This is a genomic window from Sphingobacterium sp. 18053 (assembly GCF_902706145.1).
In the GTDB taxonomy this organism is placed as follows: domain Bacteria; phylum Bacteroidota; class Bacteroidia; order Sphingobacteriales; family Sphingobacteriaceae; genus Sphingobacterium; species Sphingobacterium paramultivorum.
Genome location: NZ_CACSJW010000003.1, coordinates 57,672 through 115,342 on the forward strand (window position 1 = coordinate 57,672; position 57,671 = coordinate 115,342).

Consider the following 57,671-nt stretch of genomic DNA (forward strand, 5'->3'; position numbering starts at 1 on the left):
CTTTTGGCATCCAAATGATTCAAGCAATAGCATTGCATTAATTGTAAAACATTTAGGCGGAAATATGCTTTCCCGTTGGACGGATTTTCTCAGCACAGATGGTGAAAAAGAAAATAGGAACCGGGATCAGGAATTTGAGAACAGCTGGACAGATCGCGATGAGCTTATTACCTATTGGAATGCTGGATGGGCTTGTCTATTTCAAGCAATTGAATCTCTCGGAGAAGAAGATCTCGTTAAAATCATCTATATCCGTAATCAAGGACATACTGTCATGGAAGCGATCTTGCGGCAACTCGCACATTATCCTTACCACATCGGGCAGATTGTCTATATCGGAAAAATATGTTTGGATGATAAATGGTCCACCTTATCGATACCCAAAGGTCATTCAGCTTCCTATAATAAGGAGAAATTCAGCCACGAAAAACAGCAACAACATTTCACCTCCGAGTTTCTAAAAGGGAATCAGGAGAATATGTATTAAATAAGCTTTTACACTCCATTAGCACAGTAATTACTTGAATGAAAGCATTGGATTTTAACCTATTTTTCGCAAACTTTTAAGTATATTTGTCATACATACAACTATTCTTTTTTAGTTGATTTCATTGGTAAGTACATTGTTTTAAGACTATGAAAAATTCGATTAAGATCATTAACAATTACGAGTATAAAAAGTTATTTCTACCTGATGTTTCTGAGCACAATTTATTCAATGAGAATAAAATTCAAGTCTATCGAATTGAAAATTACCTACGCAGTATCCTGATGCCTGTCATCCCCTATCGTACAACGTTTAATTTTCTCATTTTTGTAACGAAGGGATCCCTGACCCAACATCTCGAAAGCGCATCTTATACATTAACTGAAAATCAAGTCATTAATATCAAACAAGGCAATATCACGGCCACGCTGGCAATTTCTGATGATGTAGAAGGTTTTTTTGTGGTCTATGAAAATGAAATTGTGACTGATATTGAACTCGGTATAAACGATATCAAATTTTTCAATTCCCATCCATTTACCACACTAAAAGTACATGTAGCGCATTGGATCCAGCAAATGTTGATATTATTGGAAGAAGAACTTTTTACTGAGGGCCGTGTGATGGAAGTCTGCATTGCAATGATGCAGTGTATCTTATTAAAGGTGATAAAATCGGATATTGAAACAAAGGCCCCGATGAGCCGACAGCTAGATATTGCTTTCCGTTTTCGCGAATATGTACAAAAATTCCATATCGATCATAAAAACGTATTATTCTATGCCAATTTATTGCATATCTCTGAAAACTACCTCAATAAATGTGTTAAAGAAGCGACGAATAAACCACCGAAGCAATGGATTAGCGAAATAAGTATTTTACATAGCCAGATTCTGCTGCAGGATGCTACGAGAGATATTGCCGGTATAGCCTTTGAATTGAAATTTCAATCGCCCTCGTATTTCACTAGACTATTCAAAAAAATCACTGGGTATTCACCCAGTGACTATCGAAAACATAAGTTTATGGCGGACTAATGTTTTTTATTGTAAGGTAGATTCCAGATTAAATCTACGGCTAAATAATGAACCCCAAAATCTACTTTGTCATAGCCTTTAATTAAGTCGTTCATATAACCCAGATCCAATCGCAAAGGTGTTTTTGGAATATCTGTCATGTAATAGAAACCCAGACGGGTCTCTTTATAAGCAAAGCTAGACCATGTACTAACAGGTTCGTAGAGCTTACTTATTGCAAAAAGCCCTTCTGCGCTCAAAGCCAATTCTTGCTTATTTTTAGCCGAAATTTTAAAATTTAGCTGCGACTTCAAGCGGGTCCTAAATTGAAAATTCTCTTCGGCTTTCTGAAAATCAGCTGTAAAGAACTTTCGAAACTCTTGCCTTAACGTATTTTTCCATTTCAAACGATCATTCAGGGTAAATGTATACGCATATCGTCCATATAACCTAAATTCTTGCTCGACACCTTCATTATGGTAGGGTGCCGCCTCATCATAAACGTTTTGGCGACGATAGCTCAATGCATAGCTATATTGTTGATTCTTGGCAAATTTATGATAGACCTCATGGTTTAACACCCAAATGGCCTGCTTATGAAATGGATTTGAATCGTCGGGCGTACTTTTAGTTCCCAAACCGATGTAGGTTAGTGCCTCTTTGGTTCCCGCACTATCTAGTTTGCGGCGTAAGCCTAGAACGGACCAAGATGCGGTCCTTGCTTTTCCTAATCCCGGCGGACTGACTTGCGCGTAGGCAGTATTTACATGAATTCCCAATAAGAGCATTATTGGGAATAGTTTTATTAAACGAAATTTAAACATAGATAAAATTTTAGTTCACAAAAAAGGACTAGGAAGTCCCTTCGGCTGATGAAAATTTATTCACCAACCATTTATCAATAAGTTTGACCGGTTGCATCGCCCACATCGCAAAAACAAATGGGAAAGTCAATGTTGTCCAGCCGTGATGAATCAAAAAGTGATCAAAATATGTGGCGATAATTACAGCAATTAATACATATACGCCATCACGAACACGTGGGCCGCTCAAGGCGATTCCAACCAAAACTGCATTGAAGCTAAAGATGCCATTATTGGTCATGTCTGCAGATTCATGGCCATGGTGGGAAATATAAACACTGATGATAACAGCAGCGAAACCGTAAAGTGCTCCCATGGGATTGCTCAGGAAAACCCCGATGAAAAAGATCAATCCAGCAATTAAACTACCCTGAAAAATAACCTGACCAAAGGCATGGCCTTCAATTAAGAAGTCATCCATTTCCTGAATATCAACAAAATGCTCGGGTACCGTCCTTAAGGCCAATTCTGGAATACTCAATACATACAATGCGATCCAGGTAATTAAAATAAAAGGAAATGTAAATACGGGCAGATTCTTCTTTAATGCAAACCCCATCAAGATGGTGGTCAACGCAGATCCGACGATTAAAGCTCCCCATACCCAGACGTTTGTCTGAAAATAGAAAACCAAAGCTATACCATAAAGCGTAGCATTAAATCCGAAGAGTCCATCATTGATATGATCCTCATCAAATTTCATCAACTTGGCAGTCAATACCCCGACGATATTGGCGAGGATTCCCGCAAAGCCCATTAGTGCCGAATCATAAATAATGGCGCCTATAAATAAAATACCCGTCCAAATGTTACCCTGTAACATAATTTGCCCAAATCCTTTAAAAAAAGCTTTTATAAAAGCTAGGATGTTATTTTTCATTGGAATATAATTAGTTGTTATTCAAAAATATGTTGTCCCATAATGCGCTCTGCATTTCTTTAAAAAGAAGATAAAGCTGTTCGGCACCGTAACCTAAAACGCGAACCATAAAACCGTCATGTTGCAATTCACTAATACCAAACGCGACGTCTTTGGTTTCTCCGTATTGTTCATGGAAAGTCTCGATCCAGTCACTTGGATTCAAGCCGGCACTATTAAGGTAGATCAAAGTCCCCTGGTGCGTATAGCCTTCCAAAATACCCAAACCTTGTATAGGCATACGATCTGGCTGCAGCAATACATTATCTTTCACAACAAGCCTACCATTGACATAACATTCTGTCAGATTTTGAAAGTGATTGTACATAAACTCTTCACCAGACATTTTCCGACCACAAGTCACGATTTCACTAAGCAATAAGTGACAATTAGAGGCAAGATGTACAATGTTATGGCTCAAAAAATGAGACGAATGTTGTGGTACTACAGGATGGGGCACATAAGAAAAAACAGCATTTTCACCAATATTCACTTCCATAGTTTGGGAAGAATGGCCTTTCATATGAAACAAACGCTGGTAAGCTTGCGTTTGTAACTGCAACTTAGCCCCCGGAGCAATATCAACTTGAATACGATGGTCATCTCCATCCAACAAACCAGGCGATGAACTCATAATCATCAAGTACGCTGCGTTGTCTTTTTGATATTGTCCAACTGGAACGATACGAAACGGTTGTGTCGCATATGCATCTTTTAAAAAGGATTTTCCCTCGCGATGTGCTATTTTAATATCTAAAGAACAGATCATAGTTAACGTAGTAAATTAGGTTCCTCAATATCTTGAAGGAGTGCGTATTTTTTAATCCAGCCTACAATCTCTTCCAAACCATCTCCAGTTTTTAGATTTGAAAACAAGAATGGAGAACCTTTACGCATTTTACGTGCATCATGCTCCATTACTTCTAAGCTTGCGCCTACATAGGGTGCCAAATCTTTCTTATTGATCAATAGAAGATCTGATCTTGTAATTGCCGGACCACCTTTACGAGGCATTTTTTCACCTTCGGCAACATCAATTACGAAAATGGTGATATCGGCGAGATCCGGGCTATAGGTAGAAGTCAGGTTATCACCACCACTTTCAATCAAAATCAACTCTAAATCCGGAAAGCGGCTTGCCAGTTCCTCCACAGCTTCCAAGTTCATACTCGCATCTTCCCGTATCGCCGTATGTGGGCAACCGCCCGTTTCTACACCGATAATCCGTTCACGGGGCAGCAAACTATTTTTGGCCATATATTCCGCATCTTCCTTGGTATAGATATCATTCGTAATTACTGCAAGATCAATTTCATTCATCAAACGCCTGCTCAATCTTTCCAATAATGCTGTTTTACCAGATCCTACAGGACCACCAACCCCTATTTTAACATATTTTCTGTTTTCCATTGTAATTGTTTTTTAAGAAATATAAACTCTAGAATATAATCGTTCGTGTTGCATGCAACGGATGTCAAATCCAATGTTGCATAAGCCCACTAAATTCCGTTCAACTGCTAAGGTCTCCTTGCAGAGATCAAGTATATCGTCATGTAAACCAAAAAGTATATCTTGGCCATCCAATTGCCCTAATGGCACAAGTTTAACAGCATTGGTCACCATCGTAATAGCGGCATTATAATAAAAGCCGTGTAACGCTTCTTCCAAAGGAATTTCCAAAAGTGACGCCAACATGCCATACATCAAACAGTAATGACTATCTACTTCCTTCTTTTGGATTAATTCACCCCAGGACAGCATAAAATCCTGCTGTTGATACCGACTGAATATTTTATAAATACGCACGCCCAGTTTTTTACTAGCATCGCGAATTTCTCTTGGACTTTTTAATGCTGTACATTCTTGATCTAGGGCGATCAATGCATCCATGTCCTGCGAAGAAGTTGCATCATAGGCCAGTTTCATCAAAGCAGCATCATTGTACTTCAGATTATACCAGAGGTTATGACGCACGTATTTGTCCGCCGTGGCCTTATCATAGACTAAGCCCTGTTGCACATAGGTTTCCAGTCCATTTGAATGGGTAAACCCACCAATTGGCAATGTAGGATCTGCTAGATGAAGTAACTTGCCTAGAAATGTATTTTTCATTGACATTATTTTTTATTGTAAGTATATATCTTCAAGGACCAATCAGCTCCTTGCGTAATCTTCTCTATCATTGGGTATTAAAGCTGTCCAAGTTTTTCCTTTGATTCTTATTTTTTCCATTAAGGCATCAATGAGCCCGCTACGCTCGGTTATTGGACAGAAAGGATCTTCAATCTTCGTTCATAGCTGCTGGCGCTTGCGAATTAATGAAGGCTTTATCGCTGATTAATAGCGGTATATTCTTCGTCGAAAACTTCATCTTCTGATGATGTTTTGGGTCGACATTTGCATTGAACTGACGTAAAAGTTGGCGCTCGCAACGTTGCGGGTCAAACCCCTGTTTTGCTAACCACTCGTACATTGACCTTTCATAAGGCATAAGCAATTCATTTGCCTCCACAAATAGAGGCAAATGTTTGTTTCCAATTTCACTACTTACAAAAGCGGTTCGAAGGAAATCAATTGCCATGACACGGATGACTTCACAAGGTTTGATCGTTACCACAACAATTTTCTCTTCATCTTCGTACAAGATATCGCCATCCTGCAAACTGGATGTATTACCCAACAATTTGACGGCAATATCCATTCCCTCCGCTGTACGTAAACGTTGAATACGTTTGGTCGACTCATACCATTCAATAGCGAGCGAATCAAGACGCTTATTGATCTGCTCACCCTGAATATTCCTTGTGATTTCCGTGATTATCATTTTTTAATTTTTAATAAATAGATTTTTAGATAAGCCTAAACCTACAGTTGATCCATTGATTCCCGTAATAACTTCATGATCATTGGGAATAGCAGCATCTTTACTATTTTTCTTTTTATAAGACAATTCTGCCACTTTAGCTTTTAATGCCCAACCTTTTCCCAAGGCAATACCCACAAGCGGGTACACTCTGAATAGATAGCCATTGTATTTACCATCGACCATAGTACCACCGGTAACAACATGTTGATCGCCCCACAAATAATGAACATCAACCTGGCCAATTAACATGAAATGCTCACTCAGAGGCCAAGTATTACTATAGAAAGGTCCTATTTCATGCGAATGATCTGTGAAATCCAGTGCTTTATCCTTAGCAGAATTGAATCCATAGTTTAGCCCCGCATTCATGTTGTCGGTAAAAAAATAGGCAGCACCCACCGGAGCGGCACTAAATTGATGCCCAGCTGTTGTTTCGTGGTAATTCAGTGACCCATAAACCATGATACCCCCCTTTTGCGCATAGGCCGATTGTATCGTAAAGCATGCTATTGCTATACAACAGCCTAAAAATGTCTTCAAATTTTTCATTAGCGTAAATCGTATTTTAGCAGTAATGAAGCATCATGAGCAGTCATTATTCCCTCTCTTTATGCGCTTTTGATAAGCTCATGATGATTTCATCAACATATTGTTTTTCATAGTTTATGGCGTGATATCGGATCACGCCATAAAAAAGTAGTATAGGGTTAAAACAAGAAGTATCGTTGTCCCAACGAAACTGTATCAACCGGTTTTGATCGCAGAATCTCACCGTCAAGACTTACCTCATAATTCTCTGGATTGACGATAATTTCAGGTGTAGCATCATTGTGGATCATATCTTTTTTGGAGATATTCCGACAATTTTCTACAGCAAGTAAGGTTCTTTCCAATTTATACTCTTCTTTAATTCCTTTTTCCAATGAAATTTTAGAGACAAAGTCAAAACAAGTTTGGTGAACAGCTTTACCTAAACCACCGAACATTGTTCTTAAAATAATTGGCTGTGGCGTAGGAATAGAAGCATTCGCATCACCCATTTTTGAAGCGATAATCATCCCGCCCTTAATAATCATTTCTGGTTTTGCGCCAAATAAAGCAGGACGCCAGATCACCATATCGGCAATTTTACCGGGCTCGATTGAACCAACATATTTGGAAATACCATGAGCAATTGCTGGATTGATCGTGTATTTCGCTACATAGCGACGTGCACGGAAATTATCGTTGTCCTTGCCTTCGTCTTCAGGTAATGGGCCTACTTGTTTCTTCATTTTGTCTGCAGTCTGCCAAGTCCGTGTGATGACTTCACCTACACGTCCCATTGCCTGCGAATCCGAGCTCATGATACTGAATACACCGCGATCTTGCAGTACATCCTCAGCAGCAATCGTTTCTGGACGGATACGAGAGTCAGCAAAAGCTACGTCTTCCGGAATTTCTTTACTCAAGTGGTGACAAACCATCAGCATATCCAAATGCTCGTCAATCGTATTTTTAGTGAATGGACGTGTCGGATTTGTCGATGCTGGCAAAACATTTGGATACATCGCCGATTTGATGATATCTGGAGCGTGACCACCACCAGCACCTTCTGTATGGAATGTATGGATGACACGTCCATTGATAGCTTGAATAGTATCTTCTAGGAAACCCGCTTCATTCAATGTATCTGTATGGATTGCAACTTGCACATCGTATTGATCTGCGACAGTCAAAGCTCTGTCGATTGTTGCTGGTGTAGCACCCCAATCTTCGTGGATTTTAACGCCTAACGCGCCGGCTTCAATTTGCTCCACAATAGGTTGTTCAGTACCTACGTTTCCTTTACCAAAGAAACCGAAGTTCATTGGAAGGTCTTCAACAGCTTGCAACATGCGGCGTAAATTCCATTTACCCGGTGTTACTGTAGTTGCATTTGTTCCATCCGCTGGACCTGTACCACCACCAATCATTGTTGTAACACCGCTATACAAGGCCGTTTCAACTTGTGTTGGGCTGATATAGTGAATATGGGTATCAATACCACCTGGAGTTAAGATATATCCTGATCCACCATGTACCTCCGTAGAAGCACCGATAATCATATTTGGTGTAATATTGTCCATTGTATCCGGATTTCCAGCACGACCAACACCTACGATTTTACCATCCTTAATACCAATATCACCTTTCACGATACCCCAGTGGTCAATGACGATCGCATCAGTGATCACCATATCCAATGTACCTTCATCACGTGTATGAACTGAAGATTGGCACATCCCGTCACGGACAGTCTTACCACCGCCAAATTTGGCTTCATCGCCGTAGTAAGCGTAGTCTTTTTCGACTTCAATAATGATATCTGTATCTCCTAAACGGATTTTATCTCCACTTGTAGGGCCAAAGATGGCGCTATAATTTAATTTGCTAACTTTTAAACTCATGATACTTTGTTTTTAAAGCCTTGTTCTTTTACTTTTTTCATTGCATTTGCTTTCGCAACTTCGGTTTCGGTATCTCCATTTGCCAAATCATTGTGGCCATAGATCCTTCTTGCACCCGCATACGGAACCAATTCGACGTCTTTTGATTCACCTGGCTCAAAACGAACCGCTGTACTGGCGATAATATTCAACCGTTTGCCAAATGCCTTTTCACGATCAAACTCCATCATTTTGTTCACCTCAAAGAAATGAAAATGTGAACCTACCTGAATTGGTCTATCACCTGTATTTGTCACAGTGATAGTTGTAACTTCTCTACCTTCATTACAGATAACATAGCCATCTACAATAAAAAATTCTCCTGGGATCATAGATTATATTTTAACAATTAGCGAATCGGGTTATGAACAGTAACCAGTTTTGTACCATCTGGAAATGTAGCTTCAATCTGTACATCATGAATCATTTCAGGCACACCTTCCATGACATCTTCACGTGTCAACAACGTTGCACCATACTGCATTAAATCAGCAACAGTACGTCCGTCACGAGCAGCTTCCAAAAGTTCACTACTGATCAATGCAATAGACTCCGGATAGTTTAATTTAAGTCCTCTAGCTTTACGTTTTTTCGCTAGTTCGCCGGCAAGATGAAGCAATAGCTTCTCTGTCTCTCTAGGTAATAAATGCATATAAATATTATTTAAATTGTTGTTATTCGAATTAAAACAAGTCACGGTGAGTACAAGTCACGACAAGGCCATACGACTTAAAAAAATCGTTCAAAATCGTGCTTAAAAGGACAGATTATACTCCTACGCAGCGCAAGGTCTGTCTCTTATCAACCGTTGTAAGAAATGGAAATTTTTATCCCAGAAACGGGATCTTTAAACTTTGGAAAAGAATATATTTTGGCGGCAGGATCAATCGATCCATATAAGGCCTTCTGTTATTCTGAATTTTGAGACGTACAGGATAACAGAATACAAAAAGACAAATTGAAAGCACTCCCCAATAGAGCAGCTTGCTCCATTCATCTTTGAGGTCCATCTGTTCGGTGATATCATAGACATCACGATCTTTAACCGCAGCGACCAAATTCTCCCGCTCGGAATTTTCCGAACCTTTTTCTACATGAGTATGGAAAGCCGCCAGGCTTATCCGGAAAACGGGTAAACTTTGGACAGTAGAATGCGTCGGTATAGCTATTCCTTTCATGAGCAGGGTGCTCAAAAGAAAAACTAAAAAGACTAAACTATACCTCATTCTTGTGTTCACAATTCTATTATTTGTTGTTCAAATTTACGACCAAAGCGGGCTACTTGACTAGCACAAATCTTGAATTAAGTAGTCCAAATTTGTTGAAAAAGCCCGCTTTGGAGATTTTAGATCAATATTTCAAATTTAAAAAGAGTAACCAACTGATACCATGATATTTCTCGGCGCACCAGCAAAGGCTCTCGTGTAGTCAAAACCACCTAAAAAATAATATTTATCGAATACATTGTTCAGGTTTACGGCCATTTTCATAGCACCAATGTGGTAATATGCCGCTGCATTAACAGTTGTATAAGATGGCCATTGTCCCCAGAGTGCATTTCCATCGCTATCCTTTCCGATGCTATTGTCCATCCGCTTACGGTCTACATAATAAACACCGGCACCAAAACCTAAGCCTTTTAAGGTACTATTTGAAAACACATATTTTAACCAGGCACTCGCCATATTTTTGGGTGCTCCTGGCAGGGACTGTCCTATTTCAGAAGGAACCGAGGATGATTTCACCTCCGTATTATTATAGGTATAATTGGCCATAACCTGGAACTCCCGTGTCAACTGCCCACGCACATCGAGTTCAACACCCTGCGATAGCGCTTTGCCAGATTGTCTATACTCCGGCAGCCCTGAATCATTGATAGTCCCTGTGGCAATGAGCATATTCTGTCGTTCAATCCGGAATAAGGATAGATCAACTTGCAATTGTTCCTTAAAGAAACCCGTCTTCACCCCTGTTTCCACCTGGAAACTCCGCTCGGCATCAAAGGGTTTATCGGCACCATAATCTTTATAGTTCTGAATAAAATTGGCGCCTACAGGCACAAACCCTTGTGAATAACTTGCAAAATAGTTAATCTGCTTATTAATTCCATAGGTTACACCAAAACGAGGTAATAAGGCATTTTGTGTCGCATGAAAACGATTTTGTCCATCAAGTGTTTCAGAAGAATAGTGTTCATGACGTAGACCTACAATAAGTTTCAATCGGTCGTCAATGCTGATTTGATCCTGAATATATTTACCCGTTGTTTTATAAGGGCTCAAAAAAGGATAAGCGACTCCTGTACGCCATACATAATTCGTCAGATCATGAGTCGTATAGGTAGGATTGTTTAAATCAAAAGTCAAAGGAACAACTTTACCATCTATAGTTTGCTGCCTAGCCTCCCGCAATTGGTTTTCTTTGTCGCCCCGATATTGGGCAAAATCAATCCCAGCAACCAAATGATGATCAACTCTATCGCCCAAAAGATCCCACTTGACGTAACCGACAACATTATCGGTATAATCACGCCCATGGCGATCAAAAAAGCGCATATTCATAATGGTATTATGTGGTGCATCAGCAAACGTGTTCATTGTCCGGTGTTCATTGACATCTTCCTGATAGATGGATTTCATGTAACTCAGATTCAAACTAACATGTTCTGCCAGACGCTGAGACAAACGAGCGCTTAATGAAAAAGTCTTGGAATTATAAAAATCAGAAGGTTGGCTCAACGTAAATGATCTTGGCAACGCATAAAAGTTATTTTCCTTAATCCCCATTCCCCGATCAAGATAACCGTTGAACTGATTATATACCATGTCAATATCAACCACCGTGCCTTCAGCTGGTTTGAAGGTGAAGGAAGGAGCAATCATCATTCGTTTCTGACGATTTACGTCACGGAAAGTCTTCGTATCTTCATAACCCGCATTAAAACGATATAAAATACGCTTGGCACTATCCAATGGTCCACCGAGATCTACAGTAGTTCGCATCGTTTCAAAACTACCGCCAGCAAAATTCACATGCCCCTTAAAATCTTCCAAAGGCTTCTTTGTCGTCATATTAATTGTACCACCCGGCACAATATCCCCAAACAAAGATGCCCCAGGCCCTTTCAAAACCTCGATATTTTCAAGATTGATCGTTAATGGCGAATTATAATAACTGTTACCATACCCATACCCCGAGCGTAAACCATTGACAAGCCGTACACCCGTTTCATAACCGCTTTTGAAACCGCGGATAACAACATCATCATAGGAAGATGCTTCTGTCACACCAGCCAGGTCCTGTACCAGCGCTCCAGTAGTAAAAGCCTGTTTATCTTCGATAAATTCCTTACTGAGTACAGCGACAGATTGCGGTAGATCCTTTAATTTTCCTGCAAATTTTCCCCCCAGCTCCATATTATTTGTCAGATATGAATTGTTGCGTCTACCCGTAACCAATACTTCATCCAATGTATTATCACCGGCTACCATAAGCAATCGAACTCCTTTTTTTGCATTCCAGTTGGCCGTGTTCAAATCCAGCAATACAGGCTTATACCCAATTGCAGCTGCACGTAGCTGTACAGGAAAAGAAGTTATTCCGGTAAAACTAAATTCGCCCTGAGCATTAGAACTTGTCTGTTGTTGTCGATCTGCCAGTGTCAATGTAACCCCTGAGATTGGATTACCGTTTTCATCCTGGATCTTACCAAATAGTGCCACACCTTGTTGTGCATACACCGCTCCCGGTACGGAAGCACTTGTCAATAAAGCGAAAGCTAGCGCTTTCATTACGTTGTTCATTCGAATAAATTATATATTTTTTGGCTTATCCACTTTTAGGGTTAAGCAATACGATCAACGAATAATTCCATGTGTATGGTTGGAAAATTCGATTCATTACAAAAGTCTTTCAACTGAAATCCCTGTTTTCCCCAAAACTCATAGGCTCCAGTCAGGAATGGGTGGGTATGTAAATAAAGCCTTTCGATACCTTTCTCCTTAGCGACCGCTGTCAAGCCCTTAAATAAGGCAGTTCCTAAACCTGACCTACGATAGCTTGGGTCGACAAAAAGACGGGCTACTTCCACTGTTTTCCTTCTGTCAATATCCAAATGCGGGAAACGGTAGTCATAAGCCAGCATGCCAACGACGCCAATCAGTTTACCCTGCTGATCTTTTGCCTGCAAGAATGCACCAGTTTCAGCCTCAAGATACACGGCTGAAAAAGCCAGTAGATCTTTGGGAAGTTTATGTGCATCCAACATCGGGAACAACTGTTTCCGAAATTCTATGACATAAGGTAATACGACATCAATATCTTCTTTTTCAACACGAGATATGCTGATATTTTTCAAATGGGGTTGCGTAGGAAAACGTCGCTTGCTCATCTGTTGATTTTCAACCAATATATTGCCGCTGTCTTTGATGGTATTCATATCGTTATAGCTATTTTAAAATATTTGCACAGTAAACTGAGCATCTCACTTGCAAACCATGATCTTTCATAAATGCACCTACTCAGGCAGCTTCATAATGGCGTATTCATTTCAATTTTGGTCTCCGCGTTATGCGCTGAACCCGCAATGGTGTCAAATGCCCTATCCGCACCCAGCATCGGAACAAACATCCATTTCTTTTGATTTTCCAAACTGATCAAAGGAAGTTGATAGGTCTGTTCCAATAATTCCCGTACTTGCTCTTGCTCCAGACCGTGCAGATCCACGAGCCTATTGTCCTTCATCAGATAAAACTGATCACCAAAAAGGTACGCCATGTTGGGGTCATGCATCACACATAACACGGTTGTCCCCTCTTTGACCAGCTCCTTGGCTGTCTGCAGAACCGCAATCTGATATTTCAGATCCAAATGATTGGTGGGTTCATCAAGCAATAATAAATCAGGTTGTTGTACCAACACGCGACAAAGTAATACCAATTGTCGCTCTCCTCCAGACAATGAGGTATAGGGTTTGTCCTTTAAATGTGTGAGGTTAAATCTATCCAAGATCTGTTCAACGGCCTCGAAGTCTTCCTTACTTGGTGAAAAACGAGAAAATGAGGCTCGTCCCGTCAGAATAACATCAACAACGCTAAAAGGAAATGTGGTCTGATGGAACTGGTTCAGAAAACCCAACTTCAATGAATTGGCCCGACCAACCTTCCAATCGCGACGTTCTGTTTCACCGATAAGAACTGATCCATTATATTTTTTTTCCAGCCCTGCAATAATATTAAACAGAGTCGATTTACCACTTCCATTTCGACCAAGAATAACAGAAAGCTTTCCTTCCGGAAACGACATGTTTACATCATTTAAAATGACGTCCTTACCGTAGGCAAAAGAAAGGTTTTTGATATGAATCGAATTATTCATGAATTCCAGTTGATTTCGTTACGGCGCATCAGGTAGATAAACAAGGGAGCACCAATAATCATCGTAAAAACACCGATCGGAATTTCAAATGGCATAACAGCCCTAGAAAAATCATCGATAAGTAATAGGAAAGTACCCCCAATACTGATATTTGCCCACACAATAATATTGTTATTGGGTCCAAAGATCATGCGGCTGATATGTGGTACAATTAATCCGAACAGACTAATCACCCCGACAGCTGCCACAGCTGATGCCGTAATCATTGTCGCCACAGCAATGAAGACCAATTTCAATATTTTCGGGTTAACGCCAACAGCAATTGCTTCTTGATCGCCAAGGGCGAGAAGATTCAGCTTCCAGCGCAAAAGGATCAGGATCCCCAATCCTATTGTGATCGGCAGGAACGCATGCTGTACTTTCGACCATGATGCCGTATGCAGATTCCCCATTGTCCATTGCACAATAGCTTGTAATTTATAGGGATCACTAATGTATTGTAACAGGGTTAACATCGCTGTAAATACACCGGAAATAACCATTCCAGCCAACACCATCCCAATAATCGAGGTTTTCAAGCCGGCATTTGAAACAAAATAGGTCAAACCTACAGCACATACACCGAACAGAAATGCCGATAGATTGACGGACAATAAAGGGAACAACATGGCCAATGCAGCCCCAAAAGCAGATCCCGAAGAAATACCCAATGTAAAGGGATCAACGATTGGATTCCTAAAAATGGCCTGCAAAATTCCACCGGAAGAAGCTAATGCTGCTCCGACCATAAAGGTCAACAGAATCCGTGGTAAACGTACCTGCCACAATATCGTATCCATGTTATCTTTCAATACCGCATTATGGTCTCCGATATAAATTCCCACTTCCGATCCAATGCGTTGGCAGAGCTCGACAAAACCAATGTTCTGACTTGATCCTACAAGTAAGGAAAGCAATAAAACCAACAGCGGTAAAACAACTAGCAGAAACAGCTTTTTTAATTGATGTATCATTGAAGTAGTCCTGCTTTACCGTATAGTTTTTCAAAAGCTATGGTCATATCCTGATCAAGCTGTTGTTTCGTATAATCCGAAAAACACCAATGTCTAATCTGTTTGGCAAAAAGCATAAATTTGACGGTATGTGGATCGAATGGGAACGACGGTGACATCACAAATACCTGTTTATTTCTCACTGCAGGTAATGCCGCGAGTTCCTTCAGATTATATACGTCTGCCAATTTAGAATTCCAAAGAATAATGAGGTCCGGATTCCATTTATAAATCGTTTCTGCACCGACATTTGGGGCTTCCATTTCCAACGGGCAGGCATTCGCTGCGCCCGAAAGACGGATCGCCATATCAATCAAACTACCTCGACCGGATGTCGAAAGCACTCTACCTTTAGACCAGGCATAATAAACCTTCTTCTGTATTTGATCCTTGGGAGCAGTCATTTTTTTGATCTCCGCCGAAACAAATTGAACAATTTCTTCCGCTCGCGCTTGCTTTCCGAGTAAGGCTCCCATCCCTATCAGTTCATTAAAAATACTTTTTTCATCCTGCGAAGAAAAAGTAAACACGGGAATTCCAAGATCCTCTAATTGGGAAATATTATCCTGATCGGTATTGAACGTCAAAACAAGATCAGGGTTCAAGCCCACTATGCTTTCCACATTATTTGCCTGGCCTGCGAAGGTAGGCGTTGCCAGTTCTTTTTTTGCAATTCTTTGATCCAATTTGGATAAAAAGCTATAGGTATCTTCGAGCTGATAAACCTGCTCAGGAATACCGACAAGACTATTTTCAGCACCCAACATATACACTTCATCAACAAGCGAAGGGAATAGTACAACCACACGCTTTGCCACATGCGCCAACACAACTTCCTTCCCTCTACTATCGACTGCTTTCACTTGACTGTTGAGCGTGCCGGATTGCCGATTTTGGCAGGCACTCAATATACCAGAGCATACCAAAAGCAATACAACTATAATTCGATTCACTTTCATTTAATTATCTTTTCGAACTTGTTCACCCAAACTGATATGCCCGTTTATTCTCTTTAAATCTGGATTCTTCTTATTTTTAGCCTGCAAACGAATCAAATCTTCGGATAACAGTAAGGCTTCCTCCAACTGAATCGACGTTCCATATTTTACCAAAATCTGCTCGTAAAGCCTTCCATCATAAGGGAGACGAAGAGATTCTTTGTCTGCCACCTTGAATATTGGCAGGTGTCTGTTTCCGATGAAATAACCGAAATCTGCAAGCTGAACCAAATCCGTTGGATTAAATCTTATCGTCAACGAAGGCTTGACAACCAAGATCGCTTGCAGCGTCTCCTGATGAAATAAACCATCACCATGGTGCCATTCCGCTCCTTGGTCCAATTGCATAAGAATTGCTTTTCCGTTTATTGTATTGCGCGTCAGGCGTCTTTTATGGACTTCATACCACTCAAGATGCACTTGATCGACGTCGCTAAGGGCAAACTCCTTGTTTGCGACAATTTTATCTATTGGTATGGGCAGCTTATTCATTTTTGTAAACTTATCTTCATCACACATTAACAGCACTTTTTGACTTTGTTTTCAGTGCTATTTATTTCCTCAAAAAACAGCACTATTGCATCAACATTGAACAGGATAACAATAAAACATGGATCATTATTATCCTATTCATTTTATCTGTTGTTCATTATTTTACTTCAAGCGCTTTATATTGATCTTTTTTTGCCTGAACTCTTTCTTTCAACCAATCACACCAAGTATCAAGGCCGTCACCATTTAATGTACTGATTGTAATAACTTCCAAGTTGGGATTTACCTCGCGCGCATCTTTCGTTACCGCATCCACGGAGAAAGGTACATATGGTAATAAATCCGCTTTGGAAACCAACATCAATTCGCTTGTTAAAAACATACGTGGGTATTTTTTTGGTTTATCATCCCCTTCTGTTGTCGCCAATAAGGTTACGCGGTAATCTTCACCCAAATCAAATGCCGATGGACACAATAAGTTCCCAACGTTCTCGATAAACAACAGATCTATTCCTTCAATATCGATATGATCCAGGGCTTGTAAGATCATTTGTGCCTCAATATGACACATTCCTCCAGTGACAATCTGCAAGGCATTGATGCCCACATCGCGCATACGTACCGCATCGCGTTCAGTTTCCGGATCACCCACTAAAACAGCGATATTCAAATCTTCCGACAAACGTTTTCCCGTCTCTTGCATCAAGGTTGTTTTGCCCGAACCCGGAGAAGAGCATACATTGATCACACAGACATCTTTCAGTCTATCGCGGATGGCTTTTGCGACAAAATCATTTGCTTTTAATAAATGTAGTGTTGTATTTTCACATTGAACCGAACCTACACGGTTACCTAAACTTTTAGGATTTGGAGTATTGTCTGACATGATAAACGATTTTTAGTCTTGTTTAAAAATTACTTTTGATATATAGAGTTCATTTCCCTGAACAATTGTACTGGAGGGTTGCCCGCAGTCACAGACAAATCGATGAAAATGAACAGGGAAATTTTTCTGGCAATGTTCACAGTATGCAATGATATCGTTTACAACGACCTCCATTTCCATATCCTGGTATTGCGTATTTTCAGCAATAAAAGCATCAAATGCATTTTGGATCAATACAGGCTGAACGTTGGATAACAATCCTGCTGTAACTTGAATTTTTTGAATATCATCTACCCTAGCCTCATAATGCGAGGTCAACGTATCAAAAATATCCTTTACTATACTTAGCTCGTGCATTGGTATATTTTAAGAAATAAATAAATTTAGAAAAGAAATGGCAGATTTCTTTGCCTGTCTGATGTGAAGAAAAGCTTACGCCTTAGCATGGAATTTTGATTTGCTCAAACAGCAAAAATCGAGCTATGGGTATAGGCTCAAGATCTAAGGTATGTTCATACCGATAGTCTTTCTGCAATGGGGATGGCAGTAGTTCATGCCAAAGCAAATCAACAGTAACCAACCAACGATCCATTAACCAATCTTGTGCTACTTCTACGTCCATTTCCGCAACAATGGATTGAAGCGATGGGTAGAGTGAACAAAAGTGGCTATGATCTTTTGGAAAATGGGTTATGCGTGAATCTCCCGCGTGTTCTGAAGGACTTTTTGAAGATAAATACGAGGATTTAAAACTATCACTTTTCAGTACAAGACTGTTTGCATTTAAAATTTTAAATGATAATAACAGTGCTGCAAACAGAAAAATAAAGTGCTTCCACATAGCTTTAACCTAACAAAGTATCAAAGATTCCTTTGAAACCAATACAAAGTTACTACCGATCAAAGAAGAAAAAGTAGCACAAATCTTGAATTTTATTTCACAAAATAGGAAACACCCAAAGAAAATTCCATAATTCTATATATATTAAATTAAAATTTGGTTAAAGTGAGATTAAAATGATATTAGAAGCAAAAATTGGGTGTTTTTTTGTCGCAGCTAAACATGATAGAAGATATTTTCTCATATAGCAAAATCATAAGAAGCCAGCCTCGATAGGAGACTGGCTTCTTGAAAGACTTAATATTTATTCATTAGCGATGCAAATCGAAGCGATCCAACTCCATCACTTTATTCCATGCCTTCACAAAATCTTGTACAAATTTTTCGTTTGCATCGGAACTGCCATATATTTCGGCAACGGCTCTTAATTCAGCATTAGAACCAAAAACAAGGTCTGCGCGTCCTGCTTCCCATTTTTTAACACCAGTTTTACGATCTGATCCTTCAAAAACTTCCCGATCCCGAGAGATTGCTTTCCAAGCCGTTCCCATATCCAATAGATTAACAAAAAAGTCATTGGTCAGTTGCCCAGGTCGGTCAGTCATTACGCCTAGTTGGGAACCATCAAAATTGGCTTGAAGGGCACGCATCCCGCCAATAAGAACAGTCAATTCAGGAACCGATAAGGTCAGCAACTGTGCCCTATCAATCAATAACGATTCCGTAGACACGGTATAAGCGCCTTTGCGATAGTTTCTAAATCCATCCGCAATTGGCTCAAGATAGCCCATGGATTCCACATCCGTTTGCTCCTGTGTAGCATCCATACGCCCAGGGTGGAACGGTACTTTGATATCATGCCCAGCAGCACGAGCTGCCTGCTCTATCGCAGCAACACCGCCCAAGACAATTAAGTCTGCCAAAGAGATCTTTTTACCGCCCTGTTGTTTTCCATTAAAATCCTGCTGAATCTGCTCAAGCGCGGTAAGAACTTTTTGTAATTGCGCCGGATTATTGACTTGCCAATACCGCTGCGGAGCCAAACGTATTCTAGCGCCATTTGCACCACCTCTCATATCCGACCCACGGAATGTAGACGCTGAAGCCCAGGCTGTCGTTACGAGCTCGGCAGTGCTAAGTCCAGCGTTCAATAGGGCGGATTTCAATATACTAATGTCATCCGTATCGACCAAAACATGATCGACAGCAGGAATAGGATCTTGCCACAATAATTCCTCAGCAGGAACTTCGGCCCCCAAATAACGCTCTCTTGGTCCCAAATCACGGTGTGTTAATTTAAACCAGGCGCGAGAAAATGCATCAGCAAACGCATCTTGATTTTCGTAAAATTTACGCGAGATCTTTTCATAGATTGGATCAAAACGCAACGATAAATCGGTCGTCAGCATCGTTGGCCTGCGCTTTTTATTGGGATCAAAGGGATCTGGAACATTCGAATCGGCTCCTTTGGCGACCCATTGGTGTGCTCCTGCAGGGCTTTTTGTCAATTCCCATTCATGCTCAAAAAGATTCTTAAAAAAGAGGTTGGTCCATTCTGTCGGTTTTTGAGTCCAGATAACCTCCAATCCGCTCGTAATCGCATCAGCACCTACTCCACTGCCGTAAGTACTTTTCCAACCTAATCCTTGTTGTTCTATACCGGCAGCTTCAGGCTCTTTTCCGACATTGTCGGCAGGTCCAGCACCGTGAGTTTTTCCAAAAGTATGCCCACCTGCAATCAAAGCGACAGTTTCCTCATCATCCATAGCCATCCGACCAAAAGTATCTCGTATATCTTTTGCAGCGGCGATAGGATCAGGATTTCCATCCGGTCCTTCTGGATTAACATAAATTAATCCCATCTGTACCGCTGCCAACGGTTTTTCAAGATCACGGGAGTGTTGCTTACCATCTGCATTATCATCTGCAGACAAAACACCATGTGCTTCAACTACACCTTCTGAACCATGTGCATAACGAATGTCACCGCCTAACCATGTTGTTTCAGAGCCCCAATATACGTCCAATTCTGGTTCAAAAGCATCCACACGACCACCGGAATAACCAAAAGTTTTGAAGCCCATAGACTCCAAAGCGACGTTACCGGTTAAGATCAATAAATCTGCCCAGGAGATATTTTTACCATATTTTTGTTTGATAGGCCACAACAGGCGACGAGCTTTATCTAAACTCACATTATCAGGCCAGCTATTCAAGGGTGCAAAACGTTGCTGACCAGACCCAGCTCCGCCTCGACCATCACTTACCCGATAGGTACCCGCACTATGCCAAGCCATCCGGATGAATAATGGGCCATAATGACCAAAATCTGCCGGCCACCAATCCTGTGAATCGGTCATCAATGCATGCAAATCTTTTTTTACAGCTTCTAAATCCAACTGCTTAAATGCTTCTGCATAATCAAAGCCTTCGTCCATCGGATTTGACTTGCTCGCATGTTGTCTCAACAGATCTACACGAAGTCTATTTGGCCACCAATCCTGATTCTGAGTTCCCCCTCCCGCAACGGCGTTGCGCATAGTACCATTGTGAAATGGGCATTTGCTAATGTCTTTTTCGTTGTTGTCCATATGAAAAGAAAGTTTATTTATATAATACCTTAAGTGATCAAATTGTTTGACTTCCACTTTCATAAAATTACACAAATGCACTCCCACTTGTACATCGAATGATTCGATACACTATAATCAAAATCTATACACACCATTATCAAGTATATAAAAACTTGAAAATCATCTTTTAGCGAGACTCCAGAAAACGCGGATTTTTAGCATTGCTAAAACAAAAGCCATTCTTTTATTATTCTACAATTAGGTTGTATCAAAAAATATTGGCCATGAGTGAACTTTCTACATTTTTGGTGAGTGCTTTTATAGGAGTGAGTTTGGCGGCAGCCACTGGCTTCCGGATTTTCATGCCCTTATTTTTATTGAGTCTTGGCTGTCGGCTGGAACTGTTCCAAGTTGGCAATGAATTAGCCTGGGCGGGTTCACCTCTTGTTTTAGCAGCAACAAGTATAGCTATGATTTTGGAAATAGCGGGGTATTACATCCCTTTTATAGACAATATATTGGACAGCCTATCCATCCCCTTAGCAACCATAGCCGGTACTTTACTTTTCGCTATACAGTTTACAGATATTTCTCCTTTTTTCCGCTGGGCTATGGCCATAATAGCCGGTGGCGGTACTGCAGCAACCATTAGCACGGCCCTGGCAGGCACCCGAGCCGCCTCTTCGATCGGAACGGCCGGTTTTGGTAATTTTATGATTTCGACAATGGAAACAATCGGTTCTACAATTTTAACCATACTCGCCATATTTGTGCCTTTTATGGCTATAATCGTTGTTATAGGCTTGTTTTATTTCTTCTGGCGATTTGGCAGAGAACAACTAAATAAAAAACTTAAAAGAACTTAATAGCTGCCAAACCATTGAATCTAATGAAACAGGTCCTCCTATATTTAAAAAAATTAAAACTTTATCACAATAAAGAGATTATGCTGATAACATATGCGCCTGTTTCATTTGATCTTTTAGTATAAAACAAAAAAGGACAGCAAATTTCCATGCTGCCCTCTTTGTTTTCAGATCTTATCCTGACTTGCGTTTACTTCCCTTGTTAATCAATGATAACTTCTTGTGGCCGTATTACCTTTTCAAGATCTTTTGGAAGAATGACGGTCAATACCCCATCCTCGAAGCTCGCATGCACATTATCCGTAAGCACTTGTTCATTTAATTGGAATTCACGTTCAAATGCCATTCCATCGTACTCTTTATAAATATAATCTATGGCATTGTCCTGAGCATTCTCTGTACATGAAATTTTTAGTATTCCGTCATTTATACTGACTTGGAATTGTTCCTTCTTACGGCCAGCAGCAAAAAGCTGTACTTCATAGAATTCTTGATTCTCTACAATATTTACAGGAACAGATTGCTGTCCGCCACCACTGTGTGCGGCTTCACCTTCAAAAAAATGTTGTTGAAATTTTTCAAAACGGTCTTTAAAATGTTGTCCGCAAAATTTGTTATGATTTGAATATCCTCTGGTATAATGATCTCTTTTAAACATGTCTTTAATTTTTAATATTGAATAATACGTTGAACTGATACATGACGAAAGCTTCGTCTTTGCAATTTTTTAAGCTTAATAAACGGGAACTATCGTTGCTTTCCTAGCACGTTTTTGTCCTTGTAATGGTACGATAGCGACCACTGTGTTGTAATGACGGTGAACGTTCGGATATACCGGAGTCCTATCCATTTTGAATGCTTGTCTATCTCTCCTACGCATTCTTGCTGCTGCGAAGCTTCCTATTCCGAAGAGAACTGTCCCAAACAATAAGAGTTTAAAGATCGTCCCAATAATCAAGGTTGCTAATCCCGCTATTGCCGTAAGCACAATCAGGCGTGGCAATATAAATCGAAGTTTATTTTTCATTTGAATACATCTTTTTTGTAAAATGGTTGCTGGCTTCCTCCATTTTCATCTGATTGAAAACGACATTCTCCTTGACCATTCGTATTTTGTAATTAATTATTATTCTGTCCAACATCCATTCTGACAGAACATCGCGTTCTGCTATTTCCTTAGCATCAGGATACCGGCATAAAAAAAGGCGCCTTTATAGAAGAAGACGCCCAACAACAGTTTTTACTTTAAAATTTTTATTCTTTTTTTAGAATCCACATCGTCCTCCAAAACGACGCTTCCATTCTTCCCGCAAACGCTCCCTTTCCTCATCGGAAAGATCTTCTCCTTTTTCCATCTGACGCGGAAAACCTTTTCGAAATCTCCCCCCTCCAGGTTTACCAAAACCCCTACCGAATAGAATTCTTGACAAAATAAAGAGTCCCAATGCCTGCCAATAGGTAATTGTTTTTAAATTGAAAATATCAACCATTAATGTATTCCATAAATATTGTAGTAAGGCTACCAACAAAAAAACACCAATGATAATAGCGACAAACATAAAAGCGAATTTACCCTTCCGCTGTCTATTCATTCTTCCATTCATAGCTTAATCCTTTTAAAATTTTAATTCTTCATACAAACTTCGCAACCGTACCCGCAGGTGCTTCACGGCATACCCTTTTCGACTGATAATCGTCTTTAGGTTCTCATTTTCCATAATGGCAATTTCTTGAAGTGTTTTCTCTTCCAGCTCATTCAGCACAAAAACTCGACGTTGCTTCTCCGGCAATTCCTCTAATGCTTTCATCAGCTCATCCCAAAAAATATCCTTAAATAATTTTAGCTCGGGATTATTGGAGTCGTCGGCCAAAAGGAACTGACGAATAGGAAAAGTACTTTCACTATCATCATCACCTGCTATCATATCGTCAAGTGATTCACTTTTCTTTTTCCGATAACTATCGGTAATCTTATTTCGCGTGACAGCATAGAGCCATGCTCCCGCATTCTCCAGTTCGTCCATATTGGTCAAACGGCTAAATTGATACCAGACCTCCTGTAAGATATCTTCTGCATCCTCCGTTTTCTTTACTTTTCCCTTAACAAAACGTAGCAGCTGACTTCCATAAGTCTTAACGATATCCGTAAATGATCTGGAATTTTTTTCTGCCATATGATTTTGGTATGCAATGTCCATAGCAGCATAGACGAACTAGTCGAACTTTTACTTTAAATTATTTTCATGGATCTACTTTCTTACTGACTTCCACCGCATGAACAACATGACACATTCCTTTTCGTCTTCTTTCGTATACGCTTTGTTCGCATAAATATACTAGATAATCAGCTAATAGGCTATGCTTTCTATACACTTTATGCAACATAAAAAAGTAGTTCCATGGTTTAAGACTTCCGGCGCTGCTGAATGACCTTACCTTTATCGGTAATAAAAATATAATGGTATGCTGGAAAACGCTGAATCAATTTTTTTCCTTCTTTCTCGCCCAGTACCATGATTGAGGTACTAAGTGCATTTGCGATTTCCGCTGAGGGTCCATAAATCGTCACTGAAGTTAACCCTGTAGCTGGATAACCTGTCACCGGATTTATAATATGTGAATAACGTTTTCCATTGATCTCCGCATATTTCTCATAGCTGCCCGAAGTTGCTACGGCCATTTCATTCAAACGAAGAACTTTGACCATTCGATGGGGTTTGAACGGATTATTTACGCCCACTTTCCATGCATCGTTCTGGGGTGGGCTTCCCCAAGCCGACAGATCACCAGAAGCATTCACTATACCTGCTTCAATCCCTTTTGCTTTCATTATTTCCCTGCCCCTATCTGCTGCATACCCCTTCCCAATAGAACCGAAACCGATCTTCATACCCGGTAACTCCAGAAAAATTGTCGAAGCCGCACTATCGAGGCGAATGTGTTGATAACCAACTTTCTCGACAGACCTTTTAATCACTTCTTCCGAGGGCATCGTGGTCATGCTGCCTTCAAATAGCCAAACTTTATCTAAGGCAACAATACTGATATCAAAAGCACCACCTGAATTTTGAGCATATTGGATTGCACGTTGTGTTAGTTCAAACACTTCTCTATCCACCTTAACTGGCTTAATCCCTGCATTGCGGTTCACCGCTGCTATTTGGGTTTGCGGACGCCATTCTGAAATCAGGTTTTCTATTCGATCTATTTCGGAGATGACTTCATCGATATGCTGATTTGTAATCGAGCTATCCCGATCTACCAAGCTAATTTCGAAAACAGAGCCCATAAGGGTAACCTGCCGCTTTACCAAGACCTGCGCAATCCCCGAAGTAATGGATACAAAGCAGAGTATTAAAAGCAGGCCACATTGTTTATTGTTCTTCATGAGATTGATCTGAAAAAGGGATTAAAAAGTCGATGCGTACCAAAAGCAGTCTTTATCGATGGGATATGCTATTGTACCACCAATTTACTAATAACAATCGGTTAAGATCTGTCCATTTTCTTTGTAGACTGCAATAGTTTTGCCGACATGTCGCAAAAGTAGCTCATTTAAAGTATATTCAACATCATGCTGCATACGCAATGCTCCACAAAGCAATATATAACCTCCTTTATCAAGCAATTCGACAAAATATAGCGCATCCCGACGAATCAAATCCATGACATATTGTGCATTTTCCTCGCGTGAAAAAGCCAGTTCAAGCTGTTTCAGATGTCCCAGCTTTATCTGCTCATCAGCAAAATCTATATAGTGTGCTGTCATTTCATTTCGATGGCGAAAACCAGCATACAGACGCAAAGGAGTCATACTTTCATTCGCTGAAATCATGCCTAGAAAAGGCGCTACCCCTGTACCATTCGCAATTAAAGCAACTGCATTTGCGGCTTTCGGAAAATGAAAACTTGGATTAACCATGACTCGTGCCTGCAGGGTTTGATTCGGTTCCAATCGATACAGGAAGCTTGAACCGAATCCATTAGGAAACAATTTCACCACAAGCTGAACCATCCCGTCTTTGTAACCTATCGAATAAAAACGTTCACGTTGATCTTGCGCGGGATAGATTGCCAATAAATCGCCCGATTGCATTTTAATTTTACCTGAAGGTTTCAGTACTAAAGTAAAGGTAGTATTACTAGCTGAAACTGTAGACTTCGCTATCACCTTAAATTTCGTCAATCCGACGACTTTAGCACTATAAATAGCCGGTGCAGAAGCTAATGCAATATTGGTCTGAGCAGACCACTGATGTATCCATGAAATAAGCTCATCGACATTCTTATCATTAACTGTATGTAAATCTGTTAGTCGAGAAGCCCATGCTTGTTTTTCTAATAAATGATCAATTTCGCACGCATAGGCACAAAAGTCGGGATAGGCTTTTGAACCAAAGCCCAGCACCGAAAATTGTACGTCTTGTTCTTGTGGATGGCTGTTGAGCTTATGTTCAAATTGAAGTGCATTGGATGGTGCAGTTCCTAGCCCGTATGTTGAGGTAAACACAAGCAAGTGTTTTGCCTTTGGAAAGCATTGATATTGATTCATTCCGAGCAGCAACGATTTTTGCCCATCCGCTAAGAGCTGTTTATGGATCTGATTGGCGAAAAACAGCGTGCTTCCATTTTCCGTTCCGAAAAGAATAACAATCTCTGCTTCTTCAGGTTTATATTTATTCTTGATTTTAGTACGCGTGCGCTTGAATGTGATTGCAAAGCCCGTGTAAATAAAGAACACAATATTCAAAGATGCGAGCCCCAATATAATGGCCCATATGATATTGGTTTTGCCCGTATGGAGGTCCAAAGAAAACTGTTCGGCCAATGCTGTAAAGGGATACTTTACTTCTTTATGCAAGCTTCCATTCAACTGATTTATGGTCAATTCCCGATCGCGAAGCTTCAATATAAAAAACTCATCAGGATCGTCTTCCATAAACGGAAACTCCAACGTCTTCAAATCGACAAGTTTTGTATTTTGGAATATTGAAAATTTTGCTACCTCCAATTGGATATCTTCCTTCATCTTATTGGGATATTCAATTGTTTGGTTCGGCTTTTTTAAGATTTCAATACGCACCAGAAATAAATATGTACCTGTTAGGGCCAATATCAAAATTGGTATCAAAAATAGACGTCCTGAAACAACATGGAAATACTGGGCAAAAAAGTCCCGGTTGATTTTGGCAAAGAAATGTCGAACGCCCTGTTGACGCTTGACAATCAGAATAATTCCTGAAATAGTAATAAGAAACAACAGAAATGAAACCACACCAATAATCACCCGACCGGTCACTTTAAGAAAGAGTGAGCGGTGTAAAGCTGTAACCCATTGAACAAATTGGGACTTATTCAATTGGGGACCAAGCAGACGCCCCGTATTCGGATCGATATAACCTTTCACAGTGTTGCCATCTGCGTCTATGGCATCAATGCTCACGAATTGATTGTGATCTACCGAGATCGCTATGATTTCAGGATAAACCTTGCGCAAAGCTGTTACTGACTGCGCAAGGTTTAACGTTTCAATATGTTCAACCCGATAAGGCGGAATTTTTTCGTTGACGGCGTCAATGGCCAATATTACGCCAGTTATCGATAATAAAAGTAAAAAGATAGAAGAAACAATAGCTAAGGCTAAATGTGCATACCTCCAAATAGATACCAGCATTTTTACCCCTTTTCTTATTGTACTTTATTTAACTTAACAAGTTTGATATATCCCTTGCCATTAGCTTTTTCAGTGATAGCTTCCTTTGTCAAAGGAATTTCAACATCAGCAGTATGGTATTTTTGTTCCTCTACAGCAGATTCAAAACGGAGTTTATACCCTTTGTTAAACTTCGTTTCATCAATATCCAATGTCCGCATGGCACGGTCACCGCCACCAACTGACGCACCCGTCACCGCATTTAGCTTTTCTTTGGTTTTATTTTGGAACTTGTACCATTCCTTGATCGTATTATACCATTGTTTATCAGATCCCAATACGGCGAGTGTTTTTTCGTAAGCTCCACTAGGATTAATCAGTGAAATCACCACGTAGGCTTTCTCACCTTCATAGGCATTCATTTGGATCATACACTTATATTTAGCTGCCTGTGCGAAAGAGCTTAGGGCTGCCATCGAAAATAAAAGAGTGGCTATCGTTGTTTTAACTATGTTATTCATCTTCAATTGAATCTAATTTTATTTCAAAAAGTCAAGCTGCACATTGGATTTAGACAAGAAATCGTTTTCTTTCGCCAAATCATAAGCCGTTTCATCGAATTCTGTTTTCAATTCCTTTTTTGCACCAAGGGAAACCAATGTTTTTAGCAAGGAATCGTCTTTTGCTATGAGAGCTGCCTTATGTAGTGCCGTCGTTCCCTCTTTATCCTGTGCGTTAATATCTGCTCCAAGTTCGCTGGCTTTCTGAATAAGCTTCACATTCTCTTTCGCTACTGCCAAATGATACAATGTGCTACCATTTTTTTGTGGAGCAACAACGTCCAATCCATTCGTCTTAAGTATCGCTAATTTTTCTTTAAACTCATCCCCTTGTGAAGTATTTCCCTGCCCACCGGGTCTGCCGCCCTGAGGCAATTCCTTGTAAGAATTAAACCAGTAAAAGGCCAAGTTATTACCTTCCTTATCCAATAGCTTGATATCGGCTCCATCTTTAATCAACAATGCCACTATTTCGGGAGCCCCATTCGCTACAGCCTTGGTCAATGCAGATTCGCCTTTTTCATTTACTGCATTTACGTTCTTCGCTTTAGCAAGTAGCAGCTCGACCAATTTAGCATCCTTACCGCTAGCAGCCACCATAAGCGCTGTATTTCCATCGTTGTCCGCTTTTGCAACATCTACACCTTTATCCAAAAAATAATTGATCACGGCCATATCTGGTCTGCGAACTAAAGCATGCAGCACTGTCGCTCCTTCTTTATTTACAGCCTTGGGATCCAATTTGAACTTTTCAACCAAATAGGTATAAACCGACAAACCATTCGATGCTTGTCTGGAACCCTGAGTCGCAAAAAACAACGCATTATTGGTTGGTTTTACGCCACGGGCGATGAATTTCTCCATGAGCTCGATATTTCCAAGTTTAGCCGCATAATCCGTCACTGTGCGGCCCGACTCGTCTTTATCTTGAATAGATAATCCTTTTTTAATGAAATAATCTGTCAATGCAAGGTCCTTGTCTGCAGACGCTGCAAGCATCATTAATGTAGCACCACCTTCATATTTTTGCTTGGGATTCACACCCGCTTTAAACAAAGCATCATATACGGCAGTATTTGTATTTCCTGTCGAAGCTGCATAAGCAATAATTGGGTAACCATGGCTATCTTGGTAATTGACATCCGATCCTTTTGCAATTAAAAACTCGACAAGCTCCGCATTTCCACTTGACGCTGCCCAGTGTAAATAACTACGGCTATGATGCGTCTTCTTCGTTACACTATTCCCTTCTTGTTCGATCATAAACTTGACAACATCCGTCGGAGCGCCATTTAATATCGCCATTGTGACTGGATCAAAGGATGCCGCATTAGGCTGAGAAGGGCTATTTCCTTTACTGATTTCTTCTTTAACAATTGTCAAGGTAGGTTTACCTTTCCAAAACTCGCCGTTCATTAACGAGTTTGTTTGCGCCTGTGCATAAGTTGCAGCGAATAATAAAGCTGCTAAAAGTGTCTTTTTCATCCTTTTATTTGTCTTTTGAAGTTGATGAAGTAACATGGCCTATTCATTCCCTACTCAATTATTCGGCAAATTGAGCTACAGTCATACGATAACTTGGGTCGAAATACATCGTGCTGGTTTCATCAGAATATAAGTGTAAATGCGTATATTTTAAGAACAAGGGAGCTTTCCGAATTCGATTTTGTACAACAATTTCTGCATACAGACAAGTCCATGTTTAAAATAGAATAACTACTTTATTTAAATTAATTCTAAATTAATGCAAATCTAAAAAATATTCCCAAACCACAAAAATTAATCGTGCTAATTTTCATTGGTCAACTGCCCTTAAAGCCTTTCGGTCTCATCCGAACAAAATCGGAAAGAAGATTGTTAAACTTGCAAATGCACTAAAATTATCTTAGTTTACTTAAAATAAAGAGGTATAATGAGCAAGGTAGCATCCAATTTTTATACAATCAGCGCGACGACTGAAAATGAACATAAAATTTTCTATCGTTTGTATGTACCCGACGACAATCAGATAGTGGCGACAATACTCCTGGTACATGGCATGCAGGAGCATAGTGGTCGGTATGAAGAATTGGCTAATTATCTGACTACACAGAATTTTGCGGTTTTAACCTACGATCAAATGGGCCATGGAAAGACAGCTCTAGATGCAGATCAATTGGGGTATTTTAAACAGCATGGGGCTAACGAACAACTCATTGATGACGCCATTACAATGAGTAATTTCTTGAGAAAAACATATCCCCAACTGCCTCAATTTATTTTAGGGCATTCCATGGGATCCTTTGTAACACGCTGCGTGTTACAGAAAAAAGGAATACAATTTAAGGGAGCCATCATCGTGGGGACAGGCCAACGTCAAAAAGGTTCCACAGCTTTTCGCCTTTTACTCACTTTTCTCAATAGTATTGCCCCAAAAAGAAGAAGTAAATTGATCAACCGTATTTTTGACAGGCGCAACAATGCTCGATTTAAGAACGAGCCCAACCAAAATAACAGCAATTGGTTAAGCGTAAGCAAGACAAACCGTATTTCATTTTTGGAAGATCCCCTTTGTGGGGGGTTGTTTACCAACAATGGATTTCATACCGTGTTAGACCTTTCCTTGCAAGCGACAGATATCGAAGCTACCAAGAATATCCCAAAAAATCTTCCAATTGTATTTATCAGCGGACAGGATGATCCAATTGGAGATTTTGGAATGGGCGTTGAAAAGAGCGTAGCGCAGTTAAGTGCACAGGGGCAGACCGATATAACCATTAAATTATATCCAGGCATGCGGCATGAAATTTTAAATGAAGACTGCAAAATGGAGGTATTCCAGTTCATCAGTACCTGGCTTCATCGCCATTTAGTTTAGTTTCCGGCTGTAATATTTCCGAATAGGCTCATCTAAATATTTAAAGACCAATAAAGCTACAAAAATCAACGACAGCATTCCAATTATAATAATCACAGCCATTTGCTTATTCGATGGGTGATGGAGCTCCACATAGCTCATAAAAATCCAGATAAATGGATAATGAATGATATAGAGCGGATAGGAAATATCACCTAAGAACTTGCATAACTTCTTGACCCCTCCAAAAACAGGTAGTCCTCCTATCCCCAGCATGAGCAATAAAGGAAAATAAAAGATAACGACAATAGGATCGATGTACTTACCATAAACATCAGAAAACGGAATGAAAAATACGACAGCAAGCAGACCAAGAACACTGAAAAAAGAAAGCTTGTTCGAAATAGTCCAGTTCGACCTAAAAATAAGTAGTCCCATTGAAAATGAAAACCATAAACGGATTCCCCCAGCCCAAAAGTTATCTGCCCCAAAACCTACAGCTAAATAGCCGGAACGAAATGATTCAGCACATAGCGCTGCCGCACCGAGGAGCACTATTCCCCAAAGAACCTTTTTTGGAATGCGTACCAGTATCAAAGCATAGGCTATATTGGCGATATATTCCCAAAATAGCGACCATGTAGGTGGGTTTAAATGAAAAAGATTAAAATATCGCTCTGGTACAGCTGGGTATGGGATCAAGGTTATCCCACTAATAAACATCCCTATCTTCTGTAAGACGGAAAATGAGCCGGCCAAATTACTGAATGGGTCGTAAATAAATGCCAATAAACCAATTAACGTACCGATTATAACCAATGGATGCAATCTTAACAAACGCAAGAGGAAGAATCGTTTTAGACCAATTGTGACCAGCTTCTGATCATAAGCATAGGCAATTACAAAACCCGATAAAGAAAAGAAGAAATCAACGGCTAAATAGCTATGTGGAATAAAACTATTGCGATAATCCGGTTGTGCAATTTCCATAAAGTGAAACAGTACGACTGCAATTGCAGCCACCCCACGCATGGCGTCAAGAAGTTCAAAATGTTTCTTCGTTTGATGTATCATATTTTTTATGGACAGCGAAAATCCAGATCCACAAAAGTAGACCATCCGCTGCTAGCTATTGAAAATTCTATTTAAAATTAAATGTTGGGGCCCGTTGCACTGCAACACTACTGGTTGCCCCTTCAATTTTGGGCCAGTCCTTATCCCAGACAATCTGATCCAAAAATAGCATCCTACGATTTCCCCCCGTCGCAACACGAGGCCGCTTTGGGTCCATGCCATGATAGAGTATCCAATCTTTTTCCTTATCGTCTGTAATAATGCGCGAAGTATGACCTGTCCCCACAAATTGATCATTTCCCTTTAACAACAACGTTCCACTCCCCCGCTGTGTAAGATTACGCCCCTCTTGATCGATATAAGGTCCCTTCAGCTTGCGAGAGCGACCCACAAGAACATGATAACTGCTTTTTTCTCCTTCACAACAGGAGCCTTTGGATCCGATAAAGTAGTAATATCCTTTCCGTTTATGGATCACGACAGCTTCAAAATCCCCAGCAGCAACTTTAAATTTTTTATTTAAATCGGGTACCGCAGTCCCATTTTCATCGAGTTCAACACCATATGTTCCCTGCGTATTCGCATCACTAAAACTACCCCAGAATAGATAATTCTGCCCATTTTCTGTAAAAAAATAAGGGTCTATTGAATTAGGTACATCGATCTCCTTGCTATCAAAAAGTTTACCTTGATCGATAAAGGGGCCTTCCGGTCTATCTGCTAGGGCTACACCAATACCGGGGTTGGGGTCTCCCCATGTTGAATAAGCATAATATAAGATATACTTACCATTTAACCGCACCACATCTGGTGCCCAGATTCCCCCCTCGGCTTTCCAGCTCGGTTTTGAGCTGAAGGCCGTTCCAATCCAGGTCCAATGAGCAAGATCAGCCGATTGTAGAATAGACACCAAACGCTGTCCCTTTCCGTCGCCCCAATTGTCGGCTGTCCCGTATGCGTAGAACATTTTGCTCTGAGGATCTCTAACGACTGTAGGATCAGCAAGTATAGGCTCAAAAACCGGATTGCTGTAGGTCTTATGCTGAGCCGTAGCATTTGTTATTTGACCCGACTGCTTAACTGAACCTGGAGAGCTTCCGCAGGAGCTCAACAAGTTCAGTACGACAACTCCGCCGATCCAATATCTGAACAACATTGCATTCAACATCTTATTATTTTTTTATATTATTTTCTTCATCACAGGAAAAGCTATTTTGCTTTTCCCAATTTCTCTTCCAACATTTTGATAAAATAGCCCCCAACAACGGATCTTGCTTTAAATCCAGCTCTCTTAGGACGGTCTGTATACGTCCAATCCGACATGGGAACACGGTCTGTTGTTTCGTTCATAAAATGGTAGACTGGCTTTAAAAATGCCTCAAAGGTAGGCTTGTCATTTGCCATGGTCGCCGTCCAAATAATCCAATCGGTTTTGGTATAAGGCTGACGATTGTCCAGGGGAAGTCCGTATTTATTTTGTTTGCCGAGATAGTATTTAATTTCAGTTTCACGAATAGAGGGGTCAAAAATATCCATCTTAAGCAATTTATCCCAGACCATATTATACTTTTGGCTCCAGGTTCCGGTTTTATCAAAAGTCAACTTATAGTGATCCCCATCTTCAGCCATCTCTTTCCATTTCATAGCCATTGCTTTTGCTTCGGTCAGATACTTTTTCGCCGTAGCCTCTTCACCAAGCATTTGGGCTAGATAACCGTAAGATGCAATACCTAAAATAGCTTTAATTGATAAATTGGCATTATGCGCAAAATGGCCCGCGAAATCATCTGTGCACAACTGATTTTCAGGGTCAAGACCTTTATCTACTAAATAATCTACCCAGGTAGACAACACTTTCCAATGTTTTTTGGCATAAGCTGCATTTCCTTCGACCTTCGCTAAAGCATAAGTTAATATCAACATATTTCCCGATTCTTCGACAGGCATATCTCCACCGTAAGTTTGGCCATTCGCCAAAGGATAGGTCCCAACATCATGCGCAGCAAAAGGTTTTGTCCACTTATTGCTTTCACTATAATAAAAAATGGCGTTCATTAGTGCTTTTGCCAGTTCCGGATTATAGTAAAGGAAAATCGGAGCCGAAGGATAGGTTACATCAACAGTTCCTATCGACCCATTGCTATCATTTTCTTTAGACAGTAAAAGTAGATCGCCATTGGGTGCTTTTACAAGTTTATGAGCGGCGATTGCCTGCCTATAGGCCAAGGCACACAATGCAGCATAGTCCTCACCTCCGTTGCGCAAAGCTGTACCCCATAATTCGGCATCAAATTTATCAGCAGCCTTTTTGAGAGCAGTATACTCTTTGTCGGCCAGTTCAAATTGTTTCTCAATGGAACTATTTCCATTGGTATTCCAATAAGGTCGTAAATTTTGTCCAAAATATTGGATGGAGTACAGGTCATCATACCCCAACAAGATCTTATCCTGGTAGCTTGATGAGACATCAAAAGTTTGCATCAGCGCCAATTGTTGTCCTCCATTTGAAGAAGAGCTATTTTCACTCTTCAGAAAATTAGACCGTAATTGATGGCTACTTCCGACCGCGGACTTTGTCTTTGATTTTGCACCAGCCATATAGAAATACCCCCAATCTATCCGTAGGTCGTCACCTTTCCTTCCTAGAACCTGCTGGTTTTTGCTTCCTGTCTTTACAAACTGGAGATTTCCTGAGACAAAGGAACTGCTTGCAGCATCTTGAAGTGGAGAATTCAGTGCCCAATTTGGTGCTGCCTCCAAATAAAGTTGTACCTGGTGTTTCTTGCCATCCTTCACATGGACCGTATAGGAAAGATAATTTACGGGTCTAGCCATTAAGTCCAATTTATCCAGAAACATGGGCGCAGTAAATGTAATATTTAAATCGACCGGCCCGCAGTTAAACGAATAATGTGTTTGTGTTGCCTGCACATTGGAAGTGATCTGCTTCGCTTCATTGTCGAATTGAATACTACCTTCTTTTTCTGTAAAGAGTCCAAAATCAAAATATCCATTTGCTACCCTATTATAGCAATAACCCGCGAGTATATTTTTTCCTTTCTTCAATGTTTTTACGACATGATCGGGCAGCTTGACCCGACTATTTTTACCTGTCAAATTGCCTGTATTAGTAACCTCAATACCGTTGACGTACAAAATAGCGTCATCGTCATGTGTAAATTCGATATATACGGATTTGCCCGTAAGATCCTCACTCAGTTCAACTTCCCTTCTAACCCAAATTTTAGGCTCCTGCCAATCAGTCTCCACATTGGGTTCTTTATCCTTGGTACCGAATGGCGCTGCCCCCGTCTTCCATTGCCGTGCATCAAATGAAGGTTTCATCCAGTCCGAGGCGGGTTCATTGACAACATAACTTCCGGTCCAAGCCGCATGTTCACCCATCCGTGCCAACGGCAAGAGTTCAGCTTCTTCTTTACCTAAGAAGCGATAGGATTTCCCATCCACTTTAAGGACGCCCAATAAGGGGAAGGATTTTCCGGTCCAATGGCGTACAACATCCGCATTCAATTCGTTGCTATAGGACCAGGCACTTGTATTGGGGTCAATTGTTACTAAAGGATAGGCAGGCGCGCGAAGATCATTCTTAAGGACTTGTTTTTGTGCAAACGACGATACCGATTGACATACAATAGCCGTTGCAATTAGTAATTTTAATTTCATTGATTTCGTATAAAATAGGTTTAGGTTGACGGGTATACTTTCAGCGATAAATTTAGGCCGCAACCCGAGTTGCGGCCATATCGCTATCAATTATTTGGTAGGTGCATTATAAAGCGCCTGATGTGCAGCTTTCAATTCTGCTTCAGGCATTTTGACAACTTTACGATCATAGGTCATCAAACCATTTGTTTCTACTTCCACATCTGTTGTCTGTGTATAAACAGCGGCAGACAATCCCATAGGAATTAGACGTGTCAAGTCATGGATAAGGCGTTTATAGCGCTCCAATAATTCCGTTTTATTTTTAAAACTTTGGTATCCCCAGTTGTCTTTTTGTTGCCAGGAGTGCCCATCGATCGGTAATCCCAGACCACCAAACTCACCCAATGCAAGCACTTGTTTGGCGCCAAATAAATTTGGATCAGGCATGGCTGCATCGGGATAATTGTGGATATCCAAGATATGTCCAGTTTCCATAAAGTTACCACCGCTGGCACTATTTACGAGTCTTGAAGGGTCATTGGCCATTGTCCATTCCGTTATTTCCTTCGTTTTGAATTGCCCCCAAGCCTCATTAAACGGAACCCAGATGACAATACTTGGGTAATTATGCAACACTTCCATAATGGTTTTCCACTCTTTTCTGTAGTACCCCTCAGATTCCTGCGAACGTACTTTATCCCTATTTCCTCCTGAAATCTTTCCCGGTTGCATATCCCAATGGTTTCCGCCAAGATCGCCGCTAGGCATATCTTGCCAGACAAGCATACCTATACTATCGCAGTAACGGTACCAGCGCGCCGGTTCTACTTTGATATGTTTACGGATCATATTGAATCCCATTTCCTTTGTTTTGACAACATCAAACTTCAGCGCTTCATCCGTTGGTGCTGTATGTAGACCATCTGGCCACCAGCCTTGATCCAATGGACCATATTGGAAGGTAAACTTATTGTTTAGCATTAAACGTTGAACGCCATTTTCGTCTTTCTGCATGGCTATTTTCCGCATGGCAAAATAGCTTTTCGCCTGATCTACGACTTTTCCTTTTCGAATCAGCTGAATTTCTAGATCATAGAGCTTAGGGTTGCTTGGGGACCATGGCTCCAGATTAGGTACCGAAAGATCGAAAGATGTATTCGGTTGTCCTGTTTGTTCTTTAATAACCTTTCCGCCATCTAATGCACGCACCTTTATTTCGTCACCGGCTTGACTTCCTTCTACGGAAGCCTGAAAGGCCAAGACTCCATCGTCCAAACGCGGAGTCTGTTTGGTACTCGCGATGTAAGTTTGGGGGACACTTTCTAACCAAACGGTCTGCCAAATTCCCGTTACTGGTGTATACCATATACCATTCGGCTTGTTCACCTGTTTACCCCGTGGTTGTGGACCATCATCAGTCGGATCCCATACCCGAATAGCTATTTCCTGTTTTGCTCCTTTCTTTAGGAAGCTTGTCACATCCATCGAAAATGGATCAAAACCACCTTCATGTCTTCCGACCAATTGGTTATTTACATACACATCACATTGCCAATCTACGGCACCGAAATGCAACAGGACCTTATTTTTATTGACAGACTTGTCCAATGTTATAGTATTATTATACCATAACGCTTTATCTTTCCCGACCTCTTTACCAACACCGGACAATGCCGATTCAATAGCAAAAGGAACAAGGATATTTCCGTCCCATTGACGAGGAATCTCTTTAGTACCTACTGGAGTGACAGCATATTTCCATAGTCCATTTAAATTCTGCCAGTTATTGGCTCTGGTTAATTGTGGTCTAGGATATTCAGGATGTGGCTTTTGTGCCGTTACTTTCTCGCCCCAAGGGGTTAATATATGTGACCCTGCGGGTTTCCAATCCTGAGCAAAGTTCAATTGTGCTGCCATCATCAAACTGGCAAAAAGTAAGGTTTTCTTCATCATAAAAAATCGTTAAGTCATTTATTTATATATCGTATTTACATTATTTCACAGTTGGAAAAGCAGCAATGCGCAAACGTGCTGCTCCCATGGGAATCAGTTCAACTTCCTGCACCTCACCCTTGCTTTCCACCGGACTCAGGGGCAATACGCCCGTTAGTCCATTTTCATCAATTTTCCATCCATCAATACGTTTCGCTTTCACAAGAATCGAAATAGGTACTGCTTCTGCGTCGAAAGGAAATGCATCTTTAGGCCATGGCCGTTTGACCACTTTTAGTTGGTCAACAGCTTGTAGCTGATTTTGTACAAGTCCGTAATTCCAGTCACTTGCAGGAAGGATTTCATAGGATGGCCATTTTGATGGATCTGCAGTCTCCTGCCATTTAGAATCCCCAATTGCCGAAGCCTTACTATCCTTTTTCACATAATTCTCTTTGATTTTGAGTGCATAGGTCAATGGTCCACGCTGGATACTAACTGAATTTTTATTGGCAGCCCATGTTTTCAGATCTATGGTCATCGGTAAGGAGAGTTCGACCTTGTCGCCGTCTTTCCATTTCCGTTCAATCCGAATATATTTTGCTCCAGCTTCTATAGCCTGACTTTTACCATTAACCGTTACTTTGGCTTGTTTCGCCCAGGCAGGTATACGGAGATAAAAGGGAAAATCAACTGTTTTACCCTGTGTTCCTATTTCAAATCGCAGCGATTCTTCAAACGGATAATTGGATTCTTGTCTGATCTGAATGGATTGATTGTTTCCGACTTTGATTTCAGCTTTTGATGCGGCATAAAGTACTGCCGCAACACCATTATCATTCGTTGCCATATACAGATGCTCCGCATAATATGGCCAGCCCTGACTGTGATTATGTTGACAACAACGTGAACTGAAGGGGTTCATCATTAAAAATGCCCCATTATTATCAATCCCAGGAGCATGATTATGGCTATCGCTGATAGTCATATTAGGGCTCGTGATATAGCGTAATGCTTTAAAATCGGCTGTCACAGCGGCTGGATAGGTATTAAAAGCAACTTCTTCCGCATGATCCGCCCAAAAAGGATCGCCTGTTATCCCGAGAAGGATTTCATTGGAAGCCATCTGCTCCACCATTCCACAGGTTTCCACTCCCTGACGGGGATCGGTATATCCCGGACGTGCATTTTCATCGGCACCGAACATGCCGCCCGGAACCTGACCAAATACTTGTCTGACAAAATGAAAATTATCGTAGGTTGCATTAAGATCTGCAGTCGACTGGCTTTTCAGATAATAGGTTGCTGGCTCTCTAAAACACTGCGCTACGTTGACATTATGCCAATTGGGCAAATCATCTTTCTGCTGCCAATTGGCTGTATTCCGATGGATTTTATCCGCTAAATCCATCAACCATTCATTACCTTGTGTTCTGTTATAGAGCCAATATACGGATAGCAAATTGTCACCACCACGACTGTTTTCCCAATAATCCTTGAGAAAAAAACTATCCGGCAAATTGGCCTGCCATTTAAAATAATTGGTCATCAACGTTAAAACACGTTGGTCACCGCTATATTCATAATAGGATTGCAAACACCATAGCATCAACATATTCCCCCAAAGATCAGGTTTGTTATTACGCAGGATCAATGGTCCAAAGTATCCATCAGGACGCTGGCTTTTTAGCGCAGCCTCTAACCAGATTTTTGACTCTGCTATTATCTTAGGATCTTTCAAGATGTAGCCCAAATTAGCGTAGCCTTTTAACCAATAAGGAACTTCTTCCCAGCCATAATCTCCTTTCCCATCCGTACTTAACCAAGCATTATTTTTTTTGGACAACCAGGCACTAATTTCTCCCAAATGACCTGTAAGACCATCTTTTTGCAACTCGAGATACTTTCCTAACCAGCCTTCGGGCACGATACTACCCACCGGCAATTTCAGCAAGACATTTTGTTTTAACGGAGCCCTATTGTTTATATATTGTGAGTTCTTACCCGTTAAGGGCAATTGGTTTACGGAAGTCGCTATTCCGGATTGCGCCGACGCAGCTAAACCAACCCCCATTAATAGGCTTAAAAAGCTAATTCTTTTAATCATTGTTATTTCAATTTCTTAGGTGAACTATCGTATAGCGCCTCGGTGATACCGCTTATCTTCAAGCCCACACGCGCATACACTGCAGCGCTCTTGGTCAAAATATCTTTGATATCAAGTTCCAAGTCGACATGGCCCGAACTAATTCCAGTTTTTTCCATCTTATAGGTATATTGGCCCAAATCCACGAATTTTGTATCATTGACCAATAAAGTCGCAAAATCAATCGTTCTTGAAGCATCTATCGTCTTGACGTCAAAAGAAGCTTTTAGCATATTCCCTTGGACATCATAAGTAATATTACTCATGGTATAATAAGGTTTAACTGGGTACTCGATACTTGTATTCCCCCGCACATCAACCAGCACTGTATCCGCACTATTCAACCAGGGGCCATTTCCGCTGGTTGCTACCAATTTGTACTTCCCATCAAACAGCTTTGCAGCAAATGAACCGTCCTGCGTCACATACACATTAATAGCAGATCGAAGCGGAAAACCATCTTGCCATAGTTGAAGTGAAACGGACTGGTTTGATCCTCTTACTCCTAGAGGTTCTGAATTGTAGGTTACACGACCGTTCAGTGTACTTTTAGGGGCATCATAATTATCTTTGCTACAAGCGAAAACACCTACGATCAAACACAAACTGACTATTAATTTACAAAAAAAAGTTTTCATAAGGATAATGCTATTGATAAGGATTTCGGACTAACTTCGGATTGTTATTAATCCAATCTTGATCGATGAAATTATAATAGTTCTGATATTTAAAATTTCGTGGATAGAGTGTATGACTCGATTTCTGTTTCTCAAAAATCCACTTACCATCATTAGGATCCCCCGGAGCATATATTTTGTATGGAAATAGGGCATAGTGTACCGCATTGTAATTATCAGCGCTTCCGTTCCAGATTTCATGGGCAATTCGCAAACGCTTCAGATCCCAATAACGATGATCTTCGAAGGCAAATTCAACCCGACGTTCCTGAATAATATCATTCAAGGAAATGGTCGTCAATGCCTGTATCCCCGCACGCTCCCTAATCTTATTGACATATCCCGTCAACTCGGCTTGTGGTTTACCAAGCTCTAGGCCTGCCTCTGCAGCGATCAACAAAAATTCAGCATAACGGAAGCGCACAAACCAAATATCCGACCCACGCCCACGAGTAGAGGCATCTTTATTTTCGTCGATAAATTTCCTGATATTAAATCCAGTTTTGTTGACATACATATCGTTGGAAGTCGTAGGTCCATCTTTGCTTGTAATAATTCCTCCGAATTTGGAATCTGAAGTACCGGGTATTGCAGTCATCGTCTTCCAAACACCTCCTTCTTTATATCTAACGCCTGCTTGGTAAGTGATTTTGGTACCAGCAAAATCAGCACCAGAGTAAATTACAGTACCATACAAACGCGCGTCCTTATGGGCGAATATCTCTTCGGGATTGTTATAGTAAATGTAATCTCCCGTAGCAGTCTTCGTTTTCAATGCTCCATTTCGATCATCTGTATATTCAAATGCTTCCACCAAATTTAAAACAGGCGTAACAAAATTGGCATCAATATCTCCACGGACGGATGAGGCAATGTTATTGTTGGTGAAAAAATGTGTTTCACCTGGATACGCATAATCCTTAGCCCAAATAACTTCATTGCTACTTGATTTTGAACTTACAGCAAGATAGAAGTTCTTTCCTTTATCGGCATTTCCATTATAGAGGGCATAAGGGCTATTGTTGATAATATCCAATGCTGATTCGTAAGCAATCTCGTAATATTTATTGGCGTCCGCCGCAGGGATTCCCACCTCGTTACCTGCTGTTTTGACGTCTGGCGTTTTATAGTTATACTTCGCTATTGAGGCGGCGTACAGACTTGCCCGCGCCTTAAGTGCCAAAGCTGTCCATTTATTAGCTCTAGCTGAATTTATGGTTTTCTCTGTACCGAGCATTTTAGCGGCTTCGGTACATTCGTTAATCACGTAATTATAACTCTCTGCTTCTGTTGATCGCGGTGTCTGCAACTCTGCTGGATCCATGCCGCCAGTATAATCATAGATCTTATCACCCACCAAAGGAACTCCGCCCAAACGCTTGATCATATTAAAGTAGGTCCAAGCACGAATAAATCTGGCCTCGCCTTCGATGCTCTTTTTATTATTTTCGTCCAATGATGATTGACGAACACCTACGATAAATTGATTCAGATTGCGAATCAGTTCATAATCGTACATACGCCAAAAGTCATTCGGAAATTCCTGCATCGTATTGGGGCCACCGCTTGAAAATCCGGCCTCATCTAACATCGCAAAAGATCCATTGTCTCCAAATTGCTGTCCCCAGCTAATCCGCCCATAATAATTCGCTAGAACAGATTTTATCATATTCTGATCCGAAAATATCTGATCGTCAGTAAAAATAGCCTGTGATTCCCGTTCCAAAAATTTATTGCAGCTTGAAAATATACATACGAGACATACACCCAATAAAATAACTTTCTTATTTATCATCTTATTAAAAAGTTAAGGTAACACCCACATTTATAACTCGGTTTGTTGGGTACTGAACGCCCGAATCACTTGTGATTTCTGGATCGATCTTCATATCACCCAAATTATCTATGCTAAACAGATTCTGCATCATGGTATATATCCTCAATTTCTGAATTCCTCGAGGTTTCATCCATTTCTCCGGTAAAGTATATCCGATCTGCAGGTTTCTTAATTTCAAATAGTTGACATTGGTAAGCCAGAAGTCGCTATGCCAATAATTACTATGATCTCTATTTCCTTTAATTAATGTAGGGTACTTTCCTGGGATCAATGCACTATTTGGATCCGTAATATCGCTCAGCATCCACTGGTTTTCCATATAGTATTGCGGATTGTTGCCACCATCATGGAAAGGGAAAACAGCTTCATAACTGGGATTAAAAGAAGCAAAAGCTGCTCCGGTGAAATCCATTGCCAAATCAAATCCCTTAAATTGGCCGCCAAGGTTAATTCCGTAATTGAAATAAGGAAGACCGCCTTGTCGATATCCGATTGGCCGTTCATCCAGCTCATTGATCACTTTATCGCCATTAATATCTTCATACTTAATATCACCCGGCCGTAATGATGAGTTACCTTTACGGTCATTGTCTATATCATAATTAGCAATTTCTTCCCACGACTGGAATTGTCCAATGGAATGTAATCCCCAATTGAGAAAGGCATAACGATCATAGATCGATTTTCGATATTGATCCAAAGAGTTTCCAAAACGTGGTTTATATTGTTCGCCGTCAGTTTGCCGTGCGAAAGTGAAATTACCGCCTACGAAATAGTTAAATCCATTGACGCTACTCCGCCACATTAATGATCCATCGATACCTTGATGAATATCCGAATTCAGATTTTCATAAGGTAAACTAAAGCCTACTTCATTCGGTATCAATACATCTTCTCGCTTGGCAGGCAGCCCTGTTCTTTTTCGACGGAAGACATCTACCGAACCTGTTAATTTACCTTTTAGTGTGCTAAAGTCCAAACCAACATTTAGCATATGGGCCTGAATCCAAGAAAGCGTTTTAACGGGAAGGCCACGTGCTTGAGAACCGATAACATACTTCCCGTCAATTGTTGAGCCGACGATATTTTGATAGCCATCACGGACTGGTTTTCGGAAATAATTATATCCACTTAGATAACCAAAAGCAAAATATTCCCAGGCATCCAAATTATCATCGCCCAATACACCGTAAGATCCCCTTAACTTCACATCGTCAAATACCTTTCTCATACCTTCAGACCAGAACTTTTCAGATGAAACACGCCAGCCTGCAGATACCGAAGGAAAAAATCCCCATCGGCTTCCTGGCGCGAATTTCCATGAACCGTCATAGCGTGAAGAAAGCTCCAAAAGATACTTCTGGTCATAATCATAATTGACCCTGCCTGCAAAACCGGCTCTCGCCTGGGTATTTACCCCGGTATCATTGTAGGTATCCATCGTCTGAAAATAGATCAAACTCAAGGCATTAGAGGCTGGACGATCGTGTACATAAACATCTGGATTATCCCTTTTTATGGACTCAGCAGCAAGCACAGCATTGATTCCATGTTTACCGAATCGCTTGTTATAATTTAAGGTAAATTGGGTTGAGATTTCTTCAACCTGCGAAATAGATCTCTCCCGCCAAGGGTTGTCCATGCTAAAAGTTACCGGGTACGTATCTGTCTTCTCATCGTAGCCATATAGTTTATAGGTAAACTCCTGATTATCCATCCATTTATTGGCCAGATAATAGCCTACTGTTCCCTTAGCGATCAAATCATTTGTGATCTTATATTCCGCATTAAAATTTAACTGCATCACCCGCCATTTTTCCTGATAAGTACCGGACAGATCATAATTCAGCATCGCAAAGTTAGTTTCCGCATTGGGCGATGTCTGCATTGGATATAAAGGATTGTCGTTGGCAAAAGGCCGTGCAGTGGGCAGGTTGCGATATATCGCAAATAAAGCCTGCCAAGTATCGTCAGCACCAGGTACGCCTGGTTGTTTGCGCTGTTCGATCCGCCCATTCAAATTGGCACCAATCTTTAATCGTTTTGATACATTCGCGTCAATATTCATCTGCACATTGGTACGATTGAAGCCGCCGTAATTACGGATGATGGACTGCTGGTCCAGATGCCCTACACTCAGGTAATAATTAATTTTTTCGGACCCACCACTGACATTACCCGAGATATAAGTTTGTGGGCTAGTTTTGAGAATATAATCATACCAATCAAAAGGACGATATCCCTTCTCGGTACCTTGTTGCCATTTTTCGAAATCTGCCAACGTATATTGTGGATGTTCAGTTCCGAGAATAGCATCAGACTGAATATAGCTTTTGATATAAGTACTGGCATCGGCTGGCTTGGGAAAACGAAACATACTCTGCCAGCCATAATATGAATTGATATTAAAGGTATTATTATCGCCACGCTTCCCCTTCTTTGTCGTCACCACAACAACACCGTTGGCAGCACGCACACCATAAATAGCAGCCGAGGCATCCTTTAATACCGAAACCGATTCAATATCATTGAAATCTAAATTATTGAACTGCCCTTCATCCTTTTGAACACCGTCGATCACATATAAGGGAGTCCCCATATTGCGGATACTAATTCCTGTTGGAGCTCCCGGACGCCCATCCGACATCCGGCTGTTAACACCGGCGATCTTCCCTACTAAGGCACCAGACGTTGTTGTAGCAACAGATCTGGAGATATCCTGGGAAGAAATTGCGGTGATTGCACCGGTAACGGATTCTTTCTTCTGCGTACCGTAACCTACAACGACCACTTCATCAATGCGCGAATTTTCATCTTCCAAAGTGATTGCCAAGTCAGCAATTGCCGTCACTTCTTTGGAAAGGTAGCCTACAGATCTTACGGTCAAAAGTTCACCGGCATTGACACCTGTCAGGTTAAAATTACCTTTCGCATCTGTTGAGACTGCAATATTGGGTTTGGATTTCAATGCGACCGTCGCTCCTACAATAGGATTGCCATCCTTATCCTTAACAACCCCTTTTATTGCTTTTTGCAACTCGATCCCCTCTGAAGAAACTGGAATTAAATTAGCTCCCTTTGCTAAGGGGATAAAACTGCTCGCACAGCAGAGCAATGTAGCAGATATTGGCAGACATTTAAGACCCTTAAACATACCTAGATTGATTAGTTTGTATAATTGATTTGTCCAAAATTAAGGTATATTCAATCGTACAGACTTTCGTTTTTTCTCAAAAAACTGCCTATTTGTATCAAATAAATAAAATAGACCTAAAACGTTTTAAAGTCTATTAAAAAGAGAAAGCACACCTCTTTTCAGTGGTGTACTTTCAAACCAATCATTATTAAATATGTATTATTTTACCGAAAAACGATACAGGGATTTCGTTTGATAAACTTGCCCGGGGCTTAGTACGGTTGTTGGAAAATTGGGCTGATTTGGTGCATCCGGAAAATGCTGCGGTTCAAGACAAAAAGCTGTGCGAAAGGAGTCTTTTTTCCCGTTCTTCAATTGCACCTGCTCGTTCATGAAATTACCACTGTAAAATTGTATTCCAGGTTCTGCGGTCAGAATATCCATAACAATACCCGATTTATCTCCAATCACGTGGGCTGCTTTGTACCACTCGCTATCTTTCTCCTTGCTTAAAACAAAGTTGTGATCATAGCCCTTTCCAAAGCTCAGTTGCTGATCATTGACATTAATATCTTTTCCTATTGGTTTCAAGCTAGTAAAATCAAAAGCTGTTCCCTTTACCGGTGCTAATTGCCCTGTTGGTATGAGTGTACTATCAACTGGTGTGTATTCATTAGCAAACAATTGAAGCTGATGATCCAGAATTGTACCGCTTCCCTCACCATTTAAATTAAAGTAAGCATGGTTGGTCAAATTGATCACCGTCTTTTTATCGGAAGTAGCACGATAGGCAATCATCAATTCATTATTATCGTTAAGCGTATAGGTCACTTCCATTTGGATGTTGCCTGGAAAACCCTCGTGTCCATCAGGTAAAGTGTAAGCAAAAGTAAGAGACGATTTATCTGACGATTTTAATGTCCAATTGGCAAAATGCACACCTTTAAAACCTCCATGTAATGTATTAGGACCGTTATTTACCGCCAATGTATAGGTTTTATCATCCAACTTAAATTTTCCCTTAGCGATCCGATTACCAAAAGGCCCTACAATAGTACCAAAAAATGGTTCTTTGGGATTATTATAATCAGCCGCTTTAGAAAAGCCCAAAACAACATCGCATAACTCCCCCTTATTGTCAGGTACCCATAATCCCACTAAACGTGCACCAAAATTGGTGAAATAAGCTTGTACGCCATTTTTATTGCTCAGTTCATATAGATAAGCCTGTTTTTGATCAATAGTTCCGCTGAACTGTACGGTATCCATGAAGGCCGATAAAGAATCTGCTTTTGAAGTTTTAGAACCCGTCGATTGCTGACAAGACACACAAAATGCCAGCATTGCAGAAAGACCAAGCAAGGTCAATTTTCCTCTCATTCGTAATATTTTAAATGGTTTATAATCTTTGTTTAGATAGAACTTACGTCCTTTTCTAGATTTTTTATAATTTTAACGCTTACAATATATAAGCTAAAGTCTTAATTTTTTCAGAAATTTTAAGATTAAATTGTTTCATTTTAGCACTATTTTGTATCAATAACCAAATGATCATGATCAACCTAAAGCCTTTACGTCTACTATTTTTTCTGTTGCTCCCCTCGTTGCTCCATGCGCAGCCCTATTATTTCAATCATTATCAAATCAATGAAGGATTGTCTAACAATGCTGTCATTTGTAGCATGCAAGATAGTCAGGGTTTTCTTTGGTTCGGTACAAAAGATGGATTAAATCGTTTTGATGGTAATAATTTCAAACATTTTGATGCGTCAAAATCTGGAAAAAATAGCCTGGGGGGCAATAATATCATCTCATTGAAAGAAGATTTTCGAAAGAGAATTTGGATTGGTACAGATCAGGGAATCTATTGTTACAACCCCGTCGATGAACAATTTAGACTGCTGAGCAAACAATTTGAAAATGCGGACGTCCCCGTTATTATTACCGATCAACGCAAAAGGATCTGGTTTATATCAAATGGAATGCTCTATTGCCATGATTTAGTTAGTCATGCAATTCAACAATTTACAAAATCAGATCTCTATATTACGTCCATCAGCTGCACAAAAAATGGAGCTGTATTTTTTGGAACTCCTGAAGGCAAAATCTTCCAAATAGGTGCTTCCGGAAAACCCGTACTTATGCTTGACTTTCAAGCAAAATATGGTGCTAAGGATTGGTTTAGTATTGAGAAAATAATGGAAAACCGCGACGGAGATTTATTGATTGGTACTTCAAAAACTGGTGTTTATAGCTATCACTTTCAAGATAAATCCCTCAAGTCCATACTTGGTCCAGATCAACTACATCAATTTCTCTATGTCAGAGATATTATACAGCCAAATGATCATGAATATTGGTTTGCAACGGAGTCTGGCCTCTTCATTTATCAAATTGCTAGCCGACGTTACATCAACATTCAGAAAGAACAAGAAAACCCTTGGGGTATATCTGACAATGCCATTTATAACATCCTACAGGACAAGGATGAGGGTATTTGGCTGGGAACCTATTTTGGTGGGATCAACTATTATCATAAGAACAATAGTATAATCGAAAAATTCCTCCCACAAGATCGCCCCGGGAGCCTAAAAGGCTCTGTTGTACGCATTATAAAAAAAGATATCGACCAGAATATATGGATAGGCACCGAAAACGGAGGCCTATCTAAACTGGACCCTAATTCTGGTAATATCCAGAACTTTTCCGATAAGCGGGGGAATCTAGCAAACAATAATATCCATGGCGTTCTTCCCATTGGAGATAAACTGCTGATCGGTACCTTCGTCAATGGTCTGGACATATTTTCGCCAAAGCTTCAAAAAGTCATTTATCACATCGATCGCAATAACAATACAAACCCTTCTGATCTACAAAGCAATTTTCTATTTTATCTCTATAAAACTCGAAAAGGAGACATTATAGCTGCTTCAACTCGTGGCTTGTACCGGTTTAACTTTGAAAAAAAGTCTTTTCACCTCATTAATAATGTCCCTGAATACATGTTTTACACGACTATTTTGGAAGATAAAGAGGGGAATATCTGGGTAGGTACATGGCGCGATGGGTTATTTTGCTATAATCCTACAACAAAGTATTTCAAGCATTTTACCCATAGCCAGAACGATCCCAATTCCTTGCCTAACAATAGGGTCAATAGTCTATTTGAGGATTCAAAAAATCAAATTTGGATCGCCACTGAAGGTGGAATGGCTAAGAAGAAATCAAATCAGGACAGTTTTGAAAACATTGGCCTAGAAGAAGGAATGCCCAGTAACGTAACGCTCGCATTTTTAGAAGACAAACAACAGAATCTCTGGGTAAGTACCTCTAAAGGGCTGGTGCGCTATCATCTGCCCAATGGCAGAAAACGGATCTTCAACTTGGAGTCAGGCCTACCGACGATTCAGTTCAATTACAATTCATCTTTTGATGACGACAATGGGAACTTCTATTTCGGTACCATCAATGGACTTATACGTTTCAACCCCGAAAAGCTGAACCAGATCAACTATAAAAATCAAATTCCAATTTACATTACTAATTTTTACATCAACAATAGAGCGATCAATCAATATACCGATGCAAATATTCTGTCCAAATCAATTCTGTTCACGGATAAAATCAAACTGAAACACGACGAATCATCCTTCAGTCTCGATTTCGCGGCATTACACTATCAAGCCCCCCATTCAATTCATTATAGTTATAAAATGGACGGCCTTGACGACAGTTGGATAGACATTACAAGCAACCAACGTGCTTACTTCACCAAACTTGCGCCTGGGAACTATGTTTTTACCGTAAAAGCGGAGGATCCAAATGGTAACACAATACCCACCTTTGCTAGTCTTAAAATCACGATTCTTCCTCCTATATGGGCAAGTATACCGGCTTTTGTTTGCTACGCACTAATCCTTGTGGGGCTCATTGTATTTGTTATTCATCATTTCAATGAAAAGATCAAACAACGCAATCGACAACACCTTCTAACCGTACAAAATCTACGTGAGCAAGAACTCTACCGCTCAAAAATCAATTTTTACACCGATGTTGCCCATGAAATACGCACACCGTTGACATTGATCAAAGCCCCCTTAGAGAAGCTTATGGATAAGGTAGATCACAATCCTGTAACAGACAAGCTGTTATTGACCATGCAGAACAATACGGAGAAGTTGATTGCGCTTAGTAACCAATTACTGGATTTTAGGCAGGTCGAAACGGAAGGATTCAAATTACACTTTGAGTCAGAAAACATAAGCCAAACGGTTCAGGAAATCATCAACAATTTTACGGTCACACTCCAGGCGCAGGGAAAGCAGATTGTGTCGCACATTATGCCAGATATTATAGGTCAGGTCGATATCGACGCTTTCGACAAGATTTGTTACAACTTATTGAATAATGCGCTTAAATATTCCTCATCCTATATTGAAGTGAATTTGAATATGGATAAACAGAAAAATATCTTTATATTGACCGTGAAAAACGACGGAGCTTTAATTCCTTCAGAAGAAAGGGAAAGAATTTTTGAACCATTCAATCGTTTAAAGCAAAATAAGAATGTTCCTGGAAGTGGTCTAGGCTTGGCATTGACAAGATCCCTAACCTTAAAACACCAAGGTACCTTGTTATATAGTACAAACGACCTCCAATTGAACGTATTTAGCTTGACGTTACCTTTGAACCACAATACAAACCCATAATTATGAATGCCAAATCCAATTTATTATTAGTAGATGATCATACCGAACTGCTTGAATTTATTGCGGATGATCTCAATGAAGATTATCAGATAACAACGAGTTCTAATGGAAGAGAAGCCCTAGATTTATTAGCCTCTGAATATTTCGATCTGATCGTAAGTGATGTAATGATGCCAGAAATGGATGGTTTTGAGCTCTGTCAAAAAATTAAGGAAGATATCGCTTATGCACATATTCCAGTTATACTTTTGACGGCAAAAAATAGTATTGAATCAAAAATTCAGGGTTTAGAATTTGGTGCCGACGCTTACATTGAAAAACCTTTTTCGCCCGCTTTTTTAAGAGCACAAATAGCGAGTTTATTAAAGAATAGAGTTAAGGTCAAGGAATTTTTCATTAAAAATCCGATGTCGCAAATCCAACAGATCGGGCAAAATCAAAGTGAACAAGAGTTCTTGCTGAGGATTGAAGAAATCATTATGCAACATCTCGATGATCCCCAGTTTAATGTCGATAGAATGGCCGATATTCTCTGTATGAGCAGACCTACACTCTATCGCAAAATCAATGTGGTATCCAGCCTATCACCCAATGAACTGATTAATTTAACTCGGCTCAGAAAAGCAGCAGAACTGCTTATTCAAAAACAATATAAAGTTTACGAAATTTCTAATTTATTGGGCTATAGTTCGGCAACTCATTTCTCACGTAATTTTCAAAAGCAGTTTGGCCAAAGTCCTACCGAATTTCAGGACGCTCAAACTGCTTTATCTAAATCTTGAACAAGCAAATAATCATATCTGAATAAAAATAGGTGTCCGTCCACGCGTGCACCTATTTTGTTGGTTCAACTTGCGCAAGTGTTGCATACTGTGCTGCATAAGTGAACATGAACATTCCTTCCAAATCATTCTTACCTTTGTCATTTGCCCAGCCTCCAAGCAAGTCATTCGGCAGAAATCCATCTTTCAAGAAGTGGGTATAGCCATAATCCAAGTTATCCTGAAAAGATTTTGCATACATTCCAGCCTTGCTGTAATTCGGAGATATAGTGGTATACCCTCTTAACAACACGCCGTTAAACCAATTATTAAAACCATCTGTCGCATAGGTATAGTGCTCAGGAATCTGCTGCCCTAACTTTCCAAAATAAGTAAAAGTCGCATCGGCCAGTTTCTTGCCATCTTCTAAATAGCTTTTTGCTTTCGTAACACGATATAAGTCTGCTGCTCCGGAAATCATCGTGCCACTATTATAGGAAAATGCTGTTCCAACCGCTTTTCTGAGCTCAGTATTTTTTCGATATTGTACACCATTGACCGTTTCATAAGCTATCGAACAATCTGGAAAGCAATCACCCATCATATCCGCATAAACACCTTTTTCATTAAGAAGATACACCTTTTGCCAGTCATAAATCCTTTTAGCATAACGGAGATAAAAATCGCTCTTCTTCTCTTTTTTAGAAATACGGGTTAATTTATCTTTCTGATCAATGGAATGCGCAACGATTTGGTCTCCTTTCTTTTTATAGATTTCATACAATGCAACAAGCGGACTAATAATTGGTGCATTGCTACAGGCATGCTTAGTTACATATCCTGGACCCCAAGGAATTCCGCCATGCTCTTTCCCTTTCTCATCCAAAGTACAATCCCAACCATCAAGAACATAAGCAGTAAGGTATTCAGCTTCTTGCAAATAACGTTCTTGCCCAGTCAAGTGATAGGCTTCCAATAATTCCCGTACCAACCACATCTGATCATCATAGACATTCAAAACTCCCGTTACATTTGCTTTTCCTTTTTCTCGGACGCGATCGACAGCATACACCGTCCATTCTTTATGTTGTGTAAAAGATGTTAGCGTAAATGTCCCTAAATAATAAGCTGCATTTGCATGAAGCTTAACCAATAAATCCACATAGCGGGAATAATACTTTCCGTAAAGCTCGGTATTACCTGCCTTTTGTTGCTTTTTCAAGCCGCTCAACACAGCATTTACAGCTTCTATGGAAGCAGAGTACATCCATACACTCGCTTTTTCTTCGGATCGAACCTGCGTAAATGGATTATAAAAACGATGCATTTTGAAATCTTCACCAGAAAAATAGACTTCCATTGACCGATCAATCAATTGGATCGCCCGTAAAAGATTCTGTTGGCTTTTATTTTGATCATGTACTGATCTTTGGCTATGCAATTCTTGCGCACACACCTGTTTTACACAGAGGGGTGATACTGACAGAGAAATTAGAGAGAGTGCCCAAAAAGGCCGGATGGAAAAGAATTTGATCATGATACGGTTTTAAATTGATTAAGTAGTCTTTCATGCGCTTTGGTAGAGCGTGATAACCGAGGTTGAAGATAAGCATTTTTTGGACAAAAAAAATCGCATTTTTTGAAATGCGATTAAACTCTTTGCCCTTTTGCTTAGTTAACCAAGAACTTTCTCGGTCAACTAAGCTGCCACTGGCTGACGATGACGATTCACAAATTGCTTTTTCAACAGATACAATTTGTAGTGGTCGTACAAACCAATGATTAAAAGAACAAAACAAACCACGTAAAATGTCTTATTCGATAAATAGGTGAATGAAATACCGCTCACAAGCCCTCCCATGACATAGGCTCCCACGATACTCAGCAGTAAATGGAATTTGTCGACCAACGCCTTATTGCTTCGGTTGGACTCCTTCGTGAACATCGAAATCAATATTGCCAAATCTGTCGTTAGTCCTGTCAAATGTGTCGTTTTCACAACAGAATTGGATATGCTCGCTGTTAAACCATTTTGTAATCCCATTGCAAACAGCAATGCACCGACAAGTATCTCTGTTTCTTTCAAAGAATCTTCATAAAATACATCAAGATATATCCCGACAAATAATATACTCAGTATTTCCAATGCCAAGGGAATGGAATGTGTCAAATAGGAGCTAAAACGTCCTTTACCATGAATGATGATAAGATTCGAAAGCATACTCCCTACTAGAAAAAGTAAAATCCAAAATAGCACTACTGCACCTTGATACCAATTTCCTTTCGCAATCTCTTGCGCAAAAACAGCATAATAACCTGTTACATTGGATGTAAACGAGAAAAAGACAATGACAGATGCGACATTGACCATTCCCGCAGAGAATGCAGTTATTCCCCCTAATTTGATATTATCTTGAATCGTTCTATGATTGCTATATTTTCTCAGCATACTTTTCCTTTCCTCCTTTTTTCAGCACAATTCGTGCAATTCCTTTCGTCTGCATATCCAAGTTAAGATGCAGTATCAATTGGTTTTTATTTAATTTTTGTATGACAAAGCTCTCTATAAGCTCATCATTTTTCCGAAGCTCAAGGATATGGCCTCGTCCCTTCAAAAACCAATTGTATTGTTTGTCCTCGTGATGGGCAATAAAATTTTTGTCACCCATTTTTTCAAAATGCCATAATCCATCCTGCAAGGGTGGAAGGTGAGCGATTGCAGCATCTTTTATTCCCTCATGGATAACCGCCTGTTTTTTGAACGTTGGAGACTTATCCACTTTCTCAAAGTACCAACCTTGCTCTTCCCACTCCCCTTCTAAAAGCCGCTCGGGGTTTTCATAAAACATAACCATTGAACTAGCTCCTAAAAGCAAAAATGACAACAAGACGAAGTTGAACCTCGCCAATATTTTTCTCTTAATAATTAACATCCCATTTCTTGTTAAAAAATAAATCCGCCAAGACATTTCCTCCTGTTTTGTTTGTCCCAGGTCTTGCTACAATCGAGACATTCTTCTGTTTACTTTTACTCAAGTCAAGCAAAGCCTGTCCGACGTCGAAAAAATGCCGTGTTCTTTTTTCAAATTCATAATCTGTGGGAACTTTGACTTCATCAATCCGAGCTCCGCGCAAATAATGTTGTAAATAATTGAGATTGTCAGAGCCGATGATATCTGTATAGATATTTAGCTTACGATTTTCATAACGATGACAGATCATCTGGCAGGCCTTCAAAAAGTCCTCCGATTGAAGATTACTGAGTTGGTCATCCAATGTGATTCCCAATAGTTCGCTGATCGATGTACTGCTCTTATTACCATAGACAAGAATGATATCAAGTTCTTCGGCTGTCGATCGCTCTATACTATGAATCACAAAAAAAAGCGAATCAATCGTAAAATCACTTGGAATCAATACACGTATTGCCTTTGCCATATACAATTATTTTTATACAAAATTAACAGGTCGTCATGGCAACCGAATGAATCTGGAATTAACTTTCTATTAGAATTTTAAGACTTATATTAAAATGAGATTAAAAAAAAGATGCAGATTAAAATGGGATTAAAATTTAGTTCCAGCTTTGTAATATAATTCCGCTAGTGCCTTTCTGTAGTCCGTAACAAGCTTCTCTTGCTTGATACGCATTTCGATCAGCTTGTTTTCCCTACTATTAACAACAAACAAGGTTGATTCACCCAGTTCAAACTTATTTAATTCCCCCCGAAGAAGCAGTTCCTGATTACTTATATTGATCGATTGAAGTTCAATCTGTTTACTGTAAGCATTTAAATCATTATATTTTTTAACGACTTCATTGTAAATATTTCTCTCGGTCGCAAGCTGTTCAAATCGTAGCTGATCTTGCTTAATCCGGACCTCTTTAAGCTTCCCACGTTCGGCGCGAATAAAAAGTGGAAATGCAAATTCAAAACCTACTTTATAATTATGCCAATTAAAATCATACTGCGGTGGTACAAAGTCATTAAAACCGTAACGGCTAGAAATGAGCGCGCCCGACACATTAAATTTAGGTTTAAGCATTTCTTTTCGATAACGTTCTTCAAATAGAAGTTGTTGATTTTTACTCGCCAACTTTATCATTTCGGGATGAGCAATTTTTGCCGAATCAAGTAGCGCCTCGATCACACTATTATCTGGCAAAATAACAGGATCTTCGAGCTTATGCGGTATGGCATGATCGGGAAGTTCTACTGGAAATTGTTGATCATTCCACAGATGATTGGACAATACAATTTTCGCGTTTTTAAGTTCAACCTCATACTTTGAAAGTTCTATCCGCCGTTCTTTTACAACGACCGAAGCTTCGATGGAATCAATTACAGGTTTATCTCCCAGCGTCGTCTGCTCACTGATTGCTTTAAACCGTTGATCAGCCAATTTTACACCCTCCAATAAAAGCTGATACTGTTGATAGGCAAAATACCAATTCCAGTAATCTGAAAGTGCCTGAAACCAAATGGCATTTATTTGTTTTATCTTTTCGCCTTCTAGGTAGCTGATCATAGCCTTTGCCTGCTGCAACGTATTTCTTCTGCTATCGACAATTAAACCTTGCCCCAATGGAATACTTAAACCGATTGCGGAAAGCCCTGCATTATTTGTTCGGGATTGCGGGTTTGTATAATCACCAACATTTCGATCATAAGCAATTTTCAGATCTGCGCCAGCTAACCAAAGTGGAATTTTCAACTCACTATTCCACTGATTGTAATAATCCGTCTTGCCAAAATGCTTATTTTTAAAACTGGAATTTAGCGTCGGATCAAACTTTCCTAACGCCTGTGTTACCTGGGCTTTTGCAGTTTCACTCAGCAGATTCACTTGTTTAACGATGGGATGATTGGCCATTAAAAGCTCTTCCATGTCATCCACGGTAAAAGTATTCGTTGCTCCATACTCCTTTTCCTGAGCCGAAAGATAAGGAGAGAAAAAAAAGCAAAACACGATAAAAATAAAATTCAATTTATTCATATAACAATTACTTTTTCTCCCTTTCTTTTGGTTCTCTTTCCAAACTCGGCGGAAAGCCATTCAACTGTCGCCATATCTCATACCATAATGGGACTTTATTTAAAATAACCCTTCCATAAGCACCTGAGCCTTGATTTAACTGAACAGGCCAGGGCTCATCTCCTTCCGGAACAGGATCTGTTGCGCGTATCAAAATCCTAAATCGGCCATTCGTACTACTCACTTTATCGATGACTGAAACTTTTCCAGCAAAGGTACCGACCGCGACAGACGGCCATCCGGAAAATTGGATCGATGGCCAGCCATCAAATTGTAGCCTTACATCACTTTCCGGCTCAATCAGTGGAACATCCATTGCGTTTACATAAAGCTCTACGGCAAGCAGTGGTTTCTTAGGCTGTAATGTCGCAACGGACTCACCCTCCTTCATATTTTCACCAATTCCTGCCTTAAAGGTTTTTACAATAAAACCATCTTGTGGGGCCCTCACGACATATAACCCTCGTCGGACATCAATATTGGATATCTCATTTCTCAGTTTGGCGATATCCCCTTGTACTGAGGCTTTGGAGGAAAAGGCGGAACTTAAATCAGACTGTGCTTTCGCCAATGATTCATTATACTTTGCGCGGATGTTGTTTAATTCGATACTGGCATTCGTTAATGATTGTCTTGAATTTGACAATTTGTTATCTGCACTTACAACTTTAGCTCGATCATTTTGCAGATTTAAGCGCCTTGTTTCAATATCCGTTAACGAAAATAAGCCGTCACGATACCCCTCTTCGTACCGTTTAAGCCGCTTTTCACTGGTCTCAAAAAAGCTCATGACAGCGACCAATTCTGCACTATCTATTTTTACCAGATTTTGAGATTGGATCACCTTATTTTTAGCTGACGCAAGCTGAAATTCCAAACCATTCCGTAAAGCCTGAATCTGTGCTTCAGTGGCTTTCATCTTTTGATTAGCGGCATCTTCTCCACTTCTTTTGGCATGCAATTGTTCTTCTAATCGCAAGGGTAGCATTGGATCAAAATAAGATTGTGCAGTCTCTGAAAGGACCAAAATTGTGTCACCTTTATTCACTTCCTGCCCTTCGGTAACCGCCCAGTATTCAATGCGACCACCAATCTGATTTTGGATGGTCTGCGGTCTGTCTTGTGGACGTAAAGCGGTAACCGTTCCTACTCCAGGAATTGTCTGCCTCCATGGGAGAAAAAGTGCTAGTACAAAAACAATCCCAGAAAACACAAGAATTCGCCCCAAGACGAGGGATCCCCGCTCTTTCAATAACTTACCAACTGCATCATGGGAAAGATCTCTCCAAGAGAGCGTTTTCTGACTCGAACGATCCTTATTAATCAACATAAACTGCAGCGTCCTCCTCCAACGCAAGATCCGTTACAGCCGCCAATTTGACAACTCCAGTAAGCATATCAAAAATCGTATTCAAATTTGTCATCAGTTTTTCAATGGCATAACCAATTTGAACGATGACAACTTCGGCAGCAACAAATTGACCAAAAGTCATTTGCCGCTCAACAACAAAATAAGATCCAAGCAAGAGCATCGCTCCAAACAACAGGGTGCGAAGTAGGACAGAACCAATAAAAAAGCGCTTTAAAACCTTAAAATGATCGTTTCTCGCCCCTAAATACTTACTGACAATATAATCTGTTGTCTTTGTCACTTCGTTCATTTTCATCTCATCAGCACGATAATGGTCAATTTGTCCGGCAACAGCTTCCAAATAGGCTACCGTCTCATATTTGTATTCAGACTCTTCAATACTTGTTTTCAACCCTCTTTTATAGTATAAAACAAGTATCGTAATAACAGAAAAAATGACAATAAGGCCAAAGGCCAGAAATGCAGGATGATAAAATGATAATAAGACCACGCTAAAGAAAATTGTCACCACTGCGGCGATGATATCGATCAAAAGTTTGATAATTCCCTTTTGAATAATGATAACATCAAAA

The 57,671-nt window shown here is 40.2% G+C and carries 51 protein-coding genes (2 of these 51 cut by a window edge); 6 read left to right on the forward strand and 45 right to left on the reverse strand.

Features of this window, described 5'->3' with window-relative positions; genetic code table 11:
- Both GVK91_RS07360 and GVK91_RS07365 read left to right on the forward strand, forming a co-directional pair.
- Positions 1–487: the 3' portion of a DUF1572 family protein gene (locus GVK91_RS07360; protein WP_159727657.1), read on the forward strand. Its footprint begins 92 nt before the window's first position; the window shows 487 of its 579 coding nt (coding positions 93–579); its start codon lies beyond the left edge, outside the window; its stop codon occupies positions 485–487.
- Between the two features lie 149 nt (positions 488–636).
- Positions 637–1,524 (forward strand): AraC family transcriptional regulator, encoded by an 888-nt coding sequence (locus tag GVK91_RS07365; protein ID WP_159727658.1) that lies wholly within the window; start codon positions 637–639, stop codon positions 1,522–1,524.
- On the opposite strand, the gene GVK91_RS07370 is transcribed toward GVK91_RS07365, so the two are convergent.
- The 21 genes from GVK91_RS07370 to katG form a co-directional block, all read right to left on the reverse strand.
- Positions 1,521–2,327, reverse strand: coding sequence for a DUF2490 domain-containing protein (locus tag GVK91_RS07370; RefSeq protein WP_159727659.1), 807 nt, complete (start codon positions 2,325–2,327; stop codon positions 1,521–1,523). The genes GVK91_RS07365 and GVK91_RS07370 overlap by 4 nt on opposite strands.
- 28 nt (positions 2,328–2,355) lie before the next feature.
- The gene (locus tag GVK91_RS07375; RefSeq protein ID WP_153845823.1) at positions 2,356–3,246 is read right to left on the reverse strand and encodes an urea transporter; all 891 of its coding nucleotides are present in this window, start codon (positions 3,244–3,246) and stop codon (positions 2,356–2,358) included.
- Between the two features lie 10 nt (positions 3,247–3,256).
- Positions 3,257–4,054 carry an urease accessory protein UreD gene (locus GVK91_RS07380; protein WP_075993435.1) on the reverse strand — a complete coding sequence of 266 codons (798 nt, stop codon included), beginning with the start codon at positions 4,052–4,054 and terminating at the stop codon, positions 3,257–3,259.
- 2 nt (positions 4,055–4,056) lie between these two features.
- Positions 4,057–4,695 carry an urease accessory protein UreG gene (gene ureG / locus GVK91_RS07385; protein WP_112376090.1) on the reverse strand — a complete coding sequence of 213 codons (639 nt, stop codon included), beginning with the start codon at positions 4,693–4,695 and terminating at the stop codon, positions 4,057–4,059.
- Between the two features lie 12 nt (positions 4,696–4,707).
- Positions 4,708–5,397, reverse strand: coding sequence for an urease accessory protein UreF (locus GVK91_RS07390; RefSeq protein WP_153845822.1), 690 nt, complete (start codon positions 5,395–5,397; stop codon positions 4,708–4,710).
- A 169-nt stretch (positions 5,398–5,566) separates the two neighbouring features.
- On the reverse strand, positions 5,567–6,109 hold the full coding sequence (locus GVK91_RS07395) for an urease accessory protein UreE (protein ID WP_159727660.1): 543 nt from the start codon (positions 6,107–6,109) through the stop codon (positions 5,567–5,569).
- Positions 6,110–6,112: 3 nt separating this feature from the next.
- Positions 6,113–6,700, reverse strand: a complete 588-nt coding sequence (locus tag GVK91_RS07400; RefSeq protein ID WP_159727661.1) for a hypothetical protein — start codon at positions 6,698–6,700, stop codon at positions 6,113–6,115.
- A gap of 158 nt (positions 6,701–6,858) precedes the next feature.
- Positions 6,859–8,580: an urease subunit alpha gene (ureC, locus tag GVK91_RS07405; RefSeq protein ID WP_070567879.1), complete on the reverse strand. Its 1,722-nt coding sequence runs from the start codon at positions 8,578–8,580 to the stop codon at positions 6,859–6,861.
- The gene (gene ureB, locus GVK91_RS07410) at positions 8,577–8,951 is read right to left on the reverse strand and encodes an urease subunit beta (protein ID WP_159727662.1); all 375 of its coding nucleotides are present in this window, start codon (positions 8,949–8,951) and stop codon (positions 8,577–8,579) included. Before ureB ends, ureC begins: the two co-directional genes overlap by 4 nt.
- A gap of 17 nt (positions 8,952–8,968) precedes the next feature.
- The gene (ureA, locus tag GVK91_RS07415; protein WP_075993440.1) at positions 8,969–9,271 is read right to left on the reverse strand and encodes an urease subunit gamma; all 303 of its coding nucleotides are present in this window, start codon (positions 9,269–9,271) and stop codon (positions 8,969–8,971) included.
- 175 nt (positions 9,272–9,446) lie between these two features.
- Positions 9,447–9,797 (reverse strand): hypothetical protein, encoded by a 351-nt coding sequence (locus GVK91_RS07420; protein WP_159727663.1) that lies wholly within the window; start codon positions 9,795–9,797, stop codon positions 9,447–9,449.
- 186 nt (positions 9,798–9,983) lie between these two features.
- Positions 9,984–12,422 carry a TonB-dependent receptor gene (locus GVK91_RS07425; protein WP_200845549.1) on the reverse strand — a complete coding sequence of 813 codons (2,439 nt, stop codon included), beginning with the start codon at positions 12,420–12,422 and terminating at the stop codon, positions 9,984–9,986.
- Positions 12,423–12,463: 41 nt separating this feature from the next.
- Entirely contained in the window at positions 12,464–13,057 is a 594-nt protein-coding gene (locus GVK91_RS07430) for a GNAT family N-acetyltransferase (RefSeq protein WP_235032798.1), read from the reverse strand.
- A gap of 92 nt (positions 13,058–13,149) precedes the next feature.
- Entirely contained in the window at positions 13,150–13,995 is an 846-nt protein-coding gene (locus tag GVK91_RS07435) for an ABC transporter ATP-binding protein (RefSeq protein WP_159727664.1), read from the reverse strand.
- Positions 13,992–15,008 (reverse strand): iron ABC transporter permease, encoded by a 1,017-nt coding sequence (locus GVK91_RS07440; RefSeq protein ID WP_159727665.1) that lies wholly within the window; start codon positions 15,006–15,008, stop codon positions 13,992–13,994. The genes GVK91_RS07435 and GVK91_RS07440 overlap by 4 nt, the downstream gene beginning before the upstream one ends.
- Positions 15,005–16,006, reverse strand: a complete 1,002-nt coding sequence (locus tag GVK91_RS07445; RefSeq protein ID WP_159727666.1) for an ABC transporter substrate-binding protein — start codon at positions 16,004–16,006, stop codon at positions 15,005–15,007. The genes GVK91_RS07440 and GVK91_RS07445 overlap by 4 nt, the downstream gene beginning before the upstream one ends.
- Entirely contained in the window at positions 16,007–16,537 is a 531-nt protein-coding gene (locus GVK91_RS07450; protein WP_235032799.1) for a hypothetical protein, read from the reverse strand.
- 157 nt (positions 16,538–16,694) lie between these two features.
- A complete protein-coding gene (gene hypB, locus GVK91_RS07455; RefSeq protein WP_159727670.1) occupies positions 16,695–17,423 on the reverse strand; it encodes a hydrogenase nickel incorporation protein HypB in 729 nt (242 codons plus the stop codon).
- Between the two features lie 12 nt (positions 17,424–17,435).
- Entirely contained in the window at positions 17,436–17,780 is a 345-nt protein-coding gene (locus GVK91_RS07460) for a hydrogenase maturation nickel metallochaperone HypA (RefSeq protein WP_088162260.1), read from the reverse strand.
- A gap of 82 nt (positions 17,781–17,862) precedes the next feature.
- The gene (locus GVK91_RS07465; protein WP_088162261.1) at positions 17,863–18,264 is read right to left on the reverse strand and encodes a hypothetical protein; all 402 of its coding nucleotides are present in this window, start codon (positions 18,262–18,264) and stop codon (positions 17,863–17,865) included.
- 311 nt (positions 18,265–18,575) lie between these two features.
- Entirely contained in the window at positions 18,576–20,855 is a 2,280-nt protein-coding gene (gene katG, locus GVK91_RS07470; protein WP_159727672.1) for a catalase/peroxidase HPI, read from the reverse strand.
- Between the two features lie 266 nt (positions 20,856–21,121).
- Between katG and GVK91_RS07475 the strand changes: the two genes are divergently transcribed.
- Complete coding sequence (locus GVK91_RS07475) at positions 21,122–21,703, forward strand: DUF4126 domain-containing protein (RefSeq protein ID WP_159727674.1); 582 nt, start codon at positions 21,122–21,124, stop codon at positions 21,701–21,703.
- Positions 21,704–21,905: 202 nt separating this feature from the next.
- On the opposite strand, the gene GVK91_RS07480 is transcribed toward GVK91_RS07475, so the two are convergent.
- The 8 genes from GVK91_RS07480 to GVK91_RS07515 form a co-directional block, all read right to left on the reverse strand.
- A complete protein-coding gene (locus tag GVK91_RS07480; protein ID WP_153845809.1) occupies positions 21,906–22,361 on the reverse strand; it encodes an Hsp20/alpha crystallin family protein in 456 nt (151 codons plus the stop codon).
- Between the two features lie 75 nt (positions 22,362–22,436).
- Complete coding sequence (locus tag GVK91_RS07485) at positions 22,437–22,730, reverse strand: hypothetical protein (RefSeq protein ID WP_159727676.1); 294 nt, start codon at positions 22,728–22,730, stop codon at positions 22,437–22,439.
- A 238-nt stretch (positions 22,731–22,968) separates the two neighbouring features.
- On the reverse strand, positions 22,969–23,307 hold the full coding sequence (locus tag GVK91_RS07490) for a hypothetical protein (RefSeq protein WP_153845807.1): 339 nt from the start codon (positions 23,305–23,307) through the stop codon (positions 22,969–22,971).
- 12 nt (positions 23,308–23,319) lie between these two features.
- Positions 23,320–23,877, reverse strand: a complete 558-nt coding sequence (locus GVK91_RS07495) for an RNA polymerase sigma factor (RefSeq protein ID WP_200845550.1) — start codon at positions 23,875–23,877, stop codon at positions 23,320–23,322.
- Positions 23,878–24,107: 230 nt separating this feature from the next.
- Positions 24,108–25,091 carry an FAD:protein FMN transferase gene (locus tag GVK91_RS07500; protein ID WP_200845551.1) on the reverse strand — a complete coding sequence of 328 codons (984 nt, stop codon included), beginning with the start codon at positions 25,089–25,091 and terminating at the stop codon, positions 24,108–24,110.
- Positions 25,092–25,178: 87 nt separating this feature from the next.
- Positions 25,179–27,377 (reverse strand): PepSY domain-containing protein, encoded by a 2,199-nt coding sequence (locus GVK91_RS07505; protein ID WP_159727680.1) that lies wholly within the window; start codon positions 27,375–27,377, stop codon positions 25,179–25,181.
- Between the two features lie 14 nt (positions 27,378–27,391).
- Positions 27,392–27,877, reverse strand: a complete 486-nt coding sequence (locus tag GVK91_RS07510) for a DUF2271 domain-containing protein (RefSeq protein WP_075993457.1) — start codon at positions 27,875–27,877, stop codon at positions 27,392–27,394.
- A gap of 18 nt (positions 27,878–27,895) precedes the next feature.
- The gene (locus tag GVK91_RS07515) at positions 27,896–29,401 is read right to left on the reverse strand and encodes an ankyrin repeat domain-containing protein (protein ID WP_159727682.1); all 1,506 of its coding nucleotides are present in this window, start codon (positions 29,399–29,401) and stop codon (positions 27,896–27,898) included.
- Between the two features lie 427 nt (positions 29,402–29,828).
- Between GVK91_RS07515 and GVK91_RS07520 the strand changes: the two genes are divergently transcribed.
- Positions 29,829–30,773, forward strand: a complete 945-nt coding sequence (locus tag GVK91_RS07520) for an alpha/beta fold hydrolase (RefSeq protein WP_159727684.1) — start codon at positions 29,829–29,831, stop codon at positions 30,771–30,773.
- Here GVK91_RS07520 and GVK91_RS07525 read toward each other — a convergent pair.
- From GVK91_RS07525 to GVK91_RS07565, 9 genes are all read right to left on the reverse strand, one after another.
- Positions 30,765–31,826 carry an acyltransferase gene (locus GVK91_RS07525; protein ID WP_159727686.1) on the reverse strand — a complete coding sequence of 354 codons (1,062 nt, stop codon included), beginning with the start codon at positions 31,824–31,826 and terminating at the stop codon, positions 30,765–30,767. The two genes, GVK91_RS07520 and GVK91_RS07525, sit on opposite strands and share 9 nt — an antisense overlap.
- A gap of 67 nt (positions 31,827–31,893) precedes the next feature.
- Complete coding sequence (locus GVK91_RS07530) at positions 31,894–32,994, reverse strand: family 43 glycosylhydrolase (protein ID WP_235032801.1); 1,101 nt, start codon at positions 32,992–32,994, stop codon at positions 31,894–31,896.
- 41 nt (positions 32,995–33,035) lie between these two features.
- Positions 33,036–35,510 (reverse strand): glutaminase family protein, encoded by a 2,475-nt coding sequence (locus GVK91_RS07535; RefSeq protein WP_159727688.1) that lies wholly within the window; start codon positions 35,508–35,510, stop codon positions 33,036–33,038.
- Between the two features lie 90 nt (positions 35,511–35,600).
- Positions 35,601–37,445 (reverse strand): glycoside hydrolase family 2 protein, encoded by a 1,845-nt coding sequence (locus GVK91_RS07540; protein WP_228280180.1) that lies wholly within the window; start codon positions 37,443–37,445, stop codon positions 35,601–35,603.
- 40 nt (positions 37,446–37,485) lie between these two features.
- Positions 37,486–39,531, reverse strand: a complete 2,046-nt coding sequence (locus tag GVK91_RS07545) for a beta-L-arabinofuranosidase domain-containing protein (protein WP_159727690.1) — start codon at positions 39,529–39,531, stop codon at positions 37,486–37,488.
- Positions 39,532–39,533: 2 nt separating this feature from the next.
- Entirely contained in the window at positions 39,534–40,208 is a 675-nt protein-coding gene (locus GVK91_RS07550) for a DUF3823 domain-containing protein (protein ID WP_159727692.1), read from the reverse strand.
- Between the two features lie 10 nt (positions 40,209–40,218).
- The gene (locus GVK91_RS07555) at positions 40,219–42,042 is read right to left on the reverse strand and encodes a RagB/SusD family nutrient uptake outer membrane protein (protein WP_159727694.1); all 1,824 of its coding nucleotides are present in this window, start codon (positions 42,040–42,042) and stop codon (positions 40,219–40,221) included.
- 4 nt (positions 42,043–42,046) lie between these two features.
- Positions 42,047–45,238 (reverse strand): TonB-dependent receptor, encoded by a 3,192-nt coding sequence (locus GVK91_RS07560; RefSeq protein ID WP_159727697.1) that lies wholly within the window; start codon positions 45,236–45,238, stop codon positions 42,047–42,049.
- A 201-nt stretch (positions 45,239–45,439) separates the two neighbouring features.
- Positions 45,440–46,600, reverse strand: a complete 1,161-nt coding sequence (locus GVK91_RS07565) for an aldose epimerase family protein (protein ID WP_159727699.1) — start codon at positions 46,598–46,600, stop codon at positions 45,440–45,442.
- 173 nt (positions 46,601–46,773) lie between these two features.
- Here GVK91_RS07565 and GVK91_RS07570 point away from each other — a divergent pair, with 173 nt between their 5' ends.
- Both GVK91_RS07570 and GVK91_RS07575 read left to right on the forward strand, forming a co-directional pair.
- Complete coding sequence (locus tag GVK91_RS07570) at positions 46,774–49,929, forward strand: sensor histidine kinase (RefSeq protein ID WP_159727701.1); 3,156 nt, start codon at positions 46,774–46,776, stop codon at positions 49,927–49,929.
- A 2-nt stretch (positions 49,930–49,931) separates the two neighbouring features.
- Positions 49,932–50,711, forward strand: a complete 780-nt coding sequence (locus GVK91_RS07575) for a response regulator (protein ID WP_159727703.1) — start codon at positions 49,932–49,934, stop codon at positions 50,709–50,711.
- 52 nt (positions 50,712–50,763) lie between these two features.
- Here the strand turns inward: GVK91_RS07575 and GVK91_RS07580 are convergent, their stop codons facing one another.
- The 7 genes from GVK91_RS07580 to GVK91_RS07610 form a co-directional block, all read right to left on the reverse strand.
- Entirely contained in the window at positions 50,764–52,227 is a 1,464-nt protein-coding gene (locus GVK91_RS07580) for a glycoside hydrolase family 76 protein (RefSeq protein ID WP_159727705.1), read from the reverse strand.
- 162 nt (positions 52,228–52,389) lie between these two features.
- The gene (locus GVK91_RS07585) at positions 52,390–53,139 is read right to left on the reverse strand and encodes a YoaK family protein (protein ID WP_075993467.1); all 750 of its coding nucleotides are present in this window, start codon (positions 53,137–53,139) and stop codon (positions 52,390–52,392) included.
- A complete protein-coding gene (locus GVK91_RS07590; protein WP_159727707.1) occupies positions 53,123–53,623 on the reverse strand; it encodes a hypothetical protein in 501 nt (166 codons plus the stop codon). Before GVK91_RS07590 ends, GVK91_RS07585 begins: the two co-directional genes overlap by 17 nt.
- Positions 53,610–54,128, reverse strand: a complete 519-nt coding sequence (locus GVK91_RS07595) for a hypothetical protein (protein WP_159727709.1) — start codon at positions 54,126–54,128, stop codon at positions 53,610–53,612. Before GVK91_RS07595 ends, GVK91_RS07590 begins: the two co-directional genes overlap by 14 nt.
- Positions 54,129–54,257: 129 nt before the next feature.
- Complete coding sequence (locus tag GVK91_RS07600; RefSeq protein WP_159727710.1) at positions 54,258–55,688, reverse strand: TolC family protein; 1,431 nt, start codon at positions 55,686–55,688, stop codon at positions 54,258–54,260.
- 7 nt (positions 55,689–55,695) lie between these two features.
- Positions 55,696–57,057, reverse strand: a complete 1,362-nt coding sequence (locus GVK91_RS07605) for an HlyD family secretion protein (RefSeq protein WP_159727712.1) — start codon at positions 57,055–57,057, stop codon at positions 55,696–55,698.
- Positions 57,047–57,671: the 3' portion of an ABC transporter transmembrane domain-containing protein gene (locus GVK91_RS07610; RefSeq protein WP_159727714.1), read on the reverse strand. 377 nt of this gene lie beyond the right edge of the window; 625 of the gene's 1,002 nt are visible here — the last part of the coding sequence; its start codon lies beyond the right edge, outside the window; the stop codon is at positions 57,047–57,049. The genes GVK91_RS07605 and GVK91_RS07610 overlap by 11 nt, the downstream gene beginning before the upstream one ends.

Excerpts from the sequence above, each read along its gene's own strand:
- GVK91_RS07580 (WP_159727705.1), bottom strand. The coding sequence starts at position 52,227 with ATGATCAAATTCTTTTCCATCCGGCCTTTTTGGGCACTCTCTCTAATT.
- GVK91_RS07595 (WP_159727709.1), bottom strand. The coding sequence starts at position 54,128 with ATGGCAAAGGCAATACGTGTATTGATTCCAAGTGATTTTACGATTGAT.
- GVK91_RS07500 (WP_200845551.1), bottom strand. The coding sequence starts at position 25,091 with ATGAAGAACAATAAACAATGTGGCCTGCTTTTAATACTCTGCTTTGTA.
- GVK91_RS07540 (WP_228280180.1), bottom strand. The coding sequence starts at position 37,445 with ATGATGAAGAAAACCTTACTTTTTGCCAGTTTGATGATGGCAGCACAA.
- GVK91_RS07375 (WP_153845823.1), bottom strand. The coding sequence starts at position 3,246 with ATGAAAAATAACATCCTAGCTTTTATAAAAGCTTTTTTTAAAGGATTT.
- GVK91_RS07545 (WP_159727690.1), bottom strand. The coding sequence starts at position 39,531 with ATGATTAAAAGAATTAGCTTTTTAAGCCTATTAATGGGGGTTGGTTTA.
- GVK91_RS07365 (WP_159727658.1), top strand. The coding sequence starts at position 637 with ATGAAAAATTCGATTAAGATCATTAACAATTACGAGTATAAAAAGTTA.
- GVK91_RS07590 (WP_159727707.1), bottom strand. The coding sequence starts at position 53,623 with ATGTTAATTATTAAGAGAAAAATATTGGCGAGGTTCAACTTCGTCTTG.
- GVK91_RS07600 (WP_159727710.1), bottom strand. The coding sequence starts at position 55,688 with ATGAATAAATTGAATTTTATTTTTATCGTGTTTTGCTTTTTTTTCTCT.
- GVK91_RS07555 (WP_159727694.1), bottom strand. The coding sequence starts at position 42,042 with ATGATAAATAAGAAAGTTATTTTATTGGGTGTATGTCTCGTATGTATA.
- GVK91_RS07515 (WP_159727682.1), bottom strand. The coding sequence starts at position 29,401 with ATGAAAAAGACACTTTTAGCAGCTTTATTATTCGCTGCAACTTATGCA.
- GVK91_RS07560 (WP_159727697.1), bottom strand. The coding sequence starts at position 45,238 with ATGTTTAAGGGTCTTAAATGTCTGCCAATATCTGCTACATTGCTCTGC.
- GVK91_RS07370 (WP_159727659.1), bottom strand. The coding sequence starts at position 2,327 with ATGTTTAAATTTCGTTTAATAAAACTATTCCCAATAATGCTCTTATTG.
- ureC (WP_070567879.1), bottom strand. The coding sequence starts at position 8,580 with ATGAGTTTAAAAGTTAGCAAATTAAATTATAGCGCCATCTTTGGCCCT.
- GVK91_RS07490 (WP_153845807.1), bottom strand. The coding sequence starts at position 23,307 with ATGAATGGAAGAATGAATAGACAGCGGAAGGGTAAATTCGCTTTTATG.
- GVK91_RS07430 (WP_235032798.1), bottom strand. The coding sequence starts at position 13,057 with ATGAATACCATCAAAGACAGCGGCAATATATTGGTTGAAAATCAACAG.
- GVK91_RS07420 (WP_159727663.1), bottom strand. The coding sequence starts at position 9,797 with ATGAAAGGAATAGCTATACCGACGCATTCTACTGTCCAAAGTTTACCC.
- GVK91_RS07605 (WP_159727712.1), bottom strand. The coding sequence starts at position 57,057 with ATGTTGATTAATAAGGATCGTTCGAGTCAGAAAACGCTCTCTTGGAGA.
- GVK91_RS07485 (WP_159727676.1), bottom strand. The coding sequence starts at position 22,730 with ATGAAAAATAAACTTCGATTTATATTGCCACGCCTGATTGTGCTTACG.
- ureA (WP_075993440.1), bottom strand. The coding sequence starts at position 9,271 with ATGCATTTATTACCTAGAGAGACAGAGAAGCTATTGCTTCATCTTGCC.
- GVK91_RS07585 (WP_075993467.1), bottom strand. The coding sequence starts at position 53,139 with ATGCTGAGAAAATATAGCAATCATAGAACGATTCAAGATAATATCAAA.
- GVK91_RS07530 (WP_235032801.1), bottom strand. The coding sequence starts at position 32,994 with ATGTTGAATGCAATGTTGTTCAGATATTGGATCGGCGGAGTTGTCGTA.
- GVK91_RS07550 (WP_159727692.1), bottom strand. The coding sequence starts at position 40,208 with ATGAAAACTTTTTTTTGTAAATTAATAGTCAGTTTGTGTTTGATCGTA.
- GVK91_RS07465 (WP_088162261.1), bottom strand. The coding sequence starts at position 18,264 with ATGTGGAAGCACTTTATTTTTCTGTTTGCAGCACTGTTATTATCATTT.
- GVK91_RS07475 (WP_159727674.1), top strand. The coding sequence starts at position 21,122 with ATGAGTGAACTTTCTACATTTTTGGTGAGTGCTTTTATAGGAGTGAGT.
- GVK91_RS07570 (WP_159727701.1), top strand. The coding sequence starts at position 46,774 with ATGATCAACCTAAAGCCTTTACGTCTACTATTTTTTCTGTTGCTCCCC.
- GVK91_RS07445 (WP_159727666.1), bottom strand. The coding sequence starts at position 16,006 with ATGAAAGTGAATCGAATTATAGTTGTATTGCTTTTGGTATGCTCTGGT.
- GVK91_RS07480 (WP_153845809.1), bottom strand. The coding sequence starts at position 22,361 with ATGTTTAAAAGAGATCATTATACCAGAGGATATTCAAATCATAACAAA.
- GVK91_RS07495 (WP_200845550.1), bottom strand. The coding sequence starts at position 23,877 with ATGGCAGAAAAAAATTCCAGATCATTTACGGATATCGTTAAGACTTAT.
- ureB (WP_159727662.1), bottom strand. The coding sequence starts at position 8,951 with ATGATCCCAGGAGAATTTTTTATTGTAGATGGCTATGTTATCTGTAAT.
- GVK91_RS07400 (WP_159727661.1), bottom strand. The coding sequence starts at position 6,700 with ATGAAAAATTTGAAGACATTTTTAGGCTGTTGTATAGCAATAGCATGC.
- katG (WP_159727672.1), bottom strand. The coding sequence starts at position 20,855 with ATGGACAACAACGAAAAAGACATTAGCAAATGCCCATTTCACAATGGT.
- GVK91_RS07565 (WP_159727699.1), bottom strand. The coding sequence starts at position 46,600 with ATGAGAGGAAAATTGACCTTGCTTGGTCTTTCTGCAATGCTGGCATTT.
- GVK91_RS07535 (WP_159727688.1), bottom strand. The coding sequence starts at position 35,510 with ATGAAATTAAAATTACTAATTGCAACGGCTATTGTATGTCAATCGGTA.
- GVK91_RS07520 (WP_159727684.1), top strand. The coding sequence starts at position 29,829 with ATGAGCAAGGTAGCATCCAATTTTTATACAATCAGCGCGACGACTGAA.
- ureG (WP_112376090.1), bottom strand. The coding sequence starts at position 4,695 with ATGGAAAACAGAAAATATGTTAAAATAGGGGTTGGTGGTCCTGTAGGA.
- GVK91_RS07435 (WP_159727664.1), bottom strand. The coding sequence starts at position 13,995 with ATGAATAATTCGATTCATATCAAAAACCTTTCTTTTGCCTACGGTAAG.
- GVK91_RS07380 (WP_075993435.1), bottom strand. The coding sequence starts at position 4,054 with ATGATCTGTTCTTTAGATATTAAAATAGCACATCGCGAGGGAAAATCC.
- GVK91_RS07510 (WP_075993457.1), bottom strand. The coding sequence starts at position 27,877 with ATGAATAACATAGTTAAAACAACGATAGCCACTCTTTTATTTTCGATG.
- GVK91_RS07440 (WP_159727665.1), bottom strand. The coding sequence starts at position 15,008 with ATGATACATCAATTAAAAAAGCTGTTTCTGCTAGTTGTTTTACCGCTG.
- GVK91_RS07395 (WP_159727660.1), bottom strand. The coding sequence starts at position 6,109 with ATGATAATCACGGAAATCACAAGGAATATTCAGGGTGAGCAGATCAAT.
- GVK91_RS07425 (WP_200845549.1), bottom strand. The coding sequence starts at position 12,422 with ATGAACAACGTAATGAAAGCGCTAGCTTTCGCTTTATTGACAAGTGCT.
- hypB (WP_159727670.1), bottom strand. The coding sequence starts at position 17,423 with ATGTCAGACAATACTCCAAATCCTAAAAGTTTAGGTAACCGTGTAGGT.
- GVK91_RS07505 (WP_159727680.1), bottom strand. The coding sequence starts at position 27,377 with ATGCTGGTATCTATTTGGAGGTATGCACATTTAGCCTTAGCTATTGTT.
- GVK91_RS07460 (WP_088162260.1), bottom strand. The coding sequence starts at position 17,780 with ATGCACGAGCTAAGTATAGTAAAGGATATTTTTGATACGTTGACCTCG.
- GVK91_RS07390 (WP_153845822.1), bottom strand. The coding sequence starts at position 5,397 with ATGAAAAATACATTTCTAGGCAAGTTACTTCATCTAGCAGATCCTACA.
- GVK91_RS07525 (WP_159727686.1), bottom strand. The coding sequence starts at position 31,826 with ATGATACATCAAACGAAGAAACATTTTGAACTTCTTGACGCCATGCGT.
- GVK91_RS07450 (WP_235032799.1), bottom strand. The coding sequence starts at position 16,537 with ATGAATAAGCTGCCCATACCAATAGATAAAATTGTCGCAAACAAGGAG.
- GVK91_RS07575 (WP_159727703.1), top strand. The coding sequence starts at position 49,932 with ATGAATGCCAAATCCAATTTATTATTAGTAGATGATCATACCGAACTG.